Origin of the sequence: Streptomyces sp. ATCC 21386 (assembly GCF_018728545.1) — a bacterium.
In the GTDB taxonomy this organism is placed as follows: domain Bacteria; phylum Actinomycetota; class Actinomycetes; order Streptomycetales; family Streptomycetaceae; genus Streptomyces.
Map to the genome: position 1 here is coordinate 1,737,392 of NZ_JAAVVL010000001.1, position 57,671 is coordinate 1,795,062.

Genomic DNA, 57,671 nt, shown 5'->3' on the forward strand with positions numbered 1-57,671 from the left:
GCTCCGGGGGGCGTGGTGGACGATCCGGCGAGCACCGACACGGCAGCGGAAGGCTCGGCCACGGCCGACTCGGGCGCGGCGACAGCCTTCTTCGCGGAGGCCTTCTTCGCGATGGCCTTCTTCGCGACGGCCGTCCTGTCTTCGGCCGTCTTGGCTACGGGCTTCTTGGCAACCGCCGTCTTCGTGACCGCCGTCTTGGCGGCGGTCTTCTTCGCTGCCGCCTTTTTCGCGACGGTCTTCTTCGCTGCCGCCTTCTTCGCGGAGGCCTTCTTGGCTACGGCCTTCTCGGCGACACCGCCGGCGGCCACGGTCCCTGCGGTGACGTCACCGGTGGGGGCGGCGCCAACGGTGGTGGCCCTGCCGGCCGTGGTCGACTTGGCCGCGGTCTTCCTCGCTGCCGCCTTCTTCGCGGCCGGAGCCCTTTTCGCCGGGGGCTTCTTCGCCGCCGCGTTCTTCGTGGCGGCGCTCGTGGCGACGGCCTTCTCCGCCGCCGTGCCCGCGTCCTGCGCCGTCTCTCCCGGCGCGGCCCCGCCAGCCACGGTCGTGCCCTTCGCCCCCGTCGCCGTCGCCTTCTTGGCCGCAGGCTTCCTCGCCGCCGCCGTCGTCTTCTTCGTGGCCGTCTTCTTCGTCTTCGTGGCCGTCTTCTTCGCGGCGGCCTTCTTCACCGGGGCCGGTACCTCGGCCCCGGCGGCGGGGGGCTGCGTGCTGTCGTCGGACGGCGGGCGGGGAGTCACAGGGACGGTCTCCTCGAAAGGGGTGGTGTCAGGGGGTGGTGTCGGTGCAGGGGTCCGTGGCCAGGCGGCGGACCGCGGCCAGGGGTACCGGGAGCCAGTCGGGACGGTGGCGGGCCTCGTAGAGGACCTCGTACACGGCCTTGTCGGTCTCGTACGCGCGCAGCAGCACGGGATCGGTCCGCGGATCGACCCCGGAGACATCCGCGTACCCGGAGCAGTACGCGGCCCGGCAGGCGGTCGCCCAGTCGGCGGCCGGGGGCTGCAGGGAGTGCGCGGCGTAGTCGAAGGAGCGGAGCATGCCGGCGATGTCGCGGGCGACGGGCTGCGGCATCCGCCGCTCGGCCAGCGGCTTCGACGGCTCGCCCTCGAAATCTATGAGCGACCATTCTCCGGACGGCGCACGCAGGCACTGCCCGAGGTGCAGGTCGCCATGGATGCGCTGCGCCGTCCATGTGCGTCCCTCGGCGGCCAGGTCGGCCAGCGCCGAGAAGGCCGTGCGCAGACCGGGCGCGTACGGCCGCAGTGCGGGGACGGCCTGCGCGGCGGCCTCCAGGCGTTCGGTCATCCCCTCGACCAGCGCCTGCAGTTGGGCCCGGCCCATGGTGACCGTGGGCAGGGCGGTCGTCAGCGCGGTGTGCACCTCGGCGGTGGCCCGCCCGAGCGCACGCGCCTCGGCGGTGAAGTCCTCGCCCTTGGACAGCACGCTCAGCGCCAGTTCCCAGCCGTCCGCCGCCCCGTGCAGGAAGGGTTGCAGGACGCCCAGGACGTGATGGCCGTCGGGGTCGCCGGGGTCGCCGGGGCGGCCCAGGTCCGCCACCATCCACGCCACCGGTGCCGGTACCCGCAGGCAGCCCTCCTGGGAGAGAGCCAGCGGCAGTTCGAGGTCGGGGTTGTCCCCGGGCACGACCCGGCGGAACAGCTTCAGGATGAACGTATCGCCGTAGACGAGCGAGGAATTGGACTGCTCGGCGGTGGCCAGACGCGGCACCAGGCCCTCGGGGATGTCATGACGCGTGTCCCGTCCGCAGCGCAGCTCACCGACGCGCGCCTGGGTGCGCAACGCCTCCAGAAGGACATCGGCGAGACGGGGGTCGTGCAGCGCCTCGTACACCGTCCGCCCGGCCAGCGGCCCCTCCGCCACATGCCCGATCAGCGCGGGCGCCAGCCGGGGCGGCAGTGTCTCGCGTACACCGAGCAGCAGTTGGTAGCAGTCGCCGGGGTGCGTCGCGGCGCCCTGGGACGGCACCAGCGGCTGATGCGCGCGGACGAGGAGATGCAGCAGCCCCGCCTTGGACCCGCCGGACCCCTGGGGCCCGCCTGCCGCAGGGGTGCCCACCGGCAGCAGTTCCGTCGCCGCCACCAGGCTGAACCCGGTGACCGGTCGCCCTTTCCCCGCGAACCAGCGCTGCCGCGGCAGCCACTCGCGCAGCAGGGGCTCCAGCGAGGTGAGCAGCCCGGCTGTCGGTTCTGTGGGAGGCGGTGGCGCAGGACTTGTCGCGGTGGAGTGCGAAGCGGCTTCCGACATGGAATCGCGTCCTTTCCCCGGGGGACGGGGGTGTTCCTGTCTGCGTGCCCCGGGCGGGCCGGGGGAAACCGGCCCGCCCGGGGTTCCGGTCGGGTTTACACGGCGTCCTTCCGCAGGCGGAACCAGTAGAAGCCGTGGCCCGCGAGGGTGAGGAGGTAGGGCAGTTCACCGATGGCGGGGAAGCGGACCCCGCCGATGAGTTCGACGGGGTGGCGTCCTTCGTAGGTGCGCAGATCGAGCTCGGTGGGCTGGGCGAAACGGGAGAAGTTGTTCACGCACAGCACCAGGTCGTCCTTGTACTCGCGCAGGTAAGGAGGTGACCAGTTCCCGCAGGGGATGGCGGGCCAGGACCTCGTCCACCTCCGGCGCCAACGCCGCCGCCAGCCGGGCCGAGACGGGACGGGCGGTGTCCCGGAGCGCGTCCACGGCGGCGAGGAGGGTGCCCCGACCGCTCTTGCCCTCGGGAACCTCGTCGGCGGCGCGTTCGTGGAGACGCGCGCCCTCCTCCAGCACCAGCTCGGTGTCGATGCCGGCCGGAACCTTGATGCGGGCGTGATGGCGCCACGTGGCGACCGGGTCGCCCCAGCCCTCCACGGCGTAGGACCACAGGCCCTCGCTCGGTACGGAGACGGTGGCGCCCCAGCGGTCGGTGCCGGGGGCCAGTTCGCGCATCGGGGTCCACCCGGCCGGGCGGCCCTCCGGGTCCCGGAGCACGACATTGGCGGCGACCGCGTCGTGGCCCTCCCGGATGACGACGGCCGAGATCTCGAAGGCCTCGCCCACGACGGCCTTCGCCGGTCGGCGGCCGTGGTGGACGGTCGGCCGCACATCGAGGACCGGTATCCGTCCGATGGTGGGAGCGCCCTGAGTCTCCGGGGGTGTTGGAGGCACCGAGGAGGGCGCGGGCGGGCCGGTGCGCGCCCGGCGCGCGGGGCGTGCGGCGGTGCTGTCGGGTGGGGCGGGGGTGCTACTGGTCGTCGGGGGTGGTGACGAGTGGTGCGTGGCGGGCATGACCGCTCCTGTCCGCGTCAACGTGGGTGGGCGGATGAGGGTGTGGGGAGGTGGGGCCAGCGGGACGTACCGGTGGAGCCTTCCCACACAGTGCGGGTGGGCATTCCGGCACTTTGTTAACTACTCACGCGTATGTCTACACACAAGACCGGCCTCGTCCGAAGGGGTCGAGGCCGGTCACTGTAGTCGCTCTCGGTAAAGACCCGCTCACCACTGGTGTTACGGGTTCCTACAGGCGGTCGACGAGAAGAAGCCTGTTCGGGGAGCCCGGATGTCTGTCCTTGACCTTGCCCGAAACCGCACGCTTGACCAACGCCTTGGCCACGTCCGCGGGAGCGGCCCGTGGACGGTCGGCCAGATACAGGGCCGCCGCGCCCGCGGCGTGCGGCGCGGCCATGGACGTACCGGAGTGGGTCGCCCGCGCGGAGTCGCTCCGGTGCGAGGCCGAGGTGATGGACCGGCCGGGAGCGAACAGGTCAAGGCTCGGGCCCCAGTTCGAGAAGTCGGCACGGACGTCCTTCCGGTCGGTGGCGCCGACCGTGATCGCCTGCTTGACGCGGGCGGGCGAGTAGAGGCCCGCGGTCCGTCCGTCGTTGCCCGCGGCCACCGTGTAGGTCACCCCGGAGGCGATGGAGTTGCGCACGGCCTCGTCGAGTTGGGTGTTGCCGAGACCGGCGAGGCTCATATTGGCCACGGCCGGCTTCCTCGCATGCTCGGTGACCCAGTCGACACCCGCGATGACCTGGGCGGTCGTGCCCCCGCCCGCGTCGTCGAGCACGCGGACGGCGACGACCTTCGCCTTCTTGGCGACCCCGTACGCGGTGCCGGCGACGGTGCCCGCGACATGGGTGCCGTGGCCGTTGCCGTCCTGGGCCGTGCGGTCGTTCTGCACGAAGTCCCAGCCGTTGCTCGCCCGTCCGCCGAAGTCCTGGTGGGTGATCCGTACGCCGGTGTCGATCACGTACACGGTGACGCCCCGGCCCGCCGACTCCGGCCAGGTGTAGCTCCTGTCGAGCGGCAGGTTCGGCTGGTCGACGCGGTCCAGGCCCCACGACGGCGGGCCCGGCGGACTGCCGGTGTAGGCGACCTTCGTGTCCTGGACGACCGACGACACCCGGGGGTCCGCCGCGAGCCGCCTGGCCTGTTGCTCACCGACCGTCACGGAGTAGCCGTTCAGGGCGCTGCCGTACATGTGGCGTATTTTCGCCCCGTACTTCGACGCTATGTCCTGTCCTGCCGTCGACGGGGCCCTCGTTCCCGGTTCGAGGGTGACGATGTAACTGCCGTTGACGGAGCCGGGCTCGCCGGCGCCGTGGACGAACCCCTCCGGGGCGGCGTGCGCGGGCAGGGTGATGGCCGAAAGCGCCGCGGCCGTCAGCACCGCCGTGAGCCCACCCGCCCGGCGCGCACCCCTGTTTCTCGTCTCTGCCGGCTGGCCCATGTCTGAGAATCCCCTCCTCGGCCCGGCGCTCCCACACCGGGGTCCACCGGAAGCCTCTCGTGCGGGGTGAAGCCCCACAAGGCCGCGCAGAGGGGTGGAATCAGCCAATATCACCTGTGGGGTACATGTGGATGTTGCTGACGGCTTGCGGCGAATTCAGGACTGAACGGGCCGGGGCGGACTGCCCCGCCGGGCGGCCGGGGTACGGATGCGCCGTAATTGCATACGGAGGGACGCGCCGTAGTTGCCACGGCCCCCGCGCCGCTACCGTCGGGGGGTGACGAACGGCGCACAGCGGAGTGCGTCCCCCGGCCCGTACGTCCTGGCGCGAAGGTGGAATCCTCTGTGAAGGCCATCCGCAGATTCACCGTCCGACCCGTCCTGCCCGAAGCCCTCCATCCGCTCAGCGAACTGGCGCGCAATCTGCGCTGGTCCTGGCACCCGGAGACCAGAGACCTCTTCCAGTCGGTCGATCCCGAGCGCTGGGCCGCCTCCGGCGGTGACCCCGTACGCCTCCTCGGCTCCGTCTCCGTACAGCGTCTGACCGAGCTCGCCGAGGACCGGCGCTTCCTGCGCCGGCTGACCGCCGCCGCCGACGAACTGCGTGACTACGTCACCGGCGACCGCTGGTACCAGGGGCAGGCGCAGAGTGCCGAACTCCCCGCCGCCATCGCCTACTTCTCGCCCGAGTTCGGGATCACGGCCGCGCTGCCGCAGTACTCCGGCGGCCTCGGCATCCTCGCCGGCGACCACCTGAAGGCGGCCAGCGACCTCGGGGTCCCGCTGATCGGCGTCGGCCTGCTCTACCGGCACGGCTACTTCCGGCAGTCCCTGTCCCGGGACGGCTGGCAGCAGGAGCACTATCCGGTGCTCGACCCGAACGAACTGCCCCTGGTGCCGCTGCAGGAGGCCGACGGCACCCACGCCCGGGTCGGCCTCGCCCTCCCCGGCGGCCGCCGGCTGCACGCCCGGATCTGGCAGGCCCAGGTGGGCCGAGTGCCGCTGCTGCTCCTCGACTCGGACGTCGAGGAGAACGACCTCGGCGAACGCGGGGTCACCGACCGGCTCTACGGAGGCGGCAGCGAACACCGGCTCCTGCAGGAGATGCTGCTCGGCATAGGAGGTGTCCGGGCGGTGCGCACGTACTGCCGGCTCACCGGCCACGCGGGGCCCGAGGTCTTCCACACCAACGAGGGCCACGCCGGGTTCCTCGGCCTGGAACGCATCGCCGAACTCGGCGACGAGGGGCTCGACTTCGACGCCGGCCTGGAGGCGGTCCGCTCCGGCACCGTCTTCACCACGCACACCCCCGTCCCGGCCGGCATCGACCGCTTCGACCGTGAACTGGTCGCCCGCCACTTCGGCCCCGACGCCGAACTCCCGCGCATCGACGTGGGTCGCATCCTGGGGCTCGGCATGGAGACGTACCAGGGCGGCGACCCGAACGTCTTCAACATGGCGGTGATGGGGCTCCGGCTCGCCCAGCGCGCCAACGGGGTCTCGCTGCTGCACGGACAGGTCAGCCGGGAGATGTTCTCCGGGCTGTGGCCGGGCTTCGACCCGGACGAGGTCCCGATCACCTCGGTCACCAACGGCGTGCACGCCCCGACCTGGGTGGCCCCGGAGGTCTTCCGGCTCGGCGCCCGCCAGATCGGCGCCGAACGGACCGAGGACGCCATGACCGTCGGCGGCTCCGAACGCTGGGACGCCGTGGGCGACATCCCCGACCAGGACATCTGGGACCTACGCCGCGACCTGCGCGAACAACTCGTCGTCGAGGTACGGCAACGCCTGTACGCCTCCTGGCGGCAGCGCGGTGCCGGCACGGCCGAACTCGGCTGGATCGAGGGCGTCCTCGACCCGGACGTCCTGACAATCGGCTTCGCCCGCCGGGTCCCCTCGTACAAGCGTCTGACACTGATGCTGCGCGACCAGGACCGGCTGATGGAGTTGCTGCTCCACCCGGAGCATCCGATCCAGATCGTGGTCGCGGGCAAGGCGCACCCGGCCGACGACGGCGGGAAGCGCCTGATCCAGGAGCTGGTGCGGTTCGCCGACGACCCCCGCGTCCGCCACCGGATCGTGTTCCTGCCCGACTACGGCATGGCGATGGCACAGAAGCTGTACCCGGGCTGCGACGTGTGGCTGAACAACCCGCTGCGCCCGCTGGAGGCGTGCGGGACGAGCGGGATGAAGGCGGCGCTCAACGGCTGTCTCAATCTCTCCGTCCTGGACGGCTGGTGGGACGAGTGGTTCCGGCCGGACTTCGGCTGGGCGATCCCCACGGCCGACGGCACGGCGTCCGAGGAGGACCACGACCGCCGGGACGACGTGGAGGCGGCCGCCCTCTACGACCTGCTGGAACGGCGGGTCGCCCCCCGCTTCTACGAGCGTGGCCCGGGCGGGCTGCCCGACCGCTGGATCGAGATGGTCCGCGAGACGCTCACCCACCTCGGGCCGAAGGTGCTGGCGGGGCGGATGGTCCGGGAGTACGTCGACCGCCTCTACACCCCCGCCGCCCGCGCGCACCGGTCGCTGACCCCGGACACGGCCCGCGAACTGTCCGCCTGGAAGGGGCGGGTGCGGGGCGCCTGGCACCGGGTGAGCGTGGACCACGTGGAGACCTCGGCGGCCCCGCTCAGCACGGCCGCCGAGCTGGGCGCGACGCTGGTGCTGCGCGTCCGGGTCGGCCTGGGCGACCTCGGCCCCGACGACGTCGAGGTCCAGGCGGTCTCCGGGCGCGTGGACACCGACGACCGCATCACCGACGCCAGTTGCGTCCCGCTGAAGCCGGCGAGCGGCCCCGACGACGAGGGCCGCTGGGTCTACGAGGGCCCGCTCGCCCTGGACCGCACGGGCTCCTTCGGCTACACGGTCCGCATCCTCCCGACCCACCGCCTGCTGGCCTCGGCGGCCGAACTGGGGCTGGTGGTGGTGCCTTCGGAGGAGCTGGGGGAGGGGGCGGGGGTGTTGATGCGCTAGGCGGCCGTGCAGCGCCGGGTTCTTGGGCCACAGGAGCCGGGGCCCGGCACTTGCACTGTGGCGACTTCCGTCAATGTCACGGCAGTTGTGCGTTGGTACCCTCTGCCGGGCCAATTGCGGTCCGCATGTGAGGTGGAACTGTTCGTGATGCGTATGGAGAACGTGTGGACACCGGCTCACCAGGCCGTCGAGAACGGTGAGCCGGATGAATTGGCTCGATTGCTGGACTCGGGAGTGGACCCCGACGAGGTGTGCTGCGGAATGACCTTGTTGGCTCATGCGGTGGACTATGAGGCCGACACGGCAATTCAGGCCGGCCATGAAATGGGGGTGACACTGGTGGCGGTACTTCTTGCGTACGGGGCCACTCCGGAGGCCGAAGGAAGCCCGGGGAAGTCTCCGCTGGTGTGGGCGGACGAGTATCGGCATGCGATGGCCAAGCGACTCCTCGTGCGTTTTATGCGGCCCGCTTGAACGTACGTGCCGCTTCTCGAGTTCGCAGGGCTCCGCCCCGGCTCACCCCTTCGGGTCCCCCGCCAGCCTCCGCAGCACCACCCCGCACCGCCGCGCATAAGCATGCTGCAACCCCCGCGTCGCCGCCCCGCCCGCCCGGGCGTACCACTTCGCGCCGCGGCTGAAGGCGGTGACCGTGAGCCAGACCGTGCCGTCGCCCGTGCGGTCGACCACGAAGGACTCCTCGCCGCATTCGGGGTGGCCCGGGAGCGTGCCGTAGGCCCAGCCCTTGCGGCGCGGTTCGTCGACCGTCCAGACCACGCGGCAGGGGGCCTTGATCACGCCGCCGAGGGTGACCGTCACGTCGACGCCGGGGGCCGCCTCGGGGGCGGACGCGCGTATGCCGACGCCCATCGCGCGGTGCATCTCCCACGTGCGGACCGCGTGCGCGGCCCGCTCGAACACGTCCGTGCCCTCGCCTATGCGGGAGCGGACGTGGAGGGGGTTGAAGTCCGGCGGGCAGTGGCCCTCGCGGGTCGCGCCGACGGCCTCGTAGGTGAAGGGGCCCTCGGGGAGCGGGCCGGTGGTTTCGGGCATGGCGCACAGACTAGGGCGGTACCCGGAGTCGCCTTCTCTCCGGGTACCGCCCCGAGCGACCTGGGAATCAGGCCGCGCTGTCATGTCATGTCACTCCGTGTCACGCCGTGACGTTGACCGCCGCCCACGTCGCGTTCACCGCGGCGTACTCCGCGCTGCTCGCGCCGTAGAGCGACGACGCCGCGTTCAGGGTCGCCGTGCGGGCGCCCTTGTAGTTCGTGGTCGACGTCATGTACGTCGTCAGCGCCTTGTACCAGATCTGGGTGGCCTTGGCGCGGCCGATGCCAGTGATCGTGGCGCCGTTGGAGGTGGGGGAGTTGTACGAGACCCCGTTGATCGTCTTCGCGCCGCTGCCCTCGGACAGGAGGTAGAAGAAGTGGTTCGCCGGGCCCGAGGAGTAGTGGACGTCCAGGCTGCCGAGCGACGACGACCAGTAGTTGGCCGACGAGCCGTCCTTGCTCGGCTGGTCCATGTAGCGCAGCGGGGTGCCGTTGCCGCGGATGTCGACCTTCTCGCCGATCAGGTAGTCGCCCGGGTCCTTGGCGTTGGCGGCGTAGAACTCGACCGCCGTGCCGAGGATGTCCGAGGTGGCCTCGTTCAGGCCGCCGGACTCGCCGCTGTAGTTCAGCCCGGCGGTGTTGGACGTCAGGCCGTGGGTCATCTCGTGCCCGGCCACGTCCAGCGAGGTGAGCGGCTTGGTGTTGCCCGCGCCGTCGCCGTACGTCATGCAGAAGCAGCTGTCGGACCAGAAGGCGTTGACGTACGCGTTGCCGTAGTGGACCCGGGAGTACGCGGCGACACCGTTGTTCTTGATGCCGTTGCGGCCGAGGACGTTCTTGTAGAAGTCCCAGGTGACCTGGGCGCCGTAGTGGGCGTCCACGGCGGCGTTCTGGTCGGTGGAGGAGCTGGTGGCGGTGCCGGTGCCCCAGACGTCGTCCGCGTCGGTGAAGAGCGTGCCGGCCGAGGAGGACGTGGCGCGGGCCTTGTTGTACGTCTTGTGGGCGCCGCGCGAGGCGTCGTTCAGCTGGTACGTCGAGCCGGACAGCGAGGTGCCGATGGAGACCTGGCCGTTGTACTGGCTGTTGCCGGTACCGGTCTGGACGGCCTCCCACTCGTAAAGCTTCTTGCCGGTCTCCGCGTCGGTGACGACGTGCAGCTCCTGCGGGGTGCCGTCGTGCTGGAAGCCGCCGACGACCGTCTCGTAGGCGAGGGCGGGCTTGCCGTTCGCGGCCCAGACGACCTTGCGCGGGGCCTTGTCGGCCGCTGTCTTGCTGGAGCCCTCGGCCTTGGCGGCCTTCAGCGCCTGCTTCTCGGCGGTGGCCTTGGTGACGGCCGCGGTCAGGTCGGGGACCTTGACGGTGGCGGTGGTCGCCTTGGTGACGCTCTTGATGGCGCCGGCCTTCGACTCGTGGACGACCAGGTCGCCGCCGAGGACCGGGAGGCCGCCGTAGGTGCGCTCGTAGCGCGTGTGGACCGTACCGTCCGCGTCCTTGAGGACGTCACGGACGACCAGTTCCTCCTTGGCGCCGAGGCCTATCTCGTCGGCGGTCTCGGCCGTGGCCGCGTCCGCCTCCTTGATCAGGGCGGTGCGCGCGGCGGGGGTCAACAGGACCGGGGCCCCGGCCGGCCGGGCCTTGTCCGCGACGGGCGCGGGCTGGGCGGTGGCACCGGAGGTCAGGCCGGTGGTCAGCAGCGCGCCGGCGGCGACGGCGGTCGCGATGGCGAGCGTGGTGCGCTTGTGACGCGCGTAGAGAGGACGTCGGGGAGTCACACGAGCTCCTTATGTGGGGGAAGTGCAGGGGTGCTGGTGCTGGTGCGGCGGGTGGAGGAAGAGTGACACCTGGGTCGTGTTCATGTCAGGAGGGGGTGATGATGTTGGCCGAAAGTCAACTGTCCGGTGAATGTTGCGGGAACATGAACGAGCGCCGCCCCGGCGGGAATCGACCCACCGGGGCGGCGCCGTTCAGGAACAGGGGGCGGGTGCGCGGGGGTGACCCGCGCGTGCGCCCGAGCCGGTCTACGGGAACGTCAGCTTCCAGCTGTTGATGTACCCGGTGTCACGGGCCGCGTTGTCCTGGACCCTCAACTGCCAGACACCGTTGGCGACTTCGGAGGAAGCGTTCACGGTGTACGTGGTGTTGATGTTGTCCGAGCTGCCGCCATTGCCGTACGCCTTCAGCGTGTACGCCGTGCCGTCGGGGGCGACCAGCTGGACCTGGAGATCACCGATGTAGGTGTGGACGATGTCCACGGCGACCGCCAGGTTCGAGGGAGCGTTTCCGGTCCGGCCGGAGACCGTGATCGGCGAGGTGACCGCCGCGCCGTTGTCCGGAATCGATACGTCGGTCGTGCTCTCGAACGACGTACCGCCGCCCCCGCCCCCGCCGGGCCGGGTGCCCACGTTCACGCCCGCCCAGGCGTTGGCCACGGCCGTGTACTCGGCGGACGTGGTGCCGTACAGCTCACCGGCCGCCGCCAGGGTGCCGGTGCGGGCACCCGCGTAGTTGGTGGTCGAGGTGAACTTGGTGGTCAGCGCGCGGAACCAGATCTTCTCCGCCTTGTCCCGGCCGATGCCGGTCACCGGCAGGTTGTCCGAGGTGGGCGAGTTGTAGCTGACACCGTTGATGGTCTTGGCGCCGCTGCCCTCGGAGAGCAGGTAGAAGAAGTGGTTCGCGGGGCCCGAGGAGTAGTGCACGTCGATCGAGCCGATGCCCGAGTACCAGGCGTCCTTGGAGGAGCCGTCCTTGCTCGGGCGGTCCATGTAACGCAGCGGCGTGCCGTCGCCGTTGATGTTGATCTCCTCGCCGATGAGGTAGTCACCGACGTCGGAGGTGTTCGCCGCGAAGAACTCGACCGTCGCGCCGAAGATGTCCGAGGTGGCCTCGTTCAGGCCGCCGGACTCGCCGCTGTAGTTCAGGCCGGCCGTGTTGGACGTGAGGCCGTGGGTCATCTCGTGCGCGGCCACGTCGATCGAGGTGAGCGGGTTGGCGTTGCCGGAGCCGTCGCCGTACGTCATGCAGAAGCAGGAGTCCTGCCAGAACGCGTTGACGTAGTTGTTGCCGTAGTGCACGCGCGAGTAGGCGCCGACGCCGTCACCGCGGATGCCGCTGCGGCCGTGCACGTTCTTGTAGTAGTCCCAGGTCAGCGCCGCGCCGTAGTGGGCGTCGGCGGCGGCCGACTCCAGGTTCGACGGGGCGCCGTTGCCCCACACGTCGTCGGGGCCGGAGAACAGGGTCCCGGTGCCGGACGTGCCGCGGTTGAGGTTGTTCGTGCGGTGGTTGCCGCGGGCGCCGTCGGTGAGGTTGTACGTCGAACCGGACTGGGTGGTGCCGAGGGTCACCTGGCCGCTGTAGACGGTGTTGCCGGTGCCGGTCTCGACCGCTTCCCACTCGTACAGCTTGGCGCCGCTGGTGGCGTCCGTGATGACGTGCAGCTCCTGCGGGGTGCCGTCGTGCTGGAAGCCGCCGACGACCGTCTCGTAGGCGAGGACCGGCTTGCCGCTCGCGGCCCAGACGACCTTGCGGGGCGCGCGGTTGATGTCCGGGCTCTTGGCGTCCTCGGCCTTCGCGGCGCCGAGGGCCTGCTTCTCGGCCTTGCCCTTGCTGACGGTCGGCGTCAGCGACGGGACGGCGATCTTCGCCTTGGTGGCCTTGACGATGCCCTCGGTCGCGCCCGCCTTCGAGGTCTCGACGACCAGGTCGCCGCCGAGGACCGGGAGGCCGTCGTAGGTCCGCTCGTAGCGGGTGTGCACGGTGCCGTCGCGGTCCTTGATCACGTCACGGACGACGAGCTTCTCCTTGGCGCCGAGGTTCAGCTCTTCGGCCGTCTCCGCCCTCGTCGCGGTGGCCTCGCGTATCAGCTCGGCCCGCTGGGCGGGGGTGAGCTTGACCGAGGCCGTGCCGGTGGCCTTGCCCGCAGCCGACGGTGCCTTCTCCGGGGCGGCGGTGGCGGCGCCCGACTGGACGGCCGCGGCCAACAGGGCGGTGACGGCGACGAGCGCGCCGGCGGCCGCGCGCCGACGGGCGGTGCGGCCGAAGGTGTTACCGGTGTGGGAGGTGCGTCTGTGGGACTGGCGTCTCAACACTGACTCCTTCTGCGCGGCCGCGGTTCGCACGGCCAGGGGAGACCGGACGACTGGTGGCCGTCCGGGCAGAACAAGGTGTGCACTGACGAACGCGAAAACCACATGCGTGGGGGTGCCGCGCGGCACGTCACAGCGCTGCTTGTGAGGTTGCTGTGCCGCGGTTGTGGGCAGAGTGGCAGGAGATTGCGCTTCCTGTCAGGGGCGCGTCAATAAGTTGGCCGGAAATGGTCCGTTGCCCGGTTGATCATGTTCGATAAACGGAGTGTTCACCTGGTGGGGCAGAGGGCGGGGGCGCAGGGCCGAGCGCGGAAAGCGGAGGGCGGAGGCCCACGGAGCCGCCCTACCTGATCCGTTCCAACGCCTCGGCGGCCGTCAGATGGGTCAGCCCCTCGGCCAGGTGCGCGTGGTCGTTGCAGAACCAGACGGCGTTCTCCGGGTGACCCTCCCATTCGTCGTCGTACGTCCGGGTCGCCCGGAAGTACACCAGGGTGAACTCGGGGAGAGGTTTGCCGCCGCGCGGCTTGCGAGGGCAGACGACACACATCGGCGGCATCACGGGAGGCGTTCTTCCCATCGTCGTAGGGCTGTTCGGTGATCCTCGCACGGGGCCGTGCGCGTCCGCCGCGGACCGTACCGGACCCGCGTTCCCGTCAGGCCGTCTCCTCCCCGTGCCAGCGCCGCCACAGTGCCGCGTACGCGCCGTCCGTCGTCACCAGGTCGTCGTGGGTGCCGAGTTCGGTGACGCGGCCGTTCTCCATCACCGCCACGCGGTCCGCGTCGTGGGCGGTGTGGAGGCGGTGGGCGATGGCGATGACCGTGCGGCCCTGGAGGACGGCGGCGAGGGCGCGTTCGGTGTGGCGGGCGGTGGTCGGGTCGAGCAGGGCGGTCGCCTCGTCGAGGATGAGGGTGTGCGGGTCGGCCAGGACCACCCGGGCGAGGGCGAGTTGCTGCGCCTGGGGGCCGTCCGTGCGACGCCCGCCCTCGCCGAGGCGCGTGCCCAGGCCGTCGGGGAGGTCACGGACCCAGCCGTCCGCGCCCACCGCCGACAGAGCCTCCCACAACTCCTCGTCCGTGGCCGCCGGTTCGGCGATGAGGAGGTTGTCGCGGACCGTGCCCAGGAAGACGTGGTGCTCCTGGGTGACCAGGACCACCTGGCGGCGCAGCCGCTCGGGGCCGAGGTCGACGACGGGCACACCGCCGACCGTCACGGTCCCGGCGGTCGGCGCGTCGATGCCCGCCAGGAGGCGACTCAGCGTCGTCTTCCCGGCGCCGGACGGGCCCACCACCGCGAGCCGTTCACCCGGGCGGATCGTCAGGTCCACGCCCCGCAGCACCTCGCCGCCCCGCTCGTACGCGTACCGGACACCCCGTACGTCGATACGGTCGTCCGCGGGCTCCGGGGTGGCGGCGGAGCCGGTGCGCGGGGCCCCGGCCAGACCCTCCACCCGGGCGAACGACGCGCCGCTGCTCTGCAGCAGCTCCACCCGCATCAGGATCTCGTCGAGCGGGCCGCTCAGCTGCTGCAGATACAGGGCCGCCGACACCACCACGCCCAGCGTGACCGCGCCGCGCGCGAGCAGCACACCGCCGAGGAGGAGCACGAGGACCTGGGGCACGAAGTACGAGACCTCGACGCCGGGGAAGAACACCGTGCGCAGGAACAGGGTGTGGAGGCGGCGGCGCCGGGACTCCTCCAGCGCGTCCCGGCTCGCCGTGATCCGCCGGCGCTCCAGCCGCAGCGCCTCGACCGTACGGGCCCCCGACGCGGTCGCCGCGACGATCTCCGCCACCTCCGAACCGGCCGCGCCCTCCGCGAGATAACCCTCGCGCGCTCGGCGCAGATACCAGCGCAGCACCACCCCGATGCCGCTCAGCCCGACCAGCGCGCACACCCCGAGCAGCGGGTCCAGCGCGAACACCGCGCCGATCAGGAACAGTGCCTGCACCGAGCTGATGAGCAGCTCGGGGCCCACGTCACGCAGGGTCTTGCCCACCGCGTCCACGTCGGCCGTGCCGCGCGCCGTCAGATCCCCGGTCCCCGCCCGCTCCACGACCGACGCCGGCAGCGCCAGGGTCCGGTCCACGAACTCCTCGCGCACCCGCGCCAGCGTCCGTTCCCCGAACCGGTGCCCCACATATCGGGCCCAGCGTGCCAACAGCAACTGTGCCACCGCGCACAGCAGGATCGCCGCCGCGAGCCGGTCCACGACCCCGACGCCGGCCCCGCCGCGCACCTCGTCGATGATCCGCCCCACCAGCCACGGCCCGGCGAGCCCCGTGGCGGCAGCCGCCCCGTTCAGCCCCAGCACGGCCAGGAAGGCCCGCCCGTCCGCCCGCACCAGTCGCACGGTAGCCCGCCGCACGGCCCGCGCGTCGGCGATGGGCAGCCGCTCGGAGGGACGGGGGTCGGCATCAACCGCGGTTGCTCTCCTGCCCCTTGCCGCTGTCGTCATCACCGTACGACCTCCGCGTCCGTGCGCCCCGCGCCGCCCGTGTCCTCCGCGCCGCGCGGCCCCTCCGGCTCTCCCGTGTCCCGTGCCACCAAGTTCCGGTAACCCGGTTCGGCGGCGAGGAGTTCGTGGTGGGTGCCGGAGGCCGAGACCTTGCCGTCCACCAGGTGGACGACGATGTCGGCGTGGTCGAGGACGAGGGGCGACGTGGTGGTCACGAGGGTCGTACGGCCCGCGCGGGCGGCCCGCAGCCGTCCGGCCACCCGGGCCTCGGTGTGCGCGTCCAGCGCCGAGGTCGGCTCGACCGCGAGCAGCACCTCGGGGTCGGACACCAGCGCCCGCGCCAGCCGTACCCGCTGCCGCTGACCGCCGGAGAGATTGCGGCCCTGTGCGTCGATCGCCGAGTCGAGGCCGTCCGCGAGGCCCTGCGCGATGTCCTCGGCCACCGCCGCCCGCAGCGCCCGGCCGGCCGTCTCGTCGTCCACCTCCCCGTGCCCGCCGAGCAGGTCGCGCAACCGGCCCGCGAACAGGTCGGCCTCGTGGTCGGCGACCAGGATCCGTGCCCGGACCTGCGCCAACGGGATCGCGTCCAGTGGGATGCCTCCCCAGGTCACCGCGGTCGGCGCGTACCGTCCGAGCCGGTCCACCACGGCCGCCGCGTCGGCGGGCTGGTCGGCGGCCAGCGCGACCAGCCGGCCGGGCGGCACCCGCACCCCCGACGTGGGGTCGTGCAGCGTCGACGGCTCGGCGGGGGCGTCCGTCGTGCCGCGGTCCGGCAGCGGCTCCAGGTTCAGGAACCGGATGACGCGCCGCGCGGCCACCACCCCGCGGCTGACCTCGTACCCCCAGTCGACGAAGTACGACACCGGCCGCACGAGCACGGTGACGTACCCGTACACCGACACCAACTCGCCCACGGTGATGGCCCCCTGCGCGGCGAGCCGGGCTGCCAGCCAGGTCACCACCGCGAGGAACAGCGTCGGCAGCCCCACCCCGAGCGCCTGCATCCAGCTGGTCACCGCACCCACCTGGTACCCCTGCGCCCGCAGCCGCTGCGAGTCCCGGTGGAAAGCGTCGGCGACCAGCCCCTTGCCGCCCAGCCCGCCCAGGACCCGCAGCCCGCCCGCGAGGTCGGCGATCCGCGCGGTCAGCACGCCCTGCCGTTCCCGGTACTCGGTCTCCGTGCCCTGCAGCCGCCGCATCATCGGCCCCACGATCACCGCGATCAGCGGCATCCCGAGCAGCACGACCGCCGCGATGGGCAGGGAGACCGTCACGAGCAGTCCGGCGACCACCAGGTAGGCGGCGAGGGCGCCGACCCCCGGCCCGATGACCGTCAGGGACCCGGCGATCGTCTGGACGTCCCCCACGCCGATCGTGACGACCTCTCCGGCGCCGGCGCGGCCGGGCAGCGCCGCTCCCAGCCGGACGGCGTGCGCCATCACCACCTTCACCGTGCGGAAGTTGGCGTCCATCCGGACCCGGGTCATCGTGCGGTGGCGCATGACGCTCAGCCAGGCGTTGAAGGCGCCGACACCGAAGAGGGCGGCGGTCCAGCCGATCAGGGCCCGGTGGTCGCCGGGTTCGAGTCCCTCGTCGATCGCGCGGGAGAGCAGGTAGGGGGTGGCCGCCAGCAGCACCATCCACACGCATGAGATGAGGGAGCCGAGGGCGGAGCGGCCGGCCTGCTGCTTGACCAGCCACCACAGGTAGCGGGCGCCGCCTCGTCGGTCGGGGGTGCCGGGGTCCTCGTACGCGTTGATCATGGGCCCCCGGTTTCTGTGTACGTCTGAGTGGGTGAATGGGTGTGTGTTCGGGTGCGGGTCCGGTGGGGCTTCTCGCGCGGTTCCCCGCGCCCCTTCGGGGCGCGGGTCGTCACGCCAGACTGTCCCGCCAGGCCCGGTGCAGGTCCGCGAAGCGGCCCGTGCCCGCGATCAGGTCGGCCGGGGTGCCGTCCTCCACGATCCGGCCGTGTTCCATCACCAGGACCCGGTCGGCGATCTCGACCGTGGAGAGGCGGTGCGCGATCACCACGGCCGTACGCCCGCGCAGGACCGTCGCCATCGCGCGCTGGACCGCCCGTTCGCCGGGGATGTCGAGCGAGCTGGTCGCCTCGTCCAGGATGAGGACGGCCGGGTCCGCCAGCAATGCCCGTGCGAACGCCACGAGTTGACGCTGACCGGCGGAGATACGGCCACCCCGCTTGCGTACGTCGGTGTCGTAGCCGTCGGGCAGCGCGGTGATGAAGTCGTGGGCGCCGATGGCCTTCGCGGCGCGCTCGATGTCCTCGCGGCCCGCGTCGGGGCGGCCGATGGCGATGTTCTCGGCGACCGTGCCGGAGAACAGGAACGACTCCTGCGTCACCATGATCACCCCACGCCGCAGCTCGGGCACCGAGAGGTCGCGCAGATCGACACCGTCCAGCAGGACCCGCCCGGACGAGGGATCGTAGAAACGGGCCACCAGCTTCGCCAGGGTCGACTTCCCGGCGCCGGTGGAGCCGACCACCGCCACCGTGCTGCCCGCCGCGAGGGTGAGGTCGAAGCGGGGCAGCACCTCGCCGCCGGTGCGGTACGCGAACCGGACGTCGTCGAACACGACCTCGCGGCCCGGGAGTTCACGGTCGGTGACCGGCAGCTCCTTCGGCTCGGCGGGCTCCGGGACCGACGGGGCCTGGGCCAGCAGACCGGCGATCTTCTCCAGCGAGGCCGCGGCCGACTGGTACGAGTTGAGGAACATGCCGAGCCGGTCGATCGGGTCGTACAGCCGCCGCAGATACAGCACCGCGGCTGCCAGCACACCCAGCGCCAGTGTCTCCGACGCCACCCGGTAGGCGCCCCACAGCACGATCGCCGCGACCGTGATGTTGGCGACCACCCGGGAGCAGACCACATAGCGGGCCATCTCCAGGATCGCGTCGCCGTTCTTGCGCTCGTGGTGCCGGTTCAGCGCGCTGAACTCGGCGTCGTTCGCGGCCTCCCGGCGGAACGCACGCACGGGACGGATGCCGTTCATCGTCTCCGCGAACTTCACGATCACCGCGGCGATCGCGCTGGACCGGGCCGTGTAGACGCTCGCCGCGCGCCGCTGGTACATCCGTACGAACCCGTACAGCGGCACGAACGACGCCAGCGCCGCCGCGCCGAGGCCCAGGTCCAGCCAGAGCAGCATCGCCGAGATGTAGACGAAGGCGAGGATCACCCCGATGAGTTCCTGGAGCCCCTCGTTGAGCAGTTCGCGCAGCGACTCGACGTCCGTGGTGGACCGGGAGATCAGCCGGCCCGAGGTGTACCGCTCGTGGAAGTCGACGCTCAGCGCCTGCGCGTGCCGGAAGATCCGGCCGCGCAGATCCAGCAGCACGTCCTGGTTCACTCGCGCGGACGCCCCGATGAACAGGTACTGCAGCCCGCCGGCCGCCAGCGCGCACGCCAGGTAGCCGGCCGCCACCGCGATCAGCGGCCCGTGCCGGCCGTCGCGCAGCGCCGGTACGGCACTGTCGATGGCGTACGCCACCAGCAGCGGGCCCGCCTGCACCGCGGCCTGCTGGAGCAGGAGCAGCAAGCTCGCCACGATCACCCGGGCCCGCATCGGCGCGAGCAGGGAGCGCAGCAGGGCGAGGGTGGCGCCCGGGGGAGTGGGGAGGTCGTCGTGGTCGAACGGGTCGTCGGCGGACACGGGGGCCGGCCGGTCGCCTTCGGGTGACTTCTCCAGGGACGTCACCGTGCCCGAACGCCCCGCCGGACCCTCGTGCGCCTCGCTGCTCGACCCTCCGCTCGGATCACCGCTCGACTCGCCGGTCGAGACGCCCTCCGGTTCCTCGTCCGGTTCCTTGTTCGGCGCGGTGGTCAGGGGCGCCGTCATCGCTCGTCCTCCTCGGTGCCGGACATCAGATGGGCGTACTCCGTGTTCGTGCGCAGCAGTTCCTGGTGGGTGCCCACGGCCGTGACCCGGCCGCCGGAGAGCAGGGCGACCCGGTCGGCGAGCAGTACGGTCGACGGGCGGTGCGCGACGATCAGCGCGGTCGTCTCCGCGAGCACCCGGCGCAGCGCGGCCTCCACCGCGGCCTCCGTGTGCACGTCCAGCGCCGACAGCGGGTCGTCGAGGACGAGGAAGCGGGGTCTGCCGACCACCGCCCGCGCGAGCGCCAGGCGCTGCCGCTGACCGCCGGAGAGGCTGAGGCCCTGCTCGCCCACCTGGGTGGCCGTGCCCTGCGGGAGCGCGTGCGCGAACTCCGCCTGGGCGATGGCCAGGGCGCGGTCCAGCTCGGGTTCGCCCGCGTCCGGCGGGGCGCCCATCAGCACGTTCTCGCCGACGGTGGCCGAGAACAGGGTGGGTTCCTCGAAGGCCACGGCGACCAGGGCGCGCAGCGCGTCCCGGGACATCGTGGTGATGTCCTCGCCGTCCAGGGTGATGCGGCCGGAGGTGACCTCGTGCAGGCGGGGGACGAGGGCGGTGAGAGTGGTCTTGCCGGAGCCGGTGGCGCCGACCAGGGCCATCGACTCGCCCGGCCGGATGTGCAGGTCGATGCGGTCGAGGGTGGGGGTGCTGCCGGGCGCGGCGTCGGGGTAGCGGAAGGTGACGCCGTGGAACCGGAGCCCGCCGTCTGCGCAGGCCGTGCCCCCGTCCTCCCCGTCCCGGTCCCCGCTGTCCCGCTTCCCGCCGTCCTCGGCCCCGGCCGGGCGGAACGCCGGGGCGCCGGACCCCTGGGGATCGCCGGACTCCGGCTCCTCGTCCATCACCTCGAAGTACCGCTCCGTCGCCGTCGCCGCCTCCTGGCTCATCGCCAGCAGGAAGCCGATGGAGTCGACGGGCCAGCGCAGCGCGAGCGCGGTGGACAGGAAGGCGACCAGGGTGCCCGCCGACAGCACGCCGTCGGCGACCTGGACGACGCCGAGGACGAGGGCCGCGCCGATCGCGATCTCGGGGAGCGTGATGATGACGCCCCAGATCACCGACAGCAGACGGGCCTTGCGCAGTTCCGTGCCGCGCAGGGTCCGGGACAGCTCGCGGAACGCGCGCGCCTGGCTGCGGTGCCGCCCGAACCCCTTGATGATGCGGATGCCGAGGACGCTCTCCTCGACGACCGTCGTCAGGTCGCCGACCTGGTCCTGCGCGAGGCGCGCGACGGCGTTGTACTTCCGCTCGAAGACGACGCAGGTCACGATCACCGGTAAGACGGGCCCGAGGATGACGAGCCCCAGGGTCCAGTCCTGGGCGAGCATGATGATCACGCCGACCACGATGGTGACCGCGTTGACCAGCAGGAACGTCAGCGGGAAGGCGAGGAACATCCGCAGCAGCATCAGATCGGTCGTCCCGCGCGAGAGGAGCTGACCGGAGGCCCAGCGGTCGTGGAAGGCGACCGGCAGGCGTTGCAGATGACGGTAGAGATCCGCGCGCATCGACGCCTCGACCCCCGCGAGGGGCCGCGCCACGAGCCAGCGCCGCAGACCGAACAGGAGGGCCTCGGCGAGCCCGAGCAGCAGCAGGTACAGCGCGCCGAGCCACACGCCCGCCGGGTCCCGGTCGGCGACCGGGCCGTCCACCATCCACTTCAGGACCAGCGGGATGAACAGGCCCACGAGGGAGGCGACGATCGCGACCACCGCGGCGACGGACAGCCGCACCCGCACGGGCCGTACGTACGGCCACAGCCGCAGCAGCGTACGTACGGCGGAGCGTCCAGGGGCCTTCGCGGGCGGCTCGGCCCACTCGGGTTCCGCGGGCCCGGGCTCAGCCCGCTCGGCGTCCGCGGGCTCGGAGGCCGCCCCTGGTTCCTCGGTCCGGTCGGGTTCCTCTGCGGTGGCACGTGTCGTGGGCATCAGCAGCGAGCCTACGGATCGCCACTGACAACGCCCACCGAGTTTTGGCCGGACCTCGATCGGTCGTGAGTCCTACGACGATCCGGCGAGCGTCCCGTGACCCGCGCTGCCACGGAGGCGTACGCGCAGCTCACGGGGGGTCGTACCGGCGCATCGACCGATCGGCTGATGCCCGTTCGAGCGCGATGGCCGATGTGCCCGACCCGGTCCCGCCGGGATTCTCGACACATGCCACACACGTCGTCCACACCCGTCATCGAGGTCACCGACCTCCGCAAGACCTACGGCGGCCGCGCCGTCGTCGACGGTGTCTCCTTCACCGTCGAGGAGGGCGAGATCTTCGGGATCCTCGGCCCGAACGGCGCCGGCAAGACCACCACCGTCGAATGCGTCGAGGGCCTGCGCGTGCCCGACGCGGGCCGGGTCCGGGTCGCAGGCCTCGACCCGGTCGCCGAGCACCGGGCCACCCGTCTGGTGCTCGGCGCGCAGCTCCAGGAGAGCGAGTTGCAGCCCAAACTCACCGTGCGCGAGGCGCTGGAGCTGTACTCCGCCTTCTACCCGGCCCCGCTGGACTGGCGGCCGCTCGCCGAACGCCTCGGCCTCACGGCCAGGCTCGGCACCCGTTTCGCCAAGCTCTCCGGGGGCCAGAAGCAGCGGCTGTTCATCGCCCTCGCCCTCGTCGGCGATCCCCGGATCGTCGTCCTGGACGAGCTGACCACCGGCCTCGACCCGCGCGCCCGCCGGGACACCTGGCAGCTGATCGAGGACATCCGCGCGGGCGGGGTGACCGTCCTGCTCGTGACCCACTTCATGGAGGAGGCGCAGCGGTTGTGCGACCGGATCGCCGTGATCGACCAGGGCCGCGTCGCCGCCCTGGACACCCCGGCCGGGCTCGTCCGGCGCTCGGCGGGTGCCACGGTCATCAGCTTCACGCCCTCCGCCCCGCTGGACGACCGTGACCTGAACGCGTTGCCCGCGCTCGCGGCGGTCGAGCACAAGGACGGCCGGGTCACCCTCTCCGGCACCGACGAAACCGTCAACGCCGTCCTCACCCTCCTCGCCCGCACCCACACCACCGCCCACCAACTCCGGGTCACCGACGCCACGCTGGACGACGCCTTCCTCGACCTCACCGACGAGACGACGCGGCCGCGCGGCACCGAGGGCACGCACCGGCCCGAGGACACCCACCGGACCGAGGACACTCACCGGACCGAGGACACTCACCGGACCGAGCCGACGAAGGGCGCGATGGCATGAGCACCGCACTCGACCGCCGTGGCGAAGGGCGCCGCGGCATGAGTACCGCATTAGTCGACACCGCCGTACTGAAGAGCGAGGTCCGCCTCTTCCGCAGGGAACCCGGCAGCCTCTTCTGGACCCTGGGCTTCCCGACCGTCCTGCTGGCGATCCTCGGCTCGATCCCGTCCTTCCGCGAGGCCGACCCGGCCTTCGGCGGGCTGCGCCCGGTCGACGGCTACGTCCCCGTGAGCGTGCTGCTCGGGCTGATCGTCGGCGGGATCCAGGCGATGCCCCAGACCCTCACCGGCTACCGCGAACGCGGCGTCCTGCGCCGCATGTCCACGACCCCGGTCCGCCCCGCCGCTCTGCTCTCCGCACAGATGGTCCTGTACGGAGGTGCCGCCCTGGTGTCGGCGCTGCTCGCCCTGGCGGTCGGCCGACTCGCCTTCGACGTACGGCTGCCCGAGCAGCCCTTCGGCTACGCGGTGGCGCTCCTCCTGGCCGTCCTGGTCGCCCTCGCCCTCGGCGCCGTGATCTGCGCGTTGTCCCGCACCACGAAGATCTCGGCGGCGATCGGGTCCGCCGTCTTCTTCCCGGCGATGTTCTGCGCGGGCGTGTGGATGCCGGTGCAGACCATGCCGGACGTCCTCGCCCGGTCCGTCGGCCTCACCCCGTTCGGCGCGGCCGCGCAGGCACTGAACGAGGCGGCGGCGGGCGCCTGGCCCGGCTGGGACCACCTCGGTGTCCTGGTGGCGTGGACGGTGCTGCTCACGGCCGCCGCCGCACGCTGGTTCCGCTGGGAGTAGGCGGGGGAACGGCCGTGCAGACTGGGGAGATGACCGTGGCGGACCGGATGATCGAGCGGCGCTGGGACCAGTTCCACACCTGGGGGCCCTACGGGCTGCTCGGCGTCAGCGCCGTCCTCGCCGTCCTCTCCGTCGCCGCCGGCGAGTTGATGGCGGATGTCACCGAGTGGTACGTCGTCGGGGGCCTGATCGTCGCCGCCGTCGCGCTGCAGGTGTGGTGGCACGTCACCCGCAGCGGACGCCGGCCGACCGGCCCCGACCCGACCGACCCCGGCCCGTCGGGTTCCCGCCCGGCCGGTCACCGCTGCCGGACCCCGTCCCCGGCCGGGACCGGCTACTACGTCGTCCGCTGGGCCATCGCCTTCGCCCTGACCTGGATCAACCCGTTCTTCGCGTTCTACGCCGCCACCGGCTACATGGACGCGGACGAACTGTTGCCGGGCCGCTGGCGACGGCTCGGGCTGTTCGCCGCCGCGGTCACCGTGGCGGGCGCGCAGTCGGGTGGGCTGCCGCCGGACGGGGCGGTCCGCTGGACCGCCTTCGCCGCCCTGCTGGCCGCCAACTCCGGCCTGCAGATGGTGATCGCCCATCTCACCGAGCAGGAGGAGCAGCGGACCCGCGAGCGCACGGCGACCATCGCCGAGCTCGAAAGCACCAACGCCGCCCTCCAGCAGGCCCTCGACGAGAACGCCGCGCTGCACGCCCAACTCCTCGTCCAGGCACGGGAGGCCGGTGTCGCCGACGAACGCCGGCGGCTGGCCGCCGAGATACACGACACCATCGCCCAGGGGCTGACGGGCATCATCGCCCAGCTCCAGGTCGTGGCGAGCGCCCCCGACCTCGCCGTCGCCCGCACCCACCTCGCCCGCGCCTCGGACCTCGCCCGCCACAGCCTCGGTGAGGCCCGCCGCTCGGTGCACAATCTCGCCCCGGTCGCCCTGGAGCACGACGGGTTGCCCGAGGCGCTGAAGAAGACGGTCGCGGAATGGGGCGAACGGACGGGCACGCGGGCCGAGTTCACCGTCACCGGCGGGGTGGAGCACCTGCACGACGAGGTCTCGGCGACGCTCCTGCGCATCGCCCAGGAAGCCCTGTCGAACGCGGCCCGGCACGCCCGTGCCGGCCGCGTCGGCGTCACCCTCTCCTTCCTCGGCGACGAGGTCATCCTCGACATCCGCGACGACGGCCGGGGGTTCGACCCCCTCGCCGTCCCCGAGCGCACCGGCGCGGGCGGCTTCGGACTCGACGGCATGCGGGTCCGCGCCGAGCGCATCGCCGGCACCCTCACCGTCGAGTCCGAGCAGGACCAGGGCACGGCCCTGTCGGCTCGCGTACCGTTGGTCCGCCATGACTGACGAGGCGCATCCGCATTCGCACCCGCATCCACCCTCGGATCCGCATCCGGAGAACCCCATCTCCCTGCTGATCGTCGACGACCATCCCGTCGTACGGGACGGTCTGCGCGGCATGTTCGAGTCCGCGCCCGGCTTCGCCGTCCTCGGCGAGGCGTCGGGCGGCGTCGAGGCGGTGGAACTCGTCGCCGCGCTCGACCCCGACGTGGTCCTGATGGACCTGCGCATGCCGGGCGGGGGTGGCGTGGACGCCATCCGTGAGCTGACCCGCCGGGGGGCCCGCGCGAAGGTCCTCGTCCTCACCACGTACGACACCGACTCCGACACCCTCCCGGCGATCGAGGCGGGCGCGACCGGGTACCTCCTCAAGGACGCGCCGCGCGAGGAGTTGTTCACGGCGGTCCGCGCGGCCGCCGAGGGCCGCACCGTCCTCTCCCCGGCGGTCGCCTCCCGACTGGTCGCGGCGGTCCGCACCCCGCGCACCCCCGCCCACGAGCCCCTCTCCGCCCGCGAGCGCGAGGTCCTCACCCTCGTGGCCCGGGGCACCGCCAACCGCGAGATCGCCCGCGAACTCTTCATCAGCGAGGCCACGGTCAAGACCCACCTCACCCACCTCTACGCGAAACTGGGCGTGAAGGACCGAGCGGCGGCGGTGGCCGAGGCATACGAACGCGGCATCCTCGGCTGAGGCGTACACGGCGGCCCGTGCCTCGACATGGCCTGATGCGCTCTTTCTCGCCCCCGCCGCCCCTACCCGTCCCATCCCAGGGGCTGCGCGCCCCTTTCACCCCCGCGTCAAAGACTCGGGGCTCCGCCCCGGACCCCGTTCGCGCAGTTCCCCGCGCCCCTATCAGGGGCGCGGGGAACTGCGCGAGAAGCCCCACCGGGCCCGCAGACGAACGACTCGCGCCAGGGGGTCGAAGGGGCGCAGCCCCTGGGATGGGACGGGTAAGGGCGGCGGGGGCGAAGGAGGATCAGTCGGCCACCCGCAGCAGCAGTACGCAGCGCGCCGGTACCGTCACCGTCTCCCCCGCCCGGTGCACCACCCCCGGTCCTTCCCCCTGTTCCTCCCGGGACGTGTCGACGACCACCTCGTAGCGCCTGGCCCACGGCGTCCCCGGCAGTACGAAGCTCACCGGGCGGTCGCCGGCGTGCAGGACCGTGAGGAAGCTGTCGTCCAGGACGGGCGCCCCCCGCGCGTCGCGGCCCGGGATGTCCCGGCCCGACAGATACATGCCCAGCGTCGAGGCCGGCGCGTACCAGTCCCGTTCCGTCATCTCCGTGCCGCGGGCGGTGAACCAGGCGAGGTCGCGCAGGCCGTCCGCCGAGTGGGCGCGGCCGGAGAAGAAGGCGCGGCGGCGCAGGACCGGGTGCGCGTGGCGCAGCGCGATCAGCCGGGACGTGAGGTCGAAGAGGGCCTTCCAGGCGGGGTCCTCCAGCAGGCTCCAGTCGATCCAGCTGATCTCGTTGTCCTGGCAGTACGCGTTGTTGTTGCCCCCCTGCGTGCGGCCCAGCTCGTCGCCGGCGACCAGCATCGGCACGCCCGTGGAGAGCAGCAGGGTGGTCAGGAGGTTGCGCAACTGGCGCCGCCGAAGCGCCCGTACGCGTTCGTCGTCCGTCTCGCCCTCGGCGCCGCAGTTCCAGGACCGGTTGTCGTCCGAGCCGTCCCGGTTGCCCTCCCCGTTCGCCTCGTTGTGCTTGCGCTCGTACGACACCAGGTCGCGCAGGGTGAAACCGTCGTGCGCGGTGATGAAGTTGACCGAGGCGTAGGGCCGCCGCCCGCCCCAGGCGTACAGGTCGCTCGATCCCGACAGGCGGTAGCCGAGGTCCCGCACGTCCGGCAGCGCACCCCGCCAGAAGTCCCGGACCGCACCCCGGTACCGGTCGTTCCACTCCGTCCACAGGGGCGGGAAGGCCCCGACCTGGTAGCCGCCCGAACCCACGTCCCACGGCTCGGCGATCAGCTTCACCCGGCGCAGCACCGGGTCCTGGGCGATGACCGCGAGGAACGGGGAGAGCATGTCGACGTCGTGCATCGAGCGGGCGAGCGCTGCGGCCAGGTCGAAGCGGAAGCCGTCGACGCCCATCTCCGTCACCCAGTAGCGCAGGGAGTCGGTGATCAGACGGAGCACGTGCGGCTGCACCACGTGCAGGGTGTTGCCGCAGCCCGAGTAGTCCGCGTAGCGCCGCGCGTCGTGCTGCAGGCGGTAGTAGCCACGGTTGTCGATGCCGCGCAGCGACAGGCTCGGTCCCCGTTCGTCGGCCTCGGCGGTGTGGTTGTAGACCACGTCGAGGACGACCTCGATACCGGCGGCGTGCAGCGCCCGCACCATCCGCTTGAACTCCCCGACCTGCTGCCCGGTCGTGCCCGACGAGGCGTACGCCGCGTGCGGGGCGAAGTAACCGATCGAGTTGTAGCCCCAGTAGTTGCGCATGCCCCGGCGCAGCAGATGGTCCTCGTGGGCGAACTGGTGCACGGGCAGCAGCTCCACCGCCGTCACCCCCAGCTTCACCAGGTGCTCGATCGCGGCGGGGTGCGCGAGACCGGCGTACGTGCCGCGCAGCTCCTCCGGGATGCCGGGGTGCGTCATCGTGAAGCCGCGGACGTGCAGCTCGTAGATGACCGAGTCCGCCCACGGTGTCTTCGGACGGCGGTCGTCCGCCCAGTCGTCGTCATCGTGGACGACGACACCCTTCGGGACGTGCGGTGCCGAGTCCCTCTCGTCGCGCACCGTGTCGGCCACATGCTGCTCCGGCCAGTCCCGGACGTGCGCGTACACCTCCGCAGGGAGGCTGAACTCGCCGTCCACGGCACGCGCGTACGGGTCCAGGAGGAGCTTCGCGGGGTTCCAGCGGGCGCCGGTCCACGGGTCCCAGCGGCCGTGCACGCGATAGCCGTACCGCTGCCCCGGCAGGACGCCCGGCACGAAGCCGTGCCAGATCTCATGGGTCAGTTCGGTCAGCCTCAGCCGGGTCTCCTCGCCCGTCGCCGAGAACAGACACAGTTCGACGGACTCCGCCCCGCCCGCCCACAACGCGAAGTTGGTGCCGGCGACCCCGTCGGGGCCCACCCGGAACCGCGCCCCCAGCGGTGTCGACGCCCCCGGCCACACGGGCCTGTGCTCCGGCGCTGGGCCCCCCTCACGCCGGTCGCCGTTCAACACGGTGGCCGGGCGCGCGGCCGGCACCCCCCGCGTCCCCCGTACTTCGTCCTGCTCGGCTGCGCTCGACACCTCAGGCCTCCCGCGGCTCGGTGGGCGACGGAGAAGGGGAGCGAGATGTCCCGTCACCGCTCCCCATCGCGTCGTCCTCCCAAGGGTTCTGCCCAGAGCACGCCTCGCACTCACGTTTCCCGGGGGCGTGCGCCGTCGTTGGGCCGCACGTGAACCACGCACAGAAGCACGCGCGCCGCGCCGGGGCCGCCCTGGCCGCCGCGCTCACCTGGGCCGGCCTGCTCGCCGGGGTCGCCGGATGCACCGCCGGAACGCCGCTCACCAGCGCAAAGGCGCCCGACGACTCCATCAGGGTCACACCGGAGGACGGCAGCAAGGGCGTGCGCCCGGAGCAGCGCTTCGAAGTACGGGTGCCCAGCGGGCGCCTGGAGTCCGTCAAGGTGGTGAAGTCCCAGGACGCGCAGGAGTCACCCGTCCCCGGACGGCTCTCCGCCGACGGACTGACCTGGCGCCCCACCGGCTCACCGAAGCTCGCGCTGGCCGCCCGCTACACCGTCGACGCCGTCGCCCTCGACGGCCACGGCCGGCGCTCGGCACGGCACGTCACCTTCACCACGCACGTCCCCGACGAGCGCTTCATCGCGTACGTCAAACCGGAGAACCGGGCCACCGTCGGCACCGGGATGATCGTCTCACTGGAGTTCAACCGGGCGATCGAGGACCGCGCGGCCGTGGAACGCGCCGTCGAGGTGACCGCCGAGCCGGCCGTCGAGGTCCGCCCGCACTGGTTCGGCGGGGGCCGCCTCGACTTCCGCCCCGAGAGGTACTGGCGGCCCGGCACCAGGGTCACCGTCGCCCTGCGCCTGCGGGACGTCGAGGGCGCGCCCGGCGTCTACGGCCAGCAGGACAGGACGTTCTCGTTCACCGTCGGCCGCCACCAGGTCAGCGTCGTCGACGCGGCCCGGCACACCATGCGCGTGGAACGCGGCGACGGGGTGCTCGCCACCCTCCCCATCACCGCCGGGGCGCCCAAGACGACGACGTACAACGGGAAGATGGTCGTCACCGAGATGCTGGAGGTGACGCGGATGAACGGGGCCACCGTGGGCTTCAGGAAGGCCGACGGCAAGAGCGAGTACGACATCCCGGACGTGCCGCACGCCATGCGCCTGACCACCTCCGGCACCTTCCTGCACGGCAACTACTGGGCCCCGGACGCCTTCGGCCGGGCCAACGTCAGCCACGGCTGTGTGGGCCTGCGCGATGTGAAGGGCGGCGATTCCGGCACCCCCGCGGGCTGGTTCTTCGACCGCAGCCTCGTCGGGGACGTCGTCGAGGTCGTGAACAGCGATGACAAAACGGTCGCTCCCGACAATGGCCTCGGAGGGTGGAACATGGGGTGGAAGGAATGGAAAGCGGGTGCGGCGGTGAAGTAGGCCGACATAGCGGCGACATGGCACCCGGCCCGGCACCGGCAGGGGGGACGCGCGTGATCATCCAAGTTGGGACTGAACGGTGACATTCACCGAGACCCATCCATTCCGATCATCTGGTTAATGTACGTGCGTACGCGCACGCTGCGCGTAGGGGTGCGGGCCTGCTCAGGCCGTGCGAGGGGAGAACAGAGAGTTGAACGGGCGACCGATATCGGGGGCGTCGGTTGGCGCGCGGACGCGGCGGCGCAAGGGGGCCCTGGCCATGCTGCCGGTCCTGATGCTGCTCGCCGTCACCGCGTGCGGCGGAGGCGGGGGCTCGGACGCCGGCTCCGGCGGCGAGAAGGGGAAGGGCTCCGACAAGAGCGCCTCCGGCAAGGCGGCGGCCACCGGGGCTTCGGAGGCGGTCGTCTCCATCGCCCCGAAGAACGGCGCGGACGCCGTGGCGACCAGCGGCGCGCTCAAGGTGACCGCCACCAAGGGCAAGCTGTCCGAGGTCACCGTCGAGAACGACAAGGGCGAGAAGATCGCCGGTGAGATAGCCAAGGACGGCTCCAGCTGGAAGCCGTCCATCCACCTCAACTCGGCCACCGAGTACAAGGTGCACGCCGTCGCGAAGGACTCCGAGGGGCGTGAGGCGGCCGAGGACTCGTCCTTCACCACCCTGACCCCGAAGAACACCTTCGTCGGCATCTTCACCCCCGAGGACGGCTCGAAGGTCGGCGTCGGCATGCCGTTCTCGGTCCGCTTCACCCGGGGCATCACCGCCCCCGAGGACGTCGAGAAGGCCATCACCATCAAGACCGAGCCGGCCGTCGACGTCGAGGGCCACTGGTTCGGCAACGACCGGATCGACTTCCGCCCGGAGAAGTACTGGAAGGCCGGCACGAAGGTCACCGTCGACCTCAACCTCGACGGCGTCGAGGGCCGCGACGGCGTCTACGGCGAGCAGAGCAAGAAGATCTCCTTCACCATCGGCCGCAGCCAGGTCTCCACGGTCGACGTCAAGAAGCTCACCATGAAGGTCGAGCGGGACGGCAAGGTCATCAAGACCATCCCGGTCACCACCGGCAAGCCCGGCATGGAGACCTGGAACGGTCAGATGGTCATCAGCGAGCGCCTGAGCGTGACCCGGATGAACGGCGAGACCGTCGGCTACGGCGGCGAGTACGACATCAAGGACGTGCCGGACGCCATGCGGCTGACCAACTCCGGCACCTTCATCCACGGCAACTACTGGGGCGGCGACGCCTTCGGCAACTACAACGCCAGCCACGGCTGCATCGGCCTGCGCGACACCCGCGGCGGCTGGGACCGCAAGGCGCCGGGCGCCTGGTTCTTCGACCACTCGATGATCGGTGACGTCGTGGTCGTCAAGAACTCCAACGACCGCATCGTCGACCCGGACAACGGCTACAACGGCTGGAACATGTCCTGGAGCAAGTGGAAGGCGTGAGCGCCACCGCTTGAGCCTCCGCAGTAGGCACGTACGGCCCCGGTGTGATGCACGGCACCGGGGCCGTTGCCGTTAGTGGCCGTTAACCTGCCTGCATGACCGTCCATCTCGAAGTCGCCGAAGGTGTGGGCACCGTCCGCCTCGACCGCCCCCCGATGAACGCCCTGGACATCGCGACCCAGGACCGCCTCAAGGAAGTCGCGGAGGAGGCGGCGGACCGGGACGACGTCCGCGCCGTCGTCCTCTACGGAGGAGAGAAGGTGTTCGCGGCGGGCGCGGACATCAAGGAGATGCAGGCCATGGACCACGCGGCGATGGTCGCCCGGTCCCGGGCCCTCCAGGACTCCTTCAGCGCCGTGGCCCGCATCCCCAAGCCGGTCGTCGCGGCCGTCACCGGGTACGCCCTGGGCGGCGGTTGCGAGCTGGCGCTCTGCGCGGACTACCGGATCGCCGGGGAGAACGCGAAGCTCGGCCAGCCGGAGATCCTGCTCGGGGTGATCCCGGGCGCGGGCGGTACCCAGCGGCTGTCCCGGCTCGTCGGTCCCTCCAAGGCCAAGGACCTGATCTTCACCGGCCGCATGGTCAAGGCGGACGAGGCCCTGACGCTCGGTCTGGTGGACCGGGTCGTCCCGGCCGACGAGGTGTACTCCGCCGCGCACGAGTGGGCCGCCCGCCTGGCGCGCGGGCCGGCGATCGCGCTGCGGGCCGCCAAGGAGTCGATCGACGCGGGCCTGGAGACCGACCTGGAGACCGGACTCGCCATCGAGCGCAACTGGTTCGCGGGGCTGTTCGCCACCGAGGACCGCGAGCGCGGGATGCGGAGCTTCGTGGAGGAGGGCCCGGGCAAGGCGAAGTTCGTCTGACGGACGGGAGCCGCGGCGGGCACGCTGTGAGCGACCACGGCCGGCGCGGCGCGGCGCGGCTCGGTGCGCGCCGCGAGCAGGTCGGCGCGCCCCGTCGTGCACGGCCGTGACGCCTTGCGCGAGCGCGGCCGGCATGGCTCGCGAGCAGGTCGGCCCGTCCCGAAATCCGCCGTACAAGTTCCGCTGATCCACTTGCAGTTGACGCGGTGTATTACTCGCGTCCCCCGAAGGGGCGGTTTATCCGAGTCTTAAGGCAGCCTTAAGAGATTCCCGTCCAAGGGGCCCGACGCTGACCGAAGTTCAGGTCGTTCACGCAGGTCACGCGGGCCATGGCGAGCGGATTGCTGCCCCTGGCATATGTCAACCGAAACCCCCGGAATGGTTGGTTCCGGGGGTTGTATTCCTGTGGAACGGCCCCGGAGAGGGCCCAGGACGGCCATGATGGGGGCATGGCGGGGCTGGAGGGTATCGAACAGCCGCGGCGGCACGGGAGTGCGACCGCGGCGCGTTGGTCACCTGCGATCGAGGACGAACGGGCGCAGAAAGCACTGGAGTTGTTCGGCAATCCCACCGAGGCAGAGGTTCCGCTCCCGTCCCGTCCCGAGTCCGCGGCCACCGCGCGGCGGCTCGCCCAGGTCGTCGTCCTGCGCCAGTGGCGGCTGTCGCCGAAGATGACCGAGGACGCGGTCTTACTCGTCTCCGAACTCGTGGGCAACGCCGTACGGCACACCGGCGCCCGCGTCTTCGGACTCCGTATGCGCCGCCGGCCCGGCTGGATCCGCGTCGAGGTCCGCGACCCCTCACGGGGGCTGCCCTGTCTGATGCCGGTCCAGGAGATGGACATCAGCGGCCGGGGCGTGTTCCTGGTGGACAAGCTCTCGGACCGGTGGGGGGTCGATCTGCTTCCCCGGGGCAAGACGACCTGGTTCGAGATGAGAGTCGCGGACCGGTAGACAGGTCAGAGTCACGGGCCCGTCGGCCCGTCCCCGCGCCCACCCCCGTCGAGCCGCGCACCCCCGTCGAGCCGCCCACCCCCGTCGAGCCGCCCACCCGGCGGCAGCCGCCACGCACCTCCGTCGATCGGCCGAATCGCCGGCATCCATGGTGAGGATCCCTATAAAGGTCGCGTGACCACCCCCCGCACCCCCCTCAAGCAGCGCCCCCTCAGGCAGCACCCCCGCAAGCAGCGCCACCTCGTGCGGCGTGCCCTCCTCGCGGCCGCCGTCCTCGCCGCCGTCGCCGCGTGCGGCTCCGAGGCCGGGACCACCGAACAGGAGCGGCGCCTCCGGGCCGACCGGGCCGCCGCCGAGGCCGAGGCCGAGGCCGCCGAGCGGAAGAAGAAGCGGCAGCGGACGACGGTCCGGGGCCTGCGCGGCATGCCGCCCGTGCTGGACCCCCGGGACGTCTACGCCGCCGACCGCCCGAACCGGCTCTCCCCGGTGGTCAAGGACTTCCCGTCCCGGGTGTACGTGCCCAACAGCGAGTCCGACACGGTCACCGTCATCGACCCGAAGACCTACGAGGTCGTCGAGACCATCCCGGTCGGCCGCCAGCCCCAGCACGTCGTGCCGTCCTGGGACCTGAAGACCCTCTGGGTCAACAACAACCGGGGCCACACCCTCACCCCCATCGACCCGAGGACGGGCAAGGCGGGCAAGCCGGTCGAGGTGCACGACCCGTACAACCTGTACTTCACCCCCAACGGCGAGTACGCCGTCGTCATGGCCTCCCTCGACCGGGAACTCGTCTTCCGCGACCCGCACACCATGAAGCGGATCAAGACCGAGCCGGTCAGCTGCTACGGCGTCAACCACGCCGACTTCTCGCTCGACGGCACCTACATCATCGTGTCCTGCGAGTTCAGCGGCGAACTGCTGAAGGTCGACACCGCGAGCATGAAGGTGATCGGGCAGCGGAAACTGCCGTTCGAGGGGGCCATGCCGCAGGACGTGAAGATCTCACCGGACGGCAAGCGGTTCTACATCGCCGACATGATGGCCCACGGCATGTGGGTCCTGGACGGCGACACCTTCGAGGAGCCGAAGCTGCTGCCCACCGGCAAGGGCACCCACGGCCTCTACATCGGCCGCGACTCCCGCGAGATGTACGTCTCCAACCGCGGCGAGGGCACGGTCTCGGTCTTCGACTTCACCAAGGGCGAGCTGACCAAGAAGTGGCACCTGCCCGACGGCGGCAGCCCCGACATGGGCGGTGTCTCCGCCGACGGCAAGGTCCTGTGGCTCTCCGGCCGCTACGACTCCGAGGTGTACGCCATCGACACCCGCACCGGGGAACAACTCGCCCGCATCCCCGTCGGCAGCGGCCCGCACGGCCTCGCGGTCTACCCGCAGCCGGGCCGCTACTCCCTCGGGCACACGGGCATCTTCCGGTGACACATGACAACCGGGCGGGCTGACACGCCTCCATACGAGTGACGGTCCCCGGCCCGGTGCCGCGCAGCCGAGATCGTGCTGGGCATGATCACTTCTCGTGCGCGCCGCCGGGCCGCCGCCGTCGTCCTGTCCCTCTCCGCCGTCCTCGCGACCTCCGCCGCGACCGCCCCGGCACAGAGCCCCGCCTCGCAGCCCGCCGCCCCCTCCGCGAGGGCCGCCGCCCCGACCTGTCCCCAGTTCGAGGACCCGGTGCACGCCGCCGCCGACCGCCGCGTGGACGTCTCCCGCATCACCCCCGAGCCGGTCTGGCGCAAGAGCTGCGGCACCCTCTACCGCAGCGACAGCAGGGGCCCGGCCGTCGTCTTCGAGCAGGGCTTCCACCCCAAGGACGTCATCGACGGGCAGTACGACATCGAGAGCTACGTCCTGGTCAACCAGCCCTCGCCGTACGTCTCCACGACCTACGACCACGACCTGTACAAGACCTGGTACAAGTCCGGCTACAACTACTACATCGATGCCCCCGGCGGCGTCGACGTCAACAAGACCATCGGCGACCAGCACAAGTGGGCCGACCAGGTCGAGGTCGCCTTCCCCGGCGGTATCCGGACGGAGTTCATCATCGGCGTCTGCCCGGTCGACAAGAAGACCAAGACGGAGAAGATGAGCGAGTGCGAGAGCAACCCGCACTACGAGCCCTGGCACTGACGCCGACGCCCCACTGCCGTGGTCTGCCCCACCGCCGTGGGGTGCTTCACGACTGTCGGGGGATGAGCAGGATCTCCGAGCCCACCGGGCGGTAGCCCGCCCCCTGGAACGCCCGCACGCTGCGGGCGTTCCCCGGCGCGATCTGCGCCCACAGCGGCTCGGCGACGAGATGGCGTGCGGCCCGCACCAGTGCCCGGCCCAGCCCCCGCTGCCGTACGCCCTCGTCCACCTCGACCGAGACCTCCAGCCGCCCGGCGATCCCCCGGCCCGTCGTCAGGACGGCGCCCTCCACCGCCCACACCCGTACGTCGTCACGGCGCCGCCGCGCGTACCCGACGCGGGGGTGGCCGGCGTCCGTGATCTCCCGCAGCGGGAGCGGCGGTTCGCCCGGCAGGGGCGGGGCGACCAGCATCGCGTCGATGGTCTCGGACGTACGGCCCGTCCGTTCCATGAGGGCCGCCAGGAACCGGGGGTTCATGCTCGCGGACAGCGCGTCGCACTCCATCGACGCCAGGCCCTCGCGCACCCACTCCGGATCCTCGTCGGTGAAGACGACGGAGTGCGCCGTGAAGCAGAGAACCCCCGCGTCACGGGGTGAGTGCTGGGCGACGACGGTCGTACCGCCGTCCGCAGGCGGGAAGACACCTCGGGCCGCCGCATCCAGAATGTCCCGCAGACTCTCCATCTCCGTGCTCCCCGCCCCCGCCCTTGAGTCTCCACCCGCTGGAAGGCCCACACTCGCAGACGTGATCGAGAACGGCACCGAACTTTTCACCATCGGGCAGCTGGCCCGAGGCTCCGATCTGTCCGTCCGCACCATCCGCTACTGGTCGGACGAGGGCGTCCTGCGCCCGGTCACCCGCAGCGCGGGCGGCTATCGGCTCTACGACGCGGAGTCCGTCGCCCGGCTCGAACTCGTCCGCACCCTGCGGGAACTGGGCCTCGGCCTGGACCACGTACGGCAGGTGCTCGCGGGGGAGACGACCGTCGCGGAGGTCGCGGCCGCGCACGTGGTCGCGTTGGACGCGCGGATCCGTGCTCTGAAGGTGACCCGGGCGGTGCTGTCGACCGTGGCGCGACGCGGTTCGACCGCGGAGGAGATGACGCTCATGAACAGACTGGCCCGGCTGTCCGCCGCCGAACGCGGGCGGATCATCGACGACTTCATGGAGGAGGCCTTCGGAGGGCTCGACACCGCAGACCCCGACATCCGCACCCGGCTGCGGTTCAGCCTCGCCGACCTGCCGGAGGACCCCACGCCCGAGCAGGTGGACGCCTGGGTGGAGCTGGCCGAGATGCTCCAGGACCCGGGGTTCCGGGCGCGGATGCGGCAGACCGTCGAGTTCAACGCGGCGGATCGGGGACCGGAGGTGGCGGCGGGCACGTCCCTGTGGTTCATGAGCCGTCTGGTGCAGCTGGCGGGGGACGCGCTGCGGGCCGGCGTCGACCCGGCCTCGCCCGCCGCCGAGGAGGTGCTGGACGGGCTGCTGGGCGACGCCGACCGGGCCGCCCTTCTGGAAGGCGTCACGTCGGCGGCCCACGCCGAGCTGGCCCGGTTCCGGGAGCTGGCGGCGCTGGTGCGGGGCGTGGAGCCGCTGTCGGCGCACACCGCGGAGTTCGCGTGGGTGGTCGCCGCACTGCGCGCCCAGGTGTCCGGTTAATCTGACCTGCGTCAGTAGGACTGTAGGCCAGGACTGCCCGACCAGAGGCAGAGCACCAAGAAGGGGCGGATCGGTGGCGGACATCGAGGCAGCGCGCAAGGAGTTCCAGCGGATCGACGCGGACGGTGACGGGTTCATCACCGCCGCCGAGTTCAAGACCGCCCTCGCCCAGCAAGGCGACTGGAACGTCACCGAGTCGGTGGCGGAGGTCATCATCCGCACCCGCGACCTCAACGGCGACAAGCTCCTGTCGTTCGACGAGTTCTGGGCCCACCTGAGCAAGTGAGCCGAGCGGCCGAGGGGCGTTCTCCGTCATGTGCGACGCAGGGCGCCCCTTCGTCGTGCCGGGTGGGGGAATAGCGCGGGACGGGGTGGGGTTGGACCCTGCGATGCATGCGCATGCATGTAAAGCGGGGGAGTCCTGAGACCCTTCCCCTCCCCACGATCACAAGGGCGGCCTGACATGAAGATCGGCATCATCGGCGCGGGCAACATCGGCGGCAACCTCACCCGACGGCTCACCGCCCTCGGTCACGACGTCTCCGTCGCCAACTCCCGGGGCCCGCACACCCTCACCGCACTGGCCGAGGAGACGGGCGCGACCCCGGTCCCGGTGGCCGAGGCGGCACGCGGCGCCGAGGTCGTGGTGGTCACGGTCCCCCTGAAGGCGGTCCCGGACCTGCCGTCCGGCCTCTTCGACGAGGCGGCGGACGGGGTCGCCGTCATCGACACGGGCAACTACTACCCCCGGCAGCGCGACGGCAGGATCGCCGGCATCGAGGACGAAGGTCTCACCGAGAGCCGCTGGACCGAGCGGCACCTGGGCCACCCCGTCATCAAGGCGTTCAACGGCACCTACGCCCAGGACATCCTCGACCGCCCTCTTCCCGCCGGCGCCCCCGACCGCATGGCCCTCCCCGTCGCCGGCGACGACGAGGCGGCCAAGGAGAAGGTCCGCTCCCTCATCGACGAACTCGGCTTCGACACCGTCGACGCGGGCGGCCTCGACGAATCCTGGCGCCAGCAGCCCGACACCCCCGTCTACGGCCTCCAGGCCGGAGCCGAAGCGGTGGCCAAGGCCCTGACCGAGGCGTCCCCGGAACGCCCGGCGGACTTCCGCAACACGCCCTAAGGGCGTCCCGCAATGATCGTGGCCCCGGTCGCGTAGCCACTGAAGAGCCGTCGACGACTCCGCCGGTGCCTCGTGGAGAGTCCGGGGAGCGGGCGGAGTCGGTCGAGTGCGCGGAAGTCGTGCTCCCGTAGGCCGACCCGCGGGTTGACGTGGTGCAGAGGGACGGCCCCCCCCGGCTTCGTACGCGGCCGTCCGAGGGAACCAACCTCGAACAGGGCACGCCGTGGTGATCGTGGGCCCGCCGACGGGCCATCGTGGTGCGGCAAACCGATGGCGCTACGGATGGGGAACGCGGATGTGCGAATCGACCCGGGCCATGAGCCGGCGCAGTCTGCTCGTCGCCGGCGGGGCGTTGGCGACCACCGCCGCTGCCACGGGCGAGTCCAGTGCTCTGGCCAGGGGGGAAGCGGTGCCGCGGGGCTCGACGAGCGGCGATGACGCCGGCCGGGCAAGGATCGACGTCCACCACCATTTCACCGCCCCGGAATGGGTCGACTGGGCGGAGCGTGAGGGCCTGGTGCAGCGGCAGGAGCTGCTGTGGTGGGCGCGTTGGGATCTGGACTCCACCCTGGCGCTGATGGACCGGGTAGGAATCGCGACCGCGGTCCTCAACCCGACCATGCAGGACCGGTACCGCACTGCGGCGCAGGCCAGGGAAGGTCTCACCGTCGTCTTCGAGGCGATGGCCGACCTGCTGGCTCTGCACCCGGGCCGTTTCGCCGTCCTCGCTCCCGCTGTTCTGGACCATCCCGAAGTGACCACGTGGGCTCTCCGCCGCGCCTTCGACGAGCTCGGTGCCGTCGGAGCCAGCGTGAAAGCCAACTACAACGGTGTCTACCTCGGTGATCCCTCGTACGACCGCTTCCTCGCCGAACTCGACGAGCGCGCCGCGGTCCTCTTCACGCATCCGCTCGACCTCCCGGGCGGGACACCCGGCGTGCCCACCGTCCCCGGAATTCCGAACTTCATGTGCGATTTCCTGCTGGACACCACGCGTGCCGCTGTGAACCTGATCCGTACCAGGACACTCGACCGCTACCCGCACCTGTCCGTCATCCTGCCGCACGCCGGAGGATTCCTCCCCCAGATCGCCACCCGCATGGAGGCCTTCGGCGGCTTCTGCACCCCACCGCTCGACGCTGCCCGTGTACGGGACTACCTCCACCGCTTCTACTACGACACGGCGGGCCCGTCGGCCCCCTCGGGCACTCTGGTGGCCACCGCCGGCGCCGACCGGATCCTCTTCGGCACCGACTGGCCGGCCGCCTCCGCGGACATCATCACCGGCTTCACGGTGCCGGCCATCGAGACCGACCCCGTCTTCACCGACCGCCAACGACGCGGCATCTACCGCGACAACGCGCTCCGCCTGTTGCCCGCGCTGAGGCGCGCCTGAGACCGTGTCCTATCTGCGCCTGTCGGCGCGGTCGTAGGCTTTGTCTGCGTGTAGGCGCTGGGGCTTGAAGCAACGGCCGCGGTGGGGGTCGTGTCTCGTTCGGTGACCCTCGATCATGGGCTTCGGCCCTTCGCTGTCGTGGGTGTTGCCCGCGGAGATGCCGACGAGGAGGGGCAGTCCGTTCGCGTCCGACAGGACGTGCGTCTCGGAGCCCGGCTTGCCCCGGTCCACGGGGCTCGGACCTGTGTGTTCGTCCCAGACTGCCTCGTGCAAACGGCCCCGGACGCCGGCTCTGGACCAGATCAGGTACCGGCGGTGGGCGGTCGACTTCGATGTCCCGAAGCACGGCGGCAAGGCGCGCCAGGCGCAGCCGCTGACGAGCACGTAGATGAGGGCCGCGAACAGCGGCTCAGTCCTCCACGTACCCCGCCCCATGCACGGATCAGCGACGCCTCACCACATAGGACGACACGGTCTCAAGGACGGGTTCTAACAGTCGTCTCAGGTTCGCTCGGTAGGAAGCAGGCATCCAGACAAGCGATGCACCCCGTGTGTAGGAGGCTAGTGATGGCTGTCAACGCAGCGCCGTCAGGGAAAGCGCCGGCCTGGCGGTTGAGGTTAGGGGCGGCCACCATGGTGCTGGCGACGGCGTTCGCTGTCGTCGCCTGCGGGTCGAACGCCGACAACAGTGCGGCGCCCGCCGACAACAGTGCGGCGCCCGCCGCGACCGGACCGCACGGCGCGCACGCGGGCGGGTCGTCGGCTCCGCCGCAGCCGCTGCGCGTCGGCGAGCGGTTCGTCGACCTGAAGATGGCCGAGGCATACACGCCCGCGCCGCCGGAGGGCGGCGGCTCGGACGAGTACCGGTGCCAGGTGATCGATCCGGGCCTGACCAAGGCGGCGTTCCTGACCGGGACCCAGTTCACGCCGGAGAACGTCGCCATCGCGCACCACGCCATCGTGTACGCGGTGCCGCCGGGCGGCGCTGCCGCGGTGCGCGAGCAGGACGCGAAGACCCCCGGCCTCGGCTGGCAGTGCTTCGGCGGGACCGGCGTGGCCGGCGCCGAGGTGGAAGAGGGGGAAGCGGCGTGGGTGGACACCTGGGCGCCGGGCGCCGAGGAGACGCTGCTCGACCAGGACGTCGGCTACAAGCTGGAGCCGGGCGGCCTGCTCGTCCTCCAGATCCACTACAACCTGCTCGCGACCGACGGCAAATCGGCCGGGTCGGACCGCTCGGCGGTGCGGTTGCGGCTGACGGACGGCACGCCGCGGACCCGGGAACTCGAGACGTGGTCGCTCGACGCGCCGATCGACCTGCCCTGCGCCGCCGACGAGTCCGGTCCCCTCTGTGACCGGGCGGCCTCGGTCGCGGACGTGACGAAGCGGTTCGGGCCGGATGTCGGCGAGATGGCGGACGAGCAGCTGGAGGAGTGCAACCAGGGCGGCGCGCCGAAGCCTGGTGACACCCAGACCTGCGACCACAAGGTGGAGGCGCCGATGACGCTGTTCGCCGGTTTCGGCCACATGCACATGCTCGGGCGGTCCATCAAGGTCGAACTCAACCCGGGCACCCCGGACGCCAAGGTCGTGCTGGACGTGCCGCAGTTCGACTTTGACAACCAGCGGCTGGTGAAGCTGCCGTCGCCGGTGGAGATCGGCCCGGGAGACATCCTGCGGACGACGTGCACGCACGACGCGGGGCTGCGCAAACGCCTGCCGCAGCTGAGCAAGCTGCCGCCGCGCTACGTGGTGTGGGGCGACGGCACCAGCGACGAGATGTGCATCGGCATCATGGCGGTCTCCCCCCGCAAGAACTGACGAGACGTCGAACGTGTGTGAGCTCACTGAGGTCGACAAGCCGAAAAACGGCTCTGAGCTCGCACACGTCCGCACTAAGGCCGGAGACAAGCTCCGGGTCACCTGCACCTACGACGCCGGGCTGCGCAAACTCCTGCCGCAGCTGAAAAACTCCCGCTGCGACACGTCGTGTGGGGTGACGGCACCAGCGACGAAATGCGCACCGGGATTCTCGTCGCCACACCTGCGACATGAAAGGCGACTTCACTTGTCCCCCACGCCCTCCCCCGGTGAAACAACGCCACCGGCCGATGCGCCACTACGGACACCGATCTGGGCACTCCTGCCGTTACGCGTCTTCCTCGGGGGCACATTCCTCTATGCAGGCCTCTCCAAAATCCTCGACACCCACTACCTGGACCACACATCACCCCTCGGCGTCCACGCTCAGATGCTGTACGCCGCGACAAGCTCCCCGATCGGCCCGCTGGTGTCATTCGCGGCCGAACACCCGACCTTCACCGGCCTGGTCATCGCCTTCGGCGAGGTCGCTGTCGGGCTGGGTACTCTGCTCGGGCTGTTCACCCGTATCGCCGCACTCGGCGGGTTTCTCCTCGCGCTGAGCTTCTTCCTCACCGTGAGCTGGGCGACCCGCCCGTACTACTTCGGCGCCGACATCGTCTTCGCAGCCGCCTGGACCCCGCTGCTGGTTGCCGGCGACGCAGGCCTGTTCTCCACGACGGCCCGCCTGCGCGCCGCGATACGCCGTCGTCGCCAGCGCGGACGTGGGCGGTGGCCGTGGGGGAGGCCGCGGGCGGTGCAGTAGGCGAGAGCAGTTGGTACAGGTGGGGCGGTGGGGGTGACGTCCGTGTGTCCCGGCCGTCCCTCGTACGTTCCGAACGCCCACCCTGGAAGGGGTGGTGGCGAGTCGTCACGGCGAGGGACGGCCGGATGCGACGGGAGCCGGTTCTAGCTGGTGCCGCTGGAGCGGCCGAAGAACTCGATCTCGGCTATCGCGACCTGCTTCTCGCCGTCGGCGCCGTAGGCGGAGCGGACGGTGAACCGGACGGTCTCCGCGTCGCCGACACGGAACTTGCGGCGCTGGCCGCCGGCGGTCTGGTCGAGGGTGAGGGTCTTGGTGGAGACGGAGCCGTCGGCGGCGGTGATCTTCGCCTCGATACGGTGCGGGCGGGCCGACTCGGCGCGCTGGTCCGCGTTCTTGGAGACCCCCGGGGTGATCACCACGTCGAGCAGACGCGTCGGCTCCTCGAAGCGGGCCTCGATCCACTCGCCCTCGCCGGACTGGGTGACACCCGGCCCCCACCACGTGTTGCTGTACGTGTCGAAGGCCAGCTGCGGCTTGTGGCCGGGGAAGGAACGGGACGCCTTGAAGCTGTCCGGGACGACCGAGGCGCGCTTGGCGAAGTGGTCCCGGGTCGCCTGGTAGGCGTCGTCGGCCTGGAAGGCGAGGGTGATGATCAGGGTCAGCACGAGGGCGCCGACCAGCCAGCTGAGGATCTGGCCGAAGCCTCGGCGCAGCCGGGGGCGGTCACCCGCCCACGGGGTCTCCGTGTTGCGGCCCGTGAGCACCCGGCGCCACCACGGCAGCCGCGCCGGTGCCTCCGCACGGCCCGCCATCGGCATCGCGCAGCGTGCGCAGAAGTGCCGGTCCGGCCGGGTGGGGGTCCCGCACCACGGGCAGGGAACGCCGCCCTCGGTGCCGAACTCCGGCTGCGGGGCCCGGACCTGGGGACGCTGCACATCGGGGCGGCCCGGCAGCACGGGTGCCACGGCCGGCTCCGCGGGCGCACGGGGCTCGGGGTCGGCCACCGGGACCAGGAGGGACCGGGCACGGTCGGCGGCCGAGGGGGAGGGTGCGGGTGAGGGAGTAGGGGCCGGTGTGGCGGGGGCGGCGTGCGTCGGGAGGGGGGTGGTGGGGGCCTCGTCGCCGGGGTGGGGGGCCGCCGCCGGGAGCTGGGGCTGGGCCTGGGGCTGGGGTTGGGTGGGGGCCTCCGGAGCGACGGGGGCTGCCGGGGCGGTCGCCGGGTGGGTGGCGGCGGGTGCGTCCGTACGGGGCGCCGTGCCGGTGTCCGGGACGGCGACGCCGGTGGCGGCGGCCGGGGTTGCTCCCGCCTGGGCGGTGTCGTGCGCGGTGCGGGCCGTGCCGGTTCCCGCGCCCGGGTGGGCGAAGGCGTCCCAACCGGGTTCGCCCCCGGCGGTGTTGGGGCTGGGGCCGGCACCGGCCGGGGCAGCGGCGGCGGGAGCGGGCGCCGGGGCGGCGGCCGGGGTCGGGGCGGCGGGACTGGGCTCGCTCGTCGTGTGTCCGGGGTCCGTGCCGGCCGGGGGGTCGGTCCGGGCGCCGGAGGAGTCCGCGCGGTCGGCGCTCTCGCTCCTGGCGGCGCCTGTCGTGGACCGGGCCGGGGTGCCGGACCAGCCGAGTACCGCGCCGCAGGCGTCGCAGAAGGACTGGCCGGGCTCCCCGCGGGTTCCGCATTCGGCGCAGCTCTGGGCCTGGCCGGTGCCGGGGGTCGGGCTGGTCATCTCTCGGGGATCCTTTCGGCGGCGGTCACCTGGACCGTGTACGGCATGTGGGCGGGGCGGGCGGCGGCGACGAGGCTGTCCAGCCGGTGTTCGTCCGCCGGGGTCGGGTCGGGCAGGCGCAGGGCCACGTGCAGGCGCGGGCGGGGTTCGCCCGGCACCGGGCCGAGGGGGCGGGCGTCCCAGGTGGCGGCGCCGCTCTCGGTGATCTCCGGGGTCACACCGAAGACCAGGCGTACGGCCTCGGACAGGCCGCGCCGGGTGCCGCGTACCCGGTGCAGATACGCGGCGGCGGCCACCGCGGCGCGCAGGCGGTCCTCCGGTTCCGTGCCGTCCGTCTCGGCGCCGACCCAGCCGGCGAGCCACTGCGTGAAGTCGACGGGGGCCAGGGACGGGGTGAAGTAGGAGTCCAGGCAGTCGAGTACGGAGAGGATCGGGGCGAGGACCTCGTCGAGGCCGCCGATGAAGCGTTGGGCGAGGTCGTCGTCGGCGAACACGGCGGGGAGCATGGAGCCGATGGGGGTGGAGGAGCCGAGGCCGTCTATGGAGCCCCTCATTTTTGGCCGCCTCTCGGTGAGGTGCCCAGTAGCTCGGGGGGTGCGGTGCGTTGGCGGCCGCGGGTCCGTCGTGGTTGCTCGCGCAGTTCCCCGCGCCCCTTTTGGGGCTGCGCCCCGTCAAGGGTCGTCCTCACTGCTTGTCCCCGATCACGCGGACCCGGTGGTCGAAGCTGAAGACCAGGGACGGGGGTGAGAGGTCGATGCGGTTGGTGGGGTCGCCTCGTTTGCCGGTGAGGGGGTCGGCGGGGTGCAGCTGGACGTCGTCGACCAGTTCGACGCCGGGGACGCGCTGGAGGACGGCGAAGACCTCGCCGGACTGGACGGGGCGGCCGAAGGGCCAGCCCCGGCCGTCGGCGCCGCCGGTCAGCGGGTCGAGGTGGCGGTAGAGCGCGTCGTGCGCCTGACGGCGGACGCGGTCGGTGTCCACACCCCGGAAGGCGTGCAGCGTGGCGACGACCGTGATGCCCTGGTAGAACGGCGGCCCGACGGCCAACCGGGTCCCGATCAGGCGGCGTTCGTCCAGGTGGCGGGTGATGCGGCGCAACAGGGCGTCACCGGGGACGAGTTGCTCGAAGCGGAGTCGGCCACCCGGGTCCGGCACCGCCTGGGGGACCACCAACACCCTTACCGCGTAAGCACCGTGGTCGCCCTCCTCGCCCTCCAGGCAGGTGATGCGGGCGGTCTCGGGGGCCGCGCGCCGGGCGAGTTCCTCGTAGTCGCGCAGGGTCACGGCGCGTTCCTGGGCGCGCAGGGTGATCGGCGCCCGGACCTTCGCCTCCTCCACGGTCTCCGCGTCGACACCGCCGCGCGCGGCCTCCCGGTTGACGACCTCGGAGACGTACGGCACGGAGGTGCGCAGCACCCGGATGGCGCCCCGGGCCACGTTGCCGGCCCGGCCGCCGCCGGTGCGGTAGCGCACGGCGCGGATGACGGACCCCTTGGGTGCGACGGCCCCGTACTGGCGCAGGCTCCCGTCGGGCTCCCGCACCGCCGGGCCGAAGGCGATCTCGCCGGTGGCGGAGTCCAGGGTGATGTGGCGGTCGTACGAGGTGGACGCGGCGAAGGACGGGACGACGTCCCAGTCGGTCCAGCCGTCGTGCTCGGCGGTCTGCAGCAGCACGGGCGGGGTGTCGCCGACCACGGGGAAGTGCGCGAGGCGCAGCCGCTGCCCGGGCAGGCCGGTGGACTCGCCGAGCGCCTCGTCGTAGACGGTCTCGGCGTGGACGACGGTGGTGGTGCCGCCGATGGTGAAGGCCTCGGCGGCCCGGACGGTCGGCGAGGTGGTGTAGAAGGGCTGGCCGGGCAGGGGTTCGGTGACCCGGCAGCGCAGCCAGCCGGCCTCCTGGCCGCCGGTGCGGGACAGGGTGTGCCCGCCGGGCAGGTGCAGGACGACCTCGCCCGGCCGGTTCAGGCCGCCCGTGCCGTCGCGGTCGACCTCGCACACCGTCCAGCCGTCCTCGGTCCATGCCTCCCAGACCAGCGGTGGCTGCCGGGGGTCCACGCCGACACCGTCGACCACACTGTCCAGTTCCAGCACGACCGCGCAGTGCGGCACGGCGGCCGTCAGACCGAACAGCATGCAGTCGCCGGGGCGCGGGGACTCGGCGAAGCACATCAGGTCCTTGCCCTCGGCGAGGTCGGAGGTCCGGTCGGCGACCGGCTCACCGGGGCGCTGGGTCACCAGATACCGCAACGCGCAGGGCACGACGTCCAGTTCGCGCTCGGTGGTGAAGACCACCGCCTCCTCGCTCTCGGTGCGCACGGTCGCGACCTCGGTGCCCACCGGCAGCGGCACCGGCTCCTCCTGCGGCGCCGACAGCCAGAACGTCACGTCCGTGCGCGCGGCCGAGGGCGGGAACAGGGTGATGCCCACCAGGTCCAGGAACGCCAGGTGGTTCTTCTCCGGCACTCGGTTGAGCCGGTAGACGATCTGGTCCGCCATGTGCGCGACCGTCTCCACCAGGGTGACGCCGGGGTCGGAGACGTTGTGGTCGGTCCACTCCGGGGCCCGCTGCTGGATGTAGCGCTTGGCGTCGTCGACGAACTGCTGGAAGCGGCGGTCGTCGAGGTTCGGGGAGGGCAGGGCCATCAGCGGTCGCTTTCAGGACGGTCGGGACGATCAGGACGGTCGGCGCCCCCGGAGGGCAGGTCCGGCTCGTCGTGGGAGGGGATGACGTAGAACGGGAAGACCAGGCTGCGCGGGTTGTTGGTGCCCCGGATCGAGTAGCGGACGTCGATGAACAGGACGCCCTGGTCGGCGCCCGCCGTCACCTCGACGTCGGTCACCTCGATCCGGGGCTCCCAGCGGTCGAGGCTCGCGTACACCTCGTGCTGGATGCGGCCGGCGGTGGCCTCGTTGACCGGCGCGAACACCAGGTCGTGGATGGCGCAGCCGAACTCGGGGCGCATCGGCCGCTCGCCCGGCGCGGTGGCCAGCACCAGCCGGATGGCCTCCTCGACCTCGCGCTCCCCGCTGACCAGGGCGATGCCCCCGGTGGGCCCGATGCGCAGCGGGAACGCCCAGCCGGATCCGACGAACTGCTCGGCCATCAGCGGGCCACCCTCCTTTCAGACGAACGTGTTCTCATGAGCGGCCGCCGGACGGCCTCGGCGGGCGTGTCGGGGGCCGTCACGGGATCGGGTACAGCTTCTTGTTGACCATGACGATGCCGGTGATGTCGACGTTGGCCGCGCGCAGCGCCGCCTGCCCGACCGCGCTGATCTGCACGGTCCCGGCCGCGCTGAGCGTCGCGGCGCCCGCCGCGTTCATGGAGAGGGCGCCGACCGCGTTGATGTTGACCGCGCCGCCCAGCGATCTCAGGCCGACCATGCCCTGGCCCTGGAGGTTGAGGGGCCCGCCGCTGCGGATGGTCACCGACCGCAGCGCGCTCAGCGTCAGATCGGTCCCCGCCTTCACGGAGACCGAGGTGCCGCCCGTGATGCTGACGGCCCCCTTGCTGTCCACGGTGATCTCGGTCTTCGTCCGGTCCAGGTTGATGATCAGCTTGTCGTTGCCGCTGGCGATCCGCACGCCCTGCTTGCGCAGACCGGTCTGCTGGCTGAGCAGGTCGACCCGGTTGCCCTCGCGGTCCGACAGGGTGTGCCGGATCGCCTTCTTCTTCACCGGGTCGTGCAGCCACACGTCCTTCACGGGCGTCGGCTTGTCGACGCCGTTGTAGAGGCCGCCGATCACGAACGGGTGGTCGAGCGCGCCCCGGTCGAAGGCGACCAGCACCTCGTCGCCGACGTCGAGCGGGAAGATCCCGCCGCCGCCCTTGCCGCCCATCTGCACCGTCCGCGTCCAGTCGCTGACGTAGGTGTCGTCCAGCCACGGGAACTGCAGCTTCACCCGGCCCTGCTTCAGCGGATCCTGTACGTCGGTGACCAGGGCGTTGGCCACACTGGGCAGCCGGGGCGCGGCGGAGGTGCCGCCGCCCGACGCCAGGCCGAACAGGGAGCGCCACTGCCGTCCGCTGACGGTCACCCAGGTCTCGTAGTGGCTGCCGTCGCCGAAGGAGTGCCGCACGGAGGTGCAGGTGTACTTGCCCTCGAACGGGGTGCCCACCTCGGTGAGCGTGACCGGCACCCCGGGCCGCAGCTGCGGGTTGCCGCGCACGGTGACCTCCAGCTCGGCGAAGGAGGAGGTGATGTCGTCCGCGAGGGAGCCGGCCGCGTGCGTGACCTCGGTCTGGAGGTCGTACGGCGTGTCCGTCTCCACCAGTTTCGCGGCCTTGAAGGCGCCCGCCGCCTTCTGCGGGGTCGTGCCGATCGCGATCCCCGGGTTGTCGTTCGCCGGGGTGGTCGCCGTGAGCTTCTTCTTCGTCGTGACGTTCCAGCCGCGTGCCTCGACCCTGCCGACCTGGTCGGCGGCCGTGACGGCGGCCCGGCAGCGCAGGATGTCCACCCCGGCCTGGAGCACGAACGGACTCTTCTCGCCGGGGGTGCTCGTCGGGGGCGCGCCGGACGCCGGCTTCGGCTTGACGAACTGGAACTTCCCCTTCGAGTCCAGCGACATCACCATCTCGTTCTCGTCGGCGAGCCGCGCGAGGAAGTCCCAGTCCGTCACGTTGGACTGCGAGATGAAGTCGTAGACCGTCCTGGTGCCCTGCACCTGCCCGACCGGGATGCCGTTCAGCCCCGCCAGCTTGCGGGCGATGTCGGAGGCAGTCTGATTGCGGTACGCGGCCACCCGGCGCACCCGCATCAGCCGGTGGCCCGGGTCGTAGCCGCGGACGACGGTGAAGGTGCCCGTGCCGTCGTAGTCGGTCTCCATGCCGGTGACCTCGCCGGTGAGCAGCGGGTTGCCCGCGCCCTGCCCGTCGGCGACGGGCGCGATGACGACCTTGGTGCCGAACCTGACGTTCAGTTTGCCCAGCAGCAGCCCGTGCGGGTCCCGGAAGGTGAGCCGGAACGCGCCCGGCACCCCGGCGCCGAGGTCGACCCAGCCGCCGACCAGCAGATCGGCGTACTCCGTCGGCAGTTTCGCCCCGTCGAGCGTGACGTGGATGACGTTGGAGAAGGACGGCTTCACCATCAGAACCCGACCTCCTCGGCGGCCGGCAGGACGAGTTCGATGCCGGTGGGCAGCCGGGTGGGATCGTCGATGCCGTTGGCCTCCGCGATCGCCCGCCACGCGGACGCGTTGCCGTACTCCCGCCACGCCAGCGACTGCAGCGAGTCGCCCGCGACGACCCGGTGCACACTCCGCGCGGTCAGCGCGCCGGAGGTCGGGTTCTGCCCCTTGGTGGTGCTGGGGATCTCGTGCAGCGACAGCCGGCAGGTGGCCCGGATCGGCACGCCGGTCGTTCCGAACAGCGAGTACGTGACGTCCACCGAACTGACGTACGCCGTGAAGCGGGCCGTCGAGAACGACCCCCACTGGAACACCACCCAGGGCGGCGACGGCTGCTTCGCGGCGAGGCTCTTGGACGTCACCTCGCAGCACGACAGCAGCGACTCCACCTTCTTCAGCACCGTGGTGCCGCTCGGCTTGGCGGAGGAGTCGAGGAAGATCTCGACGTTCATCTGCCGGGCCTCCGGCCCCATGAACTCCGGCAGGGCGCCGTCGCGCACGGCCGCGCTGATCGTGGTCTTCCACTGGGCGCCCTGGCGCAGTGTCAGCTCCGCCGGGTTGAACTCGAAGCTGAACGTCCTGATCAGCCCGCCGGGTGTGGTGCTCGTCCCGACCGGCGGCTCGTGGATGGCCAGTGTGGCCCGCACCAGGCTCTTGCCCGCGCCGCCCTTGCTTCCCTTCGCCATGTGTTTCTCCCCGCCCCTCAGTCCGTGAATCCGTGGTGCGTGATCTCCAGGACCTCGGTCGCCACGCTCGGGTTCGCCGGGTCCAGGGAGGGCCCCTGCCAGCTCACCGGCAGCACGTCGATCAGCCCCCAGTGCGCCACCTCCGAGCCGTCCGCGCGCAGCGCCGCGATCTGGGCGGTCGGGCGCTTCACGCCCGTCGCCACGGAGGAGATCCACGCCGCGACCTTCGCCGTGTCCGGGGTCAGCGGCCGCGTCAGCCGGATGTTCGAGAACGTCACGCGCGACGGGAACTGCCAGACGAACCCGTTGTTCCCGCCTTCCTGGCGGTGCTCGATCTCCACCGTCGAGGACAGCCCCTCGCACCCGTTGAAGTAACCGAGGCTCTCGCCGTCGATCGTCAGGGTGAAGAAGATGGTGGAGCCCGGGTCGAGATCGCGGGGCATCGGGTGGGCCTTTCAGGTGATCTGGGTCGGTGTTCCGGGTCAGTGACGGGGGTCGCGGAGTTTGCCGATGCGTTCGCGGTCCATGCGGAGTTCGGTGCGGACGAGGCGGGTGACGCGGCCGATGAGCTTGTGGGTCAGTTCGTCGAGCTGGAAGTCGGTGAGGGCGCGGGGGTCGAACGGGGGTGCGGCGTCCGCCGTGGAGGAGGTGGAGGTGGTGGAGGAGATGGACGGGGGGTTGGCCGACGCGGTGCGGTGAGTTGTGGTGGCGGGCGTGGGGGTGGGGCCGAGGGGGGTCTGGGGGGCTCGCTGGATCGCGGCGGGTGCGGGTGTGGGCGCGGGTGCGGCCGGAGCCGGGGGCGCGGGGGTGCGGGCCGGTGCGGGGGCCGGTGAGGCGGGTGCCTGTGGGGTGGCGGGGGGTGCGGGCGGGGTGAGGGCCTGGCGTTGGACCACCGGGAGGGCGCGCGGCGGGGTCGGCTTCTGCGGGGGTGTCGTGGGGGCGGCGACGGCGAGGGGTACGGCGGGCCGGGCGGGCTTGTCCCCGGCGAGGCGTTGTACGGCGGGGCCGGCACCGGGGGTCGTGGGTCGGCGCAGGGGGACGGCGGGCCGGGGGGCCTGACGCTGCGCAGCGGGGGGTGCGGTGGGGGTGGGGAGCGCCGAGGTGAGGGCGCGGGTGGGGGTGAGGGGGCGGACGGGCCGGGCCTTCGGCTCTGCTGGGGCCGTCGGCGTGCTGGTCCGTTCGGGAGTGGGCCGGGTCGGGACAAGGGGCGGCTGCGGGCTGTGGGGCCGCTGCGGGGTGTGGGACGGCTGCGAGCTGCGGGACTGCTGAGGGCCGTTGGCGGCTGGGCGCGCAGTTCCCCGCGCCCCTTCCGTGCGGCCCTCGGCCGGGCCGGTGGCTGTCAGGGGGACGGGTGGGGCCGCCGGGGTGGGGCTGGGGCCTGCCCGGTGCGGTGCCGGTGCCGTCGCTCGCTGTACGGGAGAGGGGTGGACGAGAGGGCTCGGGGCGCCGGGGGTCGGGCGCCCGGCCAGTGGCTTCGCGTCGACGGGAGGGGCGGTGAGGGGGGCGCCGAGCAGGGGGCGCTGGCGGGGTGTCGGGCTCGGGGCGGTGGTGGGGGAGGCGGGCTGAGCCGGAGGTGCCGGGGAAGCCGGGGACGCGGGTCGTGCCGGAGCCGCCTGGGACGTGGGTGTGGGCGCGGTGGGCGGCACTGGGCCGGAGGTGGGGGTGCCGAGGCCCACGCGCCGCGCACTGGGGGCGGTGCTCCGCTGGACGGGGTGGGTGGGCGTGGCGGTGGGGCGGGCGGTGGGGGCTGGGCCACGGGGGGCGGTCGCTGCCCGCCGGGTGGTGTCGGCCGTGCTGCGGGTGGGCGGGGCGGCGGCGGTCCCGGAGAACGTGCCGCTCGGGCCCACTGCCGTGCTGCTGGGGCTGGGGGCGGCTGCCGCGCGCTGCACGTCGACGGGGTTGGTCGTGGCGGGACGCGAGGTGAGCCCCGTCCCTTCGGGGGCTGTACGGGGGTTGGCGGGTCCGGCGGGTCCGGCGGGTCCGGCAGGGCTTCCGGTGCCGGGCGGGTCCGGTGTGCCGGTGGGGGTGGCCGCCGAGCGCTGGACGTCGGCCGACGGGGCGCCGGGGCTGGGGGCTCGGGTGGCGGGGCTGTGGGGCACGTGGGGTGTGGTGCCCTGAGACGTCGACGTACGGGGCGTGGGGCCGGTTGGGGCGCCGAGACCGGCGCTCGACGGTCGGCTGTCGGGCGCTTGGGCGCCGGCACGGGCCGACGCGCCACCGGGGCTGTCGGATACTCCGTGAGCGAGGTCCGATGCGCCGGTGGGGCGGGTGATCGCCTCGCCGGTGGTGGTCGGCACGGTACGGCTGGGACCGGTCGCTGTCCGCTGGACGTCGGCCTCGGGGTGTCCGGGGGCGACGGGGGCGGGAGCGGTTGCTGTCCGTGGGGCGTCGGCCTCACGGTGTCCGGGGGCGGCCGGGACGCGGGCAGGGTCGGTGTGGGCGTCGGAGGGCCCGGTCGTCGTACCGGCCGGGCTCGTCGCCGTGGCGCGGGGCTTGCTCGCTGCCCGCTGGATGTCGACGCCGGAGTGGCCGGGCATGCCGGAGTCGGCGCCCGAGTCGCCGGGGGCGCCGGGAGCGACGACCGGGCCGCCCGATGCGGTCGTCGCCCGGTGGACGCCGGCCTCGCCGCGTCCCGGGGCGATGGGGGTGGCGCCGCCCTTGGTGGCCGCTCGTTGGACGCTGACCTCGCCGCGTCCCGAGGTGGCGGGGCGGCTGCCCGTGACGCGGGTGGCAGGCGTGGTCCCGGGAGCGCCAACTGCTGTGGCCCTGGGGGTCGCTGCCGCATGGGCGGAGTCCGACACCGTGCCGGCGGAGTTGGCTGGCGCACGGCCGGAGTTCGGCGTCGTACCGGTGGAGAGCGCTGAGGCTGGGCCGGAGTTCGCCTGCGCACGGTCGGAGGTCGACGGTGTACGGCCGGGGCTCGGTGTCGTGCCGGCGGAGTGCGATGCCGGACGTCCGGAGGGCGAGGGTGTGCCTGCGGGCCTCGACGGCGTACGGCCGGGGCCCGGCGTCGTACCCGAGGGGTGCGATGCCGTGGGGCCCGGGCGGGAGTTCGTGGATGCCGGGCCCGAGTGGGGCGTCGTGCCCGCGGCCGTGTCGGGCGTCGCTCGCTGGATGGTGAGTCCCGCAGGGCCGGTGTCGGTGGGCGTGCTGCCCGGGGCGGCGGCATCGGCTGTACCGGCGGAGCCGCCCGCAGGTGCCTCGGGACCAACAGCCTTTGCGGCAGGCACCGTTGCCCGAGGTGTTCCCCCCGACGCGCCGACCGGACCCTGGCCCGAGCCCGCCGAACCCGCCCCGCGCCCGGCGGCTGCCGTACGCGCCGGCGCGGCGGCCGCCGACTCCGTACGGGGTGACGAGGAGCCACCGGACGGCACGGGCCCGGACGGCGCACCGCTCGAAGTCGTCGGTCCCGGCGCGGTACCCGCCGGGGCGCCCGTGGACGCGGTGAACCCGGTGGCCGCGGGCCGTGCCGCCGGTAGTGTCCGGCGCTGGACGGCCGGTGTGGCGGGGGCCTTGGTCAACGGGGTCGTACGGGTGGCCCGGGGAGGCGCGGGCGTGACCCGCGGGCCGGTCGGACGGGACGGCGTGACCTGGTAGGGGGCTCGCGGCACCGGCCGGGGCTCGCCGGACGCGGACGCAGGCGTGGAACCGGCGGACGAGGACTCGGGCTCGTCGCCGGCCACCGGCAGGGTGCGCGAGGGCAGTTCCAGGCCGGCGACTGGTGTCGCCGACGTGGTGAGCACGTTCTTGACCAGCCCGCCCGGCGCGCCGGGCAGGACGGCATGGGACAGGGTCCCGGTGAAGGACGGGTTCTGCCAGGTGCTCAGCCGCCCACTGAACCCGGCGTCCGCGACAGCGGCCCGTCCGCCCCCGGTGGCCCGCTGAATCGGCCCCAGCCCCTCCCAACCGCCGCCGGCCCTACCACCACCGGCAGGAGAGGCCTCACCGACAGAAGCACCCGCAGACGTTCCGGCACCGGAAGCACCCTCAGCACCCGAACCGACCCCGGCACTCGCAGACGCCCCGGCACCGGAAGCACCCCCGGCACCCGAACCCGAACCCGAGCCCACCCCGTCAACCGATGCACCGCCGTCGCCGTTGCCGTCGCCGTCAACCCCACCCCGGCGCGCCGCCGACCCGGCGGCGCCCCGTAGGCGATCCATGAAGCCCACGTGTTCAGCCCTCCGACCCGCCCCGTGTCACGAGGGACGCGATCTGTTCGGTGTAGCGGCGGCGGTCGTGGTGTTCGAGGTCGAGGATCTCCTCGAAGCTCCAGTGGAAGTGGAAGGCGACGTACGCGATCTCCTCGTGCAGCCGGTCGGTCGCGTACGTCACGATTCCCCCAGGCGGCTCCCGCCGAGTTCGACCTCGAAGGGCTCGGAGCAGTGGGGGCACTCCACGGCCGCGCGGGTGTGGCCCTCCGCGTTGACCTGCCGGTAGAAGTCCTGGAGGAACGCGAGGTCGGACGCGAACATGTTCTCCACGATGCCGTCGTGGACCATCGGCAGATTGCCCAGCCGGGTGATGACCCGGCCGAGCAGCACGACCGACAGGTACGCCGGGTTCTCCTGGACCCGGACGTCGCGCAGCGGGATCAACTCGTCCCGGGCGGTGGCGAGACGCATCACGCCCTCCCGGTGGACGTTCCCCGCCTCGTCGACGTACCCGCGCGGCAGTTCGAACGGGAACTCCGTCCGCAGCCGCTGCGCCACCGGCGCGACAGGCGGGGCCGGAGCCACAGCCGCCGCCGGACCCGCTGCCGGACCCGCCGCCTGAGCAGGCGCCGGTTCCGCCGCGGTGACGGGAGCGCCGGTGGTGGGGAAGGGGGACGCGGCGGAAGCCGCCGCGTCCTGCCCCGTCACCGTCATCGCGCCCGCCCTGCCAGCCGTGCGCCGCATTACTCGATGACCAGTTCTTCGAAGACGATGGTCACGGTCTCGGTGAGCGCGGACGCCTCGCCGGCCTTGAGGGTGCTCGCGTCGATCTTGCTGCACCAGGCGTTGCGCATGTTGTAACGCTTCACCGGGTTGTTCTGGTAATCCATCATGATGATCGACGCGTTCTTGCGCGCCGAGCCCATCTGGCCGTTGATCGAGTCGTTGATCCACGTGTTGAACGCGGCCGACTGGGTCATACCGCGGACCACGGTGCACTGCCCGTTCTTCTGCACACCGGGCAGGAGGTTGACCTCGGGCCGGCCCTGGGCGGAGTTCTGCTGGTACGTGATGACGTCCTGTTCGAGGGTGAGGCCGCTGACCTCCGCGAGGTACTCGACCATCACCCCGTCGATCTGCAGGCCGAAATTGTGTGAAGTAAGGGCGTCACCCGGCGCGAGACTCATCTGTTCTGTGTCCTTCTGAGGGGGCTGGGAAAGGGGCTGGCTTCAGCGGGGATGGGGCTTCAGCGGGAAGCGGAAAAGGGCGCGGGCCGGTGGCGGCGGCCTACTCCTCCAACTCGCCGCTGCCGCTGGAGAACTGGGCCAGCCGGAAGATCACGAACTCGGCGGGCTTCACCGGGGCGATACCGATCTCGCAGATGACCCGGCCGAGGTCGACCGACTCCGGCGGGTTGGTCTCCTCGTCGCACTTGACGTAGTACGCGTCCTCGGGCCGCTGGCCGAACAGGGCGCCCTGACGCCACTCGTTGACGAGGAACGCGGAGACGTTGCGCCGGATCCGGGCCCACAGCGCGTGGTCGTTCGGCTCGAACACCACCCACTGGGTGCCGATCAGGATCGACTCCTCCAGGTAGTTGAAGTACCGGCGGATGTTCAGGTAGCGCCAGGCCGGGTCGGAGGACATGGTGCGGGCGCCCCAGACGCGGATGCCGCGGCCCGGGAAGGCACGGATGCAGTTGACGCCGATGGGGTTGAGCAGGTCCTGCTCGCCCCGGGTGATCTGGAGTTCGAGGTCCACCGCGCCCCGTACGACCTCGTTGGCGGGCGCCTTGTGCACGCCGCGCTCGAAGTCGTTGCGGGCCCAGACACCGGCGACGTGACCGCTCGGCGGGATCACCTTCGACTGGCCGGTGGCCGGGTCGAAGACCTTGATCCAGGGGTAGTAGAGCGCCGCGTACTTGGAGTCGTAGCCGGCGGTCTCCTGGCGCCAGACACGGATCTGCCGGGCGTTGAGGCCGGGCGGCGGGTCGATGACGGCGACCCGGTCGCCCATCAGCTCGCAGTGCGCGATCAGACCGAGCTGGACCGCCTTGACGGCCTCCAGGTCGATCGCGCCACGCTGGTAGGCGGCCATCAGGTCCGGCACCGCGACCATGGAGATCTCGTCCACGGCCTCCAGGCCGCCGAAGCCGGTGCGGTCGGCGGAGTCGCCGAGGTACTCGGCCGGACCCGGGTGGGCGTCGTCGGCCCCGGCGGGCGCGACGGCGGCCGGAGCGGCGGGCGCCGCCAGGGCCACGGTCTGGTTGTCGGGGCGCACCAGCTGCGCGGCCGGCGCGGTCTCCGTGACCGTGATGAGCTTGGAGCGCTCCTTGACCTGGGTGACGACGTAGTTGCGGCCGCCCTTCTTGGCCGTCACGTCGAAGGTCTCGACCGGCTTGTCGCCGTCCTTGACGATCAGCTTGAAGCGCTCTGCGGGACCCTCGCCCTCGGGGTCGGCGACCTCGACGCTCAGCGAGCCGCCCGCGATGGCGGTCACACTGAACGTGCCCAGCTGCTTCGGCTCGCCCGGCGGGAGCGCGGCCGGCGCGGCGGACCCCGTCACGGCGGCCGGAGAGCCGGCGGACGCGCCGTCCTGGGCCGTACCGCCCACGCGGACGACGTACGCGGCGCTGCCGCCGTTGTTGAAGAACCCGTACACCGAGTGCGCGAGGTAGTAGCCGTCGGTGAACTCGCCGAAGGCGGCGACGAACTGGGACCAGTTGGTCACCAGGGTCGGCTCGTTCAGCGGACCGGTCGGGGCCAGGCCGACGAAGGCGGCCACCGAGGTGCCCACACCCTCGATGGGACGCGAGCCGCTGGCCACCTCCTCGACGTAGACGCCCGGCGACAGGTAGGACGGCATGCTCTGCTCTCCTTGGGGTACGAGACAGGTCGCCTCTCACCCTCACGCGCGAAGCGCGTGCCCCGAAACGTCCCGGAGGGCCGGGACGGGGGCACCGTCGTTGCCCGCAGGGGCACGTGCGGGGGCAACCACGGCCCTGTCTGCCCCCGGGGCTGCCCCCGAGGACCTTCCGCGGCCGTGGCCGGTCCGGTGAGGCTGGTCGATCCGAGCAGGTGTCCGAGCAGGTGTCTTCGAGTCGAGGAGAACCGGTGCGCGCGCAGAACGGAGCGACCGACAGGGAGCGAGGCCGGGCGGGAGCCGCCCGCACGCCCGGACGTGTCATGCCGCAGGGGCCCGCCGCCGCGCTCCTGGCCCTGCAACGCGCCGCGGGCAACGCGGCGGTGGCCCGCGCCGTCGAGGAGCAGCGCCACCGGCACGGCCCGGACTGCGGACACGGCGCGGCGCGCTCACGCGAAGCGGACCGCGGACTCGACGCCCCGGTGCAGCGCTCCGCCGTGCACCAGGTCCTGCGCACCTCGGGTCAGCCGCTGGACCCCGCGCTGCGCACCGAGATGGAGGGCCGGTTCGACGGCGAGGACTTCGGCGGCGTCCGCGTCCACACCGACGCCGTGGCCCAGCGGTCGGCGGCGGAGATCGGGGCGCGGGCGTACACCTCCGGCTCCCATGTGGTGTGGGACGGCCGCGACAAGCACACCCTCGCCCATGAACTGGACCACGTCCGCCAGCAGCGGCGCGGCGCGGTGCCCGGCACCGACGACGGTTCCGGCCTGCGCGTCTCCGACCCCTCCGACTGGGCCGAGAAGCAGGCGGAGGCCACCGCCCGGCGGGTGATGGGCGCACCCGCTCCCGTGCAACGCGCGACGGACGGGCCGGGGCAGGAGCGCGCGACGGACGGCCCCGGGACGGCGGCGGTGCCGTGTGCCCCGGCCGGGCACACGCTCCAGCGCAAGGGCCACGAGACGCTGGAGAGCGCGGCGAACGCCCCCGCCAAGTCGCTGACCGGCCGCCTCGCAGGCTGGATCAAGGAGAAACCGGTCTCCGAGGCGGTGGCCCCGGTGAAGGAGGCCGTCCTGGAGTACGACAGGTCCACCGTCCGCGACCCGGAGAAGTGCCTGAGCCGGCTGGCGGAGCTCCAGATGCTCGCCCTGCCCCTGCGCGAGGGGGCGCTCCCCGGCGACCTGCGCTACCTCGAGAACGTGCTCACCGCCGTCAGGGCCGAGATGCAGGTCGTGGGCGGGCAGGCCGAGCGCGACGGGAGCATGCCGGAGGCGGCGGCCGCGCCGTACAAGGCCATGACCGACCGGGGCACCATGTGGAAGGACCCGCAGTTCGCGCAGAGCACCGTCAACTTCGGCATGTCCGGCTTCGGTTACGTCCGGGAGATGTCGGAGCTGAACCGGGCCGAGCTCACGAAGGAGATCGGCGGCGCGAGCGCCAAGGCCTGGGTCAAGGACGTCAGGGCCAAGCTGGAGAACGAGCTGAACAACAGCGTGCTCGCCCACTACACCCAGCAGGAGCGGGCCGACGCGATGCTCGCCTCGGAGAAGAAGCTGAAGCCCAAGTCGGAGCTGGGCGACGCCGAGAACAACACCATGAACGTCGATGAACTGGTCCTCGGCAACGACGGCTTCGTCTTCTTCTACATCGAGCCCAGGGGGAAGACGGACCGCGCCCCCCGCTTCGGCGAGATCAGGCTGGAGCTCGGCATCGACCGGCTGGTGAGCGAGGGCTGGATCATGCTGAGCGACTTCATCCAGCGCGACTACCCCAAACTCGTCGCCCCCGCG

General features: G+C 72.2%; 45 protein-coding genes and 3 pseudogenes (1 of these 48 cut by a window edge). 20 read left to right on the top strand and 28 right to left on the bottom strand.

What is annotated here, in order from left to right; translation table 11 throughout:
• The 5 genes and pseudogenes from GWK25_RS44485 to GWK25_RS07690 all read right to left on the bottom strand — a co-directional run.
• The coding region (locus GWK25_RS44485; protein WP_215449075.1) for a histone H1-like repetitive region-containing protein at positions 1 to 734 on the bottom strand (734 nt) is incomplete at its 3' end.
• Between the two features lie 28 nt (positions 735 to 762).
• Positions 763 to 2,259, bottom strand: a complete 1,497-nt coding sequence (locus GWK25_RS07675; protein WP_215449076.1) for a phosphotransferase — start codon at positions 2,257 to 2,259, stop codon at positions 763 to 765.
• A 95-nt stretch (positions 2,260 to 2,354) separates the two neighbouring features.
• A pseudogene (locus GWK25_RS07680) lies at positions 2,355 to 2,570 on the bottom strand (alpha-glucosidase C-terminal domain-containing protein); the annotation flags it as partial.
• A 1-nt stretch (position 2,571) separates the two neighbouring features.
• Positions 2,572 to 3,270, bottom strand: a pseudogene (locus GWK25_RS07685) (maltotransferase domain-containing protein); the annotation flags it as partial.
• Positions 3,271 to 3,499: 229 nt separating this feature from the next.
• Positions 3,500 to 4,711, bottom strand: coding sequence for a S8 family peptidase (locus GWK25_RS07690; protein WP_215449077.1), 1,212 nt, complete (start codon positions 4,709 to 4,711; stop codon positions 3,500 to 3,502).
• 345 nt (positions 4,712 to 5,056) lie between these two features.
• Between GWK25_RS07690 and GWK25_RS07695 the strand changes: the two genes are divergently transcribed.
• Together GWK25_RS07695 and GWK25_RS07700 are read left to right on the top strand one after the other, a co-directional pair.
• Positions 5,057 to 7,693, top strand: coding sequence for a glycosyltransferase family 1 protein (locus tag GWK25_RS07695; protein WP_215449078.1), 2,637 nt, complete (start codon positions 5,057 to 5,059; stop codon positions 7,691 to 7,693).
• A gap of 132 nt (positions 7,694 to 7,825) precedes the next feature.
• On the top strand, positions 7,826 to 8,167 hold the full coding sequence (locus tag GWK25_RS07700) for an ankyrin repeat domain-containing protein (RefSeq protein WP_308404185.1): 342 nt from the start codon (positions 7,826 to 7,828) through the stop codon (positions 8,165 to 8,167).
• A 42-nt stretch (positions 8,168 to 8,209) separates the two neighbouring features.
• Here GWK25_RS07700 and GWK25_RS07705 read toward each other — a convergent pair whose 3' ends face one another.
• The 8 genes from GWK25_RS07705 to GWK25_RS07740 form a co-directional block, all read right to left on the bottom strand.
• Positions 8,210 to 8,743: a DUF1990 family protein gene (locus GWK25_RS07705; RefSeq protein ID WP_215449079.1), complete on the bottom strand. Its 534-nt coding sequence runs from the start codon at positions 8,741 to 8,743 to the stop codon at positions 8,210 to 8,212.
• Between the two features lie 100 nt (positions 8,744 to 8,843).
• Positions 8,844 to 10,514 (bottom strand): M4 family metallopeptidase, encoded by a 1,671-nt coding sequence (locus GWK25_RS07710; RefSeq protein ID WP_215449080.1) that lies wholly within the window; start codon positions 10,512 to 10,514, stop codon positions 8,844 to 8,846.
• 246 nt (positions 10,515 to 10,760) lie between these two features.
• Entirely contained in the window at positions 10,761 to 12,827 is a 2,067-nt protein-coding gene (locus GWK25_RS07715; RefSeq protein WP_215449081.1) for a M4 family metallopeptidase, read from the bottom strand.
• Positions 12,828 to 13,167: 340 nt separating this feature from the next.
• Positions 13,168 to 13,401 carry a hypothetical protein gene (locus GWK25_RS07720; protein ID WP_251828761.1) on the bottom strand — a complete coding sequence of 78 codons (234 nt, stop codon included), beginning with the start codon at positions 13,399 to 13,401 and terminating at the stop codon, positions 13,168 to 13,170.
• 76 nt (positions 13,402 to 13,477) lie between these two features.
• Positions 13,478 to 15,280 (bottom strand): ABC transporter ATP-binding protein, encoded by a 1,803-nt coding sequence (locus tag GWK25_RS07725; protein ID WP_251828762.1) that lies wholly within the window; start codon positions 15,278 to 15,280, stop codon positions 13,478 to 13,480.
• Positions 15,280 to 17,043 (bottom strand): ABC transporter ATP-binding protein, encoded by a 1,764-nt coding sequence (locus tag GWK25_RS07730; protein WP_215449082.1) that lies wholly within the window; start codon positions 17,041 to 17,043, stop codon positions 15,280 to 15,282. The genes GWK25_RS07725 and GWK25_RS07730 overlap by 1 nt, the downstream gene beginning before the upstream one ends.
• A 109-nt stretch (positions 17,044 to 17,152) precedes the next feature.
• Positions 17,153 to 19,138: an ABC transporter ATP-binding protein gene (locus tag GWK25_RS07735; RefSeq protein ID WP_215449083.1), complete on the bottom strand. Its 1,986-nt coding sequence runs from the start codon at positions 19,136 to 19,138 to the stop codon at positions 17,153 to 17,155.
• Positions 19,135 to 21,099, bottom strand: coding sequence for an ABC transporter ATP-binding protein (locus GWK25_RS07740; RefSeq protein WP_215449084.1), 1,965 nt, complete (start codon positions 21,097 to 21,099; stop codon positions 19,135 to 19,137). The genes GWK25_RS07735 and GWK25_RS07740 overlap by 4 nt, the downstream gene beginning before the upstream one ends.
• A gap of 192 nt (positions 21,100 to 21,291) precedes the next feature.
• Here GWK25_RS07740 and GWK25_RS07745 point away from each other — a divergent pair, with 192 nt between their 5' ends.
• From GWK25_RS07745 to GWK25_RS07760, 4 genes are read left to right on the top strand one after another with little or no spacing between them, the layout of a single operon-like run.
• Complete coding sequence (locus GWK25_RS07745; protein WP_374200690.1) at positions 21,292 to 22,359, top strand: ABC transporter ATP-binding protein; 1,068 nt, start codon at positions 21,292 to 21,294, stop codon at positions 22,357 to 22,359.
• A gap of 38 nt (positions 22,360 to 22,397) precedes the next feature.
• Complete coding sequence (locus GWK25_RS07750) at positions 22,398 to 23,147, top strand: ABC transporter permease (protein ID WP_215449085.1); 750 nt, start codon at positions 22,398 to 22,400, stop codon at positions 23,145 to 23,147.
• Between the two features lie 29 nt (positions 23,148 to 23,176).
• Positions 23,177 to 24,502 carry a sensor histidine kinase gene (locus GWK25_RS07755; RefSeq protein ID WP_215449086.1) on the top strand — a complete coding sequence of 442 codons (1,326 nt, stop codon included), beginning with the start codon at positions 23,177 to 23,179 and terminating at the stop codon, positions 24,500 to 24,502.
• Positions 24,495 to 25,187 carry a response regulator transcription factor gene (locus GWK25_RS07760; RefSeq protein ID WP_286014519.1) on the top strand — a complete coding sequence of 231 codons (693 nt, stop codon included), beginning with the start codon at positions 24,495 to 24,497 and terminating at the stop codon, positions 25,185 to 25,187. Before GWK25_RS07755 ends, GWK25_RS07760 begins: the two co-directional genes overlap by 8 nt.
• A 286-nt stretch (positions 25,188 to 25,473) precedes the next feature.
• Here the strand turns inward: GWK25_RS07760 and glgX are convergent, their stop codons facing one another.
• Positions 25,474 to 27,732, bottom strand: coding sequence for a glycogen debranching protein GlgX (gene glgX / locus GWK25_RS07765; protein ID WP_215449087.1), 2,259 nt, complete (start codon positions 27,730 to 27,732; stop codon positions 25,474 to 25,476).
• Positions 27,733 to 27,881: 149 nt separating this feature from the next.
• On the opposite strand from glgX, the gene GWK25_RS07770 reads away from it, so the two are divergent.
• The 6 genes from GWK25_RS07770 (at position 27,882) to GWK25_RS07795 (ending at position 34,525) form a co-directional block, all read left to right on the top strand.
• Positions 27,882 to 29,108 (top strand): Ig-like domain-containing protein, encoded by a 1,227-nt coding sequence (locus GWK25_RS07770; protein WP_215449088.1) that lies wholly within the window; start codon positions 27,882 to 27,884, stop codon positions 29,106 to 29,108.
• A gap of 193 nt (positions 29,109 to 29,301) precedes the next feature.
• Positions 29,302 to 30,561 carry an Ig-like domain-containing protein gene (locus tag GWK25_RS07775; RefSeq protein WP_215449089.1) on the top strand — a complete coding sequence of 420 codons (1,260 nt, stop codon included), beginning with the start codon at positions 29,302 to 29,304 and terminating at the stop codon, positions 30,559 to 30,561.
• A 95-nt stretch (positions 30,562 to 30,656) separates the two neighbouring features.
• Positions 30,657 to 31,424: an enoyl-CoA hydratase/isomerase family protein gene (locus GWK25_RS07780; protein WP_215449090.1), complete on the top strand. Its 768-nt coding sequence runs from the start codon at positions 30,657 to 30,659 to the stop codon at positions 31,422 to 31,424.
• A 449-nt stretch (positions 31,425 to 31,873) separates the two neighbouring features.
• Entirely contained in the window at positions 31,874 to 32,377 is a 504-nt protein-coding gene (locus tag GWK25_RS07785) for an ATP-binding protein (protein ID WP_215449091.1), read from the top strand.
• Between the two features lie 174 nt (positions 32,378 to 32,551).
• Entirely contained in the window at positions 32,552 to 33,817 is a 1,266-nt protein-coding gene (locus tag GWK25_RS07790) for a hypothetical protein (RefSeq protein WP_374200599.1), read from the top strand.
• A 75-nt stretch (positions 33,818 to 33,892) separates the two neighbouring features.
• Positions 33,893 to 34,525 (top strand): ADP-ribosyltransferase, encoded by a 633-nt coding sequence (locus GWK25_RS07795; protein WP_308404186.1) that lies wholly within the window; start codon positions 33,893 to 33,895, stop codon positions 34,523 to 34,525.
• 46 nt (positions 34,526 to 34,571) lie between these two features.
• On the opposite strand, the gene GWK25_RS07800 is transcribed toward GWK25_RS07795, so the two are convergent.
• Positions 34,572 to 35,210 (bottom strand): GNAT family N-acetyltransferase, encoded by a 639-nt coding sequence (locus GWK25_RS07800; RefSeq protein WP_215449093.1) that lies wholly within the window; start codon positions 35,208 to 35,210, stop codon positions 34,572 to 34,574.
• A 61-nt stretch (positions 35,211 to 35,271) separates the two neighbouring features.
• On the opposite strand from GWK25_RS07800, the gene GWK25_RS07805 reads away from it, so the two are divergent.
• The 4 genes from GWK25_RS07805 to GWK25_RS07820 all read left to right on the top strand — a co-directional run bounded on the left by GWK25_RS07805 (position 35,272) and on the right by GWK25_RS07820 (position 38,714).
• Entirely contained in the window at positions 35,272 to 36,186 is a 915-nt protein-coding gene (locus GWK25_RS07805; RefSeq protein WP_215449094.1) for a MerR family transcriptional regulator, read from the top strand.
• A gap of 73 nt (positions 36,187 to 36,259) precedes the next feature.
• Positions 36,260 to 36,472, top strand: coding sequence for an EF-hand domain-containing protein (locus tag GWK25_RS07810; protein WP_215449095.1), 213 nt, complete (start codon positions 36,260 to 36,262; stop codon positions 36,470 to 36,472).
• Positions 36,473 to 36,649: 177 nt separating this feature from the next.
• A complete protein-coding gene (locus GWK25_RS07815) occupies positions 36,650 to 37,318 on the top strand; it encodes an NADPH-dependent F420 reductase (protein WP_215449096.1) in 669 nt (222 codons plus the stop codon).
• Between the two features lie 316 nt (positions 37,319 to 37,634).
• Entirely contained in the window at positions 37,635 to 38,714 is a 1,080-nt protein-coding gene (locus GWK25_RS07820; RefSeq protein WP_251828765.1) for an amidohydrolase family protein, read from the top strand.
• A gap of 12 nt (positions 38,715 to 38,726) precedes the next feature.
• Here the strand turns inward: GWK25_RS07820 and GWK25_RS07825 are convergent.
• Positions 38,727 to 39,146: pseudogene (locus GWK25_RS07825) on the bottom strand (transposase); the annotation flags it as partial.
• A 135-nt stretch (positions 39,147 to 39,281) separates the two neighbouring features.
• Between GWK25_RS07825 and GWK25_RS07830 the strand changes: the two are divergent.
• Positions 39,282 to 40,532: a hypothetical protein gene (locus tag GWK25_RS07830; RefSeq protein WP_215449098.1), complete on the top strand. Its 1,251-nt coding sequence runs from the start codon at positions 39,282 to 39,284 to the stop codon at positions 40,530 to 40,532.
• A 175-nt stretch (positions 40,533 to 40,707) separates the two neighbouring features.
• Positions 40,708 to 41,337: a TQO small subunit DoxD gene (locus GWK25_RS07835; protein WP_308404474.1), complete on the top strand. Its 630-nt coding sequence runs from the start codon at positions 40,708 to 40,710 to the stop codon at positions 41,335 to 41,337.
• Positions 41,338 to 41,480: 143 nt separating this feature from the next.
• Here the strand turns inward: GWK25_RS07835 and GWK25_RS07840 are convergent, their stop codons facing one another.
• The 8 genes from GWK25_RS07840 to GWK25_RS44220 all read right to left on the bottom strand — a co-directional run bounded on the left by GWK25_RS07840 (position 41,481) and on the right by GWK25_RS44220 (position 51,666).
• Positions 41,481 to 43,052, bottom strand: a complete 1,572-nt coding sequence (locus GWK25_RS07840; RefSeq protein WP_215449100.1) for a zinc ribbon domain-containing protein — start codon at positions 43,050 to 43,052, stop codon at positions 41,481 to 41,483.
• The gene (locus tag GWK25_RS07845; RefSeq protein ID WP_215449101.1) at positions 43,049 to 43,606 is read right to left on the bottom strand and encodes a phage tail protein; all 558 of its coding nucleotides are present in this window, start codon (positions 43,604 to 43,606) and stop codon (positions 43,049 to 43,051) included. The genes GWK25_RS07840 and GWK25_RS07845 overlap by 4 nt, the downstream gene beginning before the upstream one ends.
• 130 nt (positions 43,607 to 43,736) lie before the next feature.
• Positions 43,737 to 45,695, bottom strand: a complete 1,959-nt coding sequence (locus GWK25_RS07850; protein ID WP_215449102.1) for a putative baseplate assembly protein — start codon at positions 45,693 to 45,695, stop codon at positions 43,737 to 43,739.
• Positions 45,695 to 46,156 carry a GPW/gp25 family protein gene (locus tag GWK25_RS07855; RefSeq protein WP_215449103.1) on the bottom strand — a complete coding sequence of 154 codons (462 nt, stop codon included), beginning with the start codon at positions 46,154 to 46,156 and terminating at the stop codon, positions 45,695 to 45,697. The genes GWK25_RS07850 and GWK25_RS07855 overlap by 1 nt, the downstream gene beginning before the upstream one ends.
• A gap of 79 nt (positions 46,157 to 46,235) precedes the next feature.
• The gene (locus tag GWK25_RS07860) at positions 46,236 to 48,140 is read right to left on the bottom strand and encodes a VgrG-related protein (RefSeq protein WP_215449104.1); all 1,905 of its coding nucleotides are present in this window, start codon (positions 48,138 to 48,140) and stop codon (positions 46,236 to 46,238) included.
• Positions 48,140 to 48,865 carry a LysM peptidoglycan-binding domain-containing protein gene (locus GWK25_RS07865; RefSeq protein ID WP_215449105.1) on the bottom strand — a complete coding sequence of 242 codons (726 nt, stop codon included), beginning with the start codon at positions 48,863 to 48,865 and terminating at the stop codon, positions 48,140 to 48,142. The genes GWK25_RS07860 and GWK25_RS07865 overlap by 1 nt, the downstream gene beginning before the upstream one ends.
• A gap of 17 nt (positions 48,866 to 48,882) precedes the next feature.
• The gene (locus tag GWK25_RS07870) at positions 48,883 to 49,308 is read right to left on the bottom strand and encodes a phage tail protein (protein ID WP_037695699.1); all 426 of its coding nucleotides are present in this window, start codon (positions 49,306 to 49,308) and stop codon (positions 48,883 to 48,885) included.
• 39 nt (positions 49,309 to 49,347) lie between these two features.
• Entirely contained in the window at positions 49,348 to 51,666 is a 2,319-nt protein-coding gene (locus tag GWK25_RS44220) for a hypothetical protein (protein ID WP_215449106.1), read from the bottom strand.
• Between the two features lie 13 nt (positions 51,667 to 51,679).
• Between GWK25_RS44220 and GWK25_RS07880 the strand changes: the two genes are divergently transcribed.
• Entirely contained in the window at positions 51,680 to 52,462 is a 783-nt protein-coding gene (locus GWK25_RS07880; RefSeq protein WP_215449107.1) for a hypothetical protein, read from the top strand.
• 579 nt (positions 52,463 to 53,041) lie between these two features.
• Here GWK25_RS07880 and GWK25_RS07885 read toward each other — a convergent pair.
• From GWK25_RS07885 to GWK25_RS07900, 4 genes are all read right to left on the bottom strand, one after another.
• On the bottom strand, positions 53,042 to 53,200 hold the full coding sequence (locus GWK25_RS07885; RefSeq protein ID WP_086786782.1) for a DUF6760 family protein: 159 nt from the start codon (positions 53,198 to 53,200) through the stop codon (positions 53,042 to 53,044).
• Complete coding sequence (locus GWK25_RS07890; RefSeq protein WP_215449108.1) at positions 53,197 to 53,763, bottom strand: hypothetical protein; 567 nt, start codon at positions 53,761 to 53,763, stop codon at positions 53,197 to 53,199. Before GWK25_RS07890 ends, GWK25_RS07885 begins: the two co-directional genes overlap by 4 nt.
• Positions 53,763 to 54,206 (bottom strand): phage tail protein, encoded by a 444-nt coding sequence (locus tag GWK25_RS07895; RefSeq protein ID WP_033526822.1) that lies wholly within the window; start codon positions 54,204 to 54,206, stop codon positions 53,763 to 53,765. The genes GWK25_RS07890 and GWK25_RS07895 overlap by 1 nt, the downstream gene beginning before the upstream one ends.
• Positions 54,207 to 54,306: 100 nt before the next feature.
• Complete coding sequence (locus tag GWK25_RS07900; protein WP_215449109.1) at positions 54,307 to 55,884, bottom strand: phage tail sheath subtilisin-like domain-containing protein; 1,578 nt, start codon at positions 55,882 to 55,884, stop codon at positions 54,307 to 54,309.
• A gap of 248 nt (positions 55,885 to 56,132) precedes the next feature.
• On the opposite strand from GWK25_RS07900, the gene GWK25_RS44490 reads away from it, so the two are divergent.
• Positions 56,133 to 57,671, top strand: partial view of a DUF4157 domain-containing protein gene (locus GWK25_RS44490; RefSeq protein WP_308404187.1) — the 5' portion only. Its footprint extends 498 nt past the window's final position; the window shows 1,539 of its 2,037 coding nt (coding positions 1–1,539); its start codon is at positions 56,133 to 56,135; the stop codon falls past the right edge of the window.

Coding starts and splice junctions, on each gene's coding strand:
- GWK25_RS07675 (WP_215449076.1), bottom strand. CDS start 2,259: ATGTCGGAAGCCGCTTCGCACTCCACCGCGACAAGTCCTGCGCCACCG.
- GWK25_RS07690 (WP_215449077.1), bottom strand. CDS start 4,711: ATGGGCCAGCCGGCAGAGACGAGAAACAGGGGTGCGCGCCGGGCGGGT.
- GWK25_RS07705 (WP_215449079.1), bottom strand. CDS start 8,743: ATGCCCGAAACCACCGGCCCGCTCCCCGAGGGCCCCTTCACCTACGAG.
- GWK25_RS07720 (WP_251828761.1), bottom strand. CDS start 13,401: ATGGGAAGAACGCCTCCCGTGATGCCGCCGATGTGTGTCGTCTGCCCT.
- GWK25_RS07725 (WP_251828762.1), bottom strand. CDS start 15,280: ATGACGACAGCGGCAAGGGGCAGGAGAGCAACCGCGGTTGATGCCGAC.
- GWK25_RS07730 (WP_215449082.1), bottom strand. CDS start 17,043: ATGATCAACGCGTACGAGGACCCCGGCACCCCCGACCGACGAGGCGGC.
- GWK25_RS07735 (WP_215449083.1), bottom strand. CDS start 19,138: ATGACGGCGCCCCTGACCACCGCGCCGAACAAGGAACCGGACGAGGAA.
- GWK25_RS07740 (WP_215449084.1), bottom strand. CDS start 21,099: ATGCCCACGACACGTGCCACCGCAGAGGAACCCGACCGGACCGAGGAA.
- GWK25_RS07745 (WP_374200690.1), top strand. CDS start 21,292: ATGTGCCCGACCCGGTCCCGCCGGGATTCTCGACACATGCCACACACG.
- GWK25_RS07750 (WP_215449085.1), top strand. CDS start 22,398: ATGAGTACCGCATTAGTCGACACCGCCGTACTGAAGAGCGAGGTCCGC.
- GWK25_RS07755 (WP_215449086.1), top strand. CDS start 23,177: ATGACCGTGGCGGACCGGATGATCGAGCGGCGCTGGGACCAGTTCCAC.
- GWK25_RS07760 (WP_286014519.1), top strand. CDS start 24,495: ATGACTGACGAGGCGCATCCGCATTCGCACCCGCATCCACCCTCGGAT.
- GWK25_RS07780 (WP_215449090.1), top strand. CDS start 30,657: ATGACCGTCCATCTCGAAGTCGCCGAAGGTGTGGGCACCGTCCGCCTC.
- GWK25_RS07785 (WP_215449091.1), top strand. CDS start 31,874: ATGGCGGGGCTGGAGGGTATCGAACAGCCGCGGCGGCACGGGAGTGCG.
- GWK25_RS07800 (WP_215449093.1), bottom strand. CDS start 35,210: ATGGAGAGTCTGCGGGACATTCTGGATGCGGCGGCCCGAGGTGTCTTC.
- GWK25_RS07815 (WP_215449096.1), top strand. CDS start 36,650: ATGAAGATCGGCATCATCGGCGCGGGCAACATCGGCGGCAACCTCACC.
- GWK25_RS07820 (WP_251828765.1), top strand. CDS start 37,635: ATGAGCCGGCGCAGTCTGCTCGTCGCCGGCGGGGCGTTGGCGACCACC.
- GWK25_RS07830 (WP_215449098.1), top strand. CDS start 39,282: ATGGCTGTCAACGCAGCGCCGTCAGGGAAAGCGCCGGCCTGGCGGTTG.
- GWK25_RS07840 (WP_215449100.1), bottom strand. CDS start 43,052: ATGACCAGCCCGACCCCCGGCACCGGCCAGGCCCAGAGCTGCGCCGAA.
- GWK25_RS07845 (WP_215449101.1), bottom strand. CDS start 43,606: ATGAGGGGCTCCATAGACGGCCTCGGCTCCTCCACCCCCATCGGCTCC.
- GWK25_RS07850 (WP_215449102.1), bottom strand. CDS start 45,695: ATGGCCCTGCCCTCCCCGAACCTCGACGACCGCCGCTTCCAGCAGTTC.
- GWK25_RS07855 (WP_215449103.1), bottom strand. CDS start 46,156: ATGGCCGAGCAGTTCGTCGGATCCGGCTGGGCGTTCCCGCTGCGCATC.
- GWK25_RS07860 (WP_215449104.1), bottom strand. CDS start 48,140: ATGGTGAAGCCGTCCTTCTCCAACGTCATCCACGTCACGCTCGACGGG.
- GWK25_RS07865 (WP_215449105.1), bottom strand. CDS start 48,865: ATGGCGAAGGGAAGCAAGGGCGGCGCGGGCAAGAGCCTGGTGCGGGCC.
- GWK25_RS07870 (WP_037695699.1), bottom strand. CDS start 49,308: ATGCCCCGCGATCTCGACCCGGGCTCCACCATCTTCTTCACCCTGACG.
- GWK25_RS07890 (WP_215449108.1), bottom strand. CDS start 53,763: ATGCGGCGCACGGCTGGCAGGGCGGGCGCGATGACGGTGACGGGGCAG.
- GWK25_RS07895 (WP_033526822.1), bottom strand. CDS start 54,206: ATGAGTCTCGCGCCGGGTGACGCCCTTACTTCACACAATTTCGGCCTG.
- GWK25_RS07900 (WP_215449109.1), bottom strand. CDS start 55,884: ATGCCGTCCTACCTGTCGCCGGGCGTCTACGTCGAGGAGGTGGCCAGC.